Below are 56,982 nucleotides of genomic sequence, written 5' to 3' on the forward strand. Positions count from 1 at the left end.
CGCCGGCGACTACACGCTCATCGCCGCCGGTTACCCGCCGGTCGCCACCTCGCTCTCCGTGGACGGGCGGGGCACCGACGGGCACGATGTGGAACTCGGCCACCCGGACGAGTGAGACCGCAAGCGACTGGCCCGCGCACACCAGCGGAGGGGCGCGGGCCAGTTCGGGGGAAGACGGGTTCCGGCCGGCGGCCGGGCAGGGGACGGCCACGGCCGTCCGGCCGGAGCCCGCACCATACGATCAGGAGCAGCTATGACCACTCACACGGGTGAGGGCACCACCTCGGGCAACAACGGTCTTCGGGCCCGGGTACGGACCAAGGACGGCTGGGCGGTGCAGCACGCCGTGCTCACCGTCACCGACATGACGGGCCAGCAGGTACTGCGGGCCACCACGGACGACGAGGGCCAGGTGCGCACCGAGCCGCTGCCGCAGGGCGCGTACACGGTGATCGTCACGGCCGTCGGCTACCAGCCGGCCGCCTCCACCGCGATCGTCCCCGCCTCCGGCCGGGCCGACCTGGGCAACCTGGTCCTCGCCCGGCAGGGCGGCGTGGAGCTGCCGCCGCCGGGGCCGTGGACCATCGACCCGGTGCACTCCACGGTGGGCGCGGTCGCCCAGCACCTGGGCATCTCCAGCGTGCGCGGCCACTTCACCGAGTTCCGCGGGCAGATCGAGATCGCGGAGAACATCGAGGACTCCCGGGTCTCCGCCGCGATCAGCGCCGCGAGCATCGACACCGGCAACAAGATGCGCGACGACCACCTGAAGTCCCCCGACTTCCTCAACGTCGACGTGCACCCGGAGATCACCTACGTCAGCACCGGTCCGGTCACCCCGGCCGGCCCGGACCGCTGGACGGTCCCCGGTGAGCTGACCATGAACGCGCTGACCCGGCCGGTCGACCTCGACCTGACCTACCTGGGCACCGGCCCCGACCCCTGGGGCGGCACCCGGGCGGCCTTCCACGCCACCGCCGAACTGCGGCGCGAGGACTTCGCCATGAACTACAACCAGGTCCTCCAGGCCGGCATCGCCGCCATCGGCACCACCCTCCGCGTCGAACTGGACATCCAGGCCGTGCAGGGCTCGTCACTGCCGATGGGCTGAGCGGGACGGAATCCCCGTGCGTGAAGCGGCCGGGCCCCTGGGAGGGGGCCCGGCCGTTGGTGTGTGGTGGGTGCTCATCGGATGGGGACGGGAGGCGTACGGTGACGCGCGGGGCGTTCGAGCCGTGGCAGCCGCCGGGCGAGGCGTGACCACAGGGCCGCCGGGCGGAGCGGGCCGCGATCGCCGGAATGCGGGGCCGGCAGGGGAGGTCCGGCCCACCGGGCGGGGCAGACGTGACACGCGGTGGGGGCGCGTCGGAGGCGCGGGGCGTGCGCGGTCCGCCAGGGGCGCCGGGGCGCCCGGTCCGGCAGGCCGTCGAGAGGCAGGGGCCGCCGGCCGGGACGGGGCGGTGATCCGTCGGGCCACCCGCCGGGGCGGGGGCGCGAGTTGTCCGCCGGGCGCCGGGGAGCACGGCGGGGCGTACGGTGGCGGCATGGCACCTCGAATCGCGACCAACACCACCGTCGACCTCGACGCGTTGCTGGACTTCCTCCGCCCCCGGCACCGCGCCCTGCTGCTGACCACCCGTACGGACGGACGCCCCCAGGGCTCCCCCGTCTCCTGCGGGGTGGACGGGGACGGCCGGCTGGTCGTCGCCACGTACCCGGAACGCGCCAAGGTCCGCAACGTCCGGCGGGACCCCCGGGTCAGCGTGATCGTGCTCTCCGACGACTGGAACGGCCCGTGGGTGCAGGTCGACGGGGAGGCCGAGGTGGTCGACGCGCCCGAGTCGGTGGAACCGCTCGTCGAGTACTACCGGGCGATCGCCGGCGAACACCCCGACTGGGACGAGTACCGGACCGCCATGCTCCGGCAGGGCAAGTCGCTGATCCGGGTGAACCCGCGCAGTTGGGGTCCGGTGGCGACGGGCGGCTTCCCGGCCTCCGCCCAACAGGCTTGAGGCGGCGGCACGTTGACCCTTGACCTGAAGTCCGGTTGAGGTCCTAGCGTCCTGCGTACGGTCGGCGATCACGGCGGCCACGACACGGAAGGACGCCCGGCCATGGCCCGCGACGACACCGCCCCCGGCTTCACCGACGCCGAACTGGCCGCCCAGCCCGTGGGCTACTGGACCAGGGCGGCCAACGACGCCGTCATCAGCTACATCAACGCCCGGATGGGGGAGTTCGGGATCGCCCAGCGGCACTGGTGGGCGCTGTTCCAGGTGGGGCGGGCCACGGACGGGCTCACCACCGGCGAACTGGTCGAACTGATGCGGCGCATCCGCCCCTACGTGGACGCCCCCAGCGTCGAACCCGCCGTCGCCGAGCTGGTCGAACGCGCGCTCCTCGTCCGCGACACCACCGGCCGCCTCACCCTCACCGACTCCGGCGCCGCCCTGCGCGACCGCGTCCAACTCCTCGTCCAGGAGAACCGTGCCCGCATCCACGCCGGCATCCCGGACGAGGACTACGTCACCACGGTGAAGGTACTGCGCAGGATGATCGAGAACGTGGGCGGGAACGCGGAGTTCCACTGAGCGCACGGGCCCCGCGAAGGGCGACGGCGCGTTCAGTCGGCCGACGAACGGTCGCGCATCGCCTCGATGCCGGCCACCAGGCAGTCCAGGGCGAACGCGAACTCGCGGTCCCGGGCCTCGGCGACCGTCACCCGCGAGCCGACGTCGGAGACCTCGGCGAGCCGCGCGAAGTCCTCGCGGTCCCGCAACAGGGCCAGCACCTCGTTGTAGTAGTCCTCCTCGCCGACCCCGGCCGCCCGGCACCGCTCCGCCCAGCGCGCCTCGGAGGTACCGGAACCGTACGCGAACTGGAAGACGGTGGACAGCGCCCCGGCCACCTGCTCCGCCGGCAGCCCGCTGTGGCCCATGACGCGGTACGCGGCGGTGGAGAGCGCCACCGCCCGCGGCCCGATGTTGAGGTACTCCCCGAGCAGGCGCACCGCCCACGGATGGGTGCGCAGCATCGACCGGTAACCGGAGGCCAGTTCCCGTACCCCCGCCTGCCAGTCGCCCGACTCCGGATCCGGCAGCGGTATCTCCGCCTGGACCTCGTCGAGCGCGACCTCCAGCAGGTCGTCCTTGTTGTCGACATACCAGTACACCGACATCGGGGTCACCCCCAGCTCGGCGGCGAGCCGGCGCATGGAGAACTTCCCCAGCCCGTCCGCGTCCAGCAACCCGATGGCCGCCCGGACGATCCGCCCCCGGTCCAGCCCCGCCGACTCCCCCGCCCCCTGCCGCCGCCGCTCCCCCGGCCGCCGCTTCATCCACACACTGGCCTGCGGATCGATCGCGCGTGGACCAGCGGACATGCGGACTCCTGGAATGAGGCGGACGGTACCCCGACGATGCTAGGCCGTGCCCGAAGGGCACGGTGTGCGGGCCGGAGGGTGCCCCCGGGCGCCGGGGGGCGCGCGGCGCCTGGCGGGAGGGCGCTCTGGCATCGGCCCGGCGCTCCCGCGCGGGGCAGCGCGAACACCGGAACGTGGCGCGCGGGGGGGGCGCGGAGCCCGTGGCGGTGACGCCAGGGAGCGCGGACGGCGCGAGAGTGCGCCGAACGCTGTCGCGGGAGCCCGTTCCGGTGCGGGCTGGTGCTCCCGCCGGGGGCGGACGTTGGCGTCGTTGGTGGCCAGTGCGGGGAGCGCAGAGGGATGCGGACACCGGGACATGACGCGGCGGTGCCGACCCTGGGGCGGGAGAGGTCCAGGGCGACCCGGCACTGCCGCGAGGAGCGAGCGCTCGCACAGCCGGTGGCCAATGCGCGTGGGCAGCGCGGACAACCTGGACACGCTGCGCGGGACACCGACAGCGTGCCAGGGGTGCCGAAGCGCCCCGGAACTCCCGCGAGGAGCGAGCGCTCGCTTCATCCCTGGCCAACGCCCGGGCAGCCCGGACGGCGCGGGCACCGGGACAACACGCGGCGAACGCCGGGACCAGGCGGCGACACGCCCAGGGCGACCCGACGCTCCCGCGAGGGACAGGCACTCGCGTCGTCCCTGGCCAACGCACGGGGAGCGCGAACGACGCCACCGCCGACACGTTGGCACGTTGGCACGGGCGGGGCGCGCGGAGCACGACACACGAGGGAACGCGCCACGCGGGCGCCTGGCGCGTCGCGCGCGCCGGCGGCGCTAGACGGCGGACTCCGCCACAGGCGCCGTTCCGCCGTCCGGACGGTCCTCGTCGCCGGGGCCGGCCGTGGCGGAGCGGTCGTGCCGGTCGGCCCGGCGCAGGAGGGCGGCGGAGACCAGGCCACCGGCGAACACGGCCAGCGCGCCGATCAGTTGGCTGGTGCTGACGCCGGAGGCGAACGCGTGGGTCACCTGGGCGCGTTCGCCGGGGCCGTGCGCCGCGGCGAGGGCGGCGGGCAACGACGTACCGGTGACCGAACGCGGCAGCAGCGCGGCGAACCGCGCCCCCAGCACCGCCCCGAGCACCGCGATCCCCAACCCGCTGCCGAACTCCGTCAGCGTGCCGTTGACGCCGGCCGCGATCCCGGCCCGCTGCGGCGGAATCGCCCCCATCAGCGCCGCCCCCATGGCCGGCGAGGCCAACGCGATCCCGGCGCCCATGAGCACCAGCCCGGCCACCATCGGCCCGTACCCGTACCCGCCCACCACCGCGACCAGCGCCAGGCCCGCGGCCAGCAGCCCCATGCCGAGCAGCACGATCGACGGGGTGCCGATCCGCCGCAGCAACCACGCCCCGGCGCCTAGCAGGTTGAGCCCCGCGATGACGACCGCCAGCGGCGCGGTGCACAACCCGGCGCGCAACGGCCCGTACCCCAGCACGAACTGCAAGTGCTGGGTGAGCAGGAAGAACGACCCTCCCATGCCGAAGGCGACCAGCACCCCGCCGGCCACCGCGCCGACGAACCGCCGGTCGCGGAAGAACCCCATGTCGAGCATCGGGTACGCCACCGTGCGCTCCCACAGCACGAAGCCGCCCAACGCGACCACCCCGACGACCGCGGGCACCACGACGTGGCCGAAGCCCCAGCCATGACCCGGCCCGGCGATGATCGCGTAGACCACTCCGACCATGCCGATCGTGGACAGCAGCGCCCCGATCAGGTCCGGCCGCCGTCCGACCGGGTTCTTCGACTCGGGGACCAGCCGGGCCACCGCGACCAGCGCCACCGCCGCCACGGGCACGTTGACCAGGAAGATCGACCCCCACCAGAAACGGGTCAGCAACACCCCGCCGATCAGCGGACCGGCCGCGAACCCGGCGGTGGCGACCGTCGCCCACACCCCGATCGCCCGGACCCGTTCCTCCTCGTCGAAGACCTGCACGACAACCGCGAGCGTGGTGGTCATCAGCAACGCGCCGCCCACGCCCATCCCGGCCCGCGCCGCGATCAACTGCCCCGGACTCTGCGCCTGCGAGGCCAGCAACGAGCCCACACCGAAGACACCCAGCCCGGCCATGAGCGCCCGCTTGCGCCCGTAACGGTCCGCGGCGCTCCCCACGGTCAGCAGCAACCCCGACTGCACCAGCGAATACGCGTTGACCATCCACTGTATGTCTGCGGTGCTCGCCCCCATCTCCTTGTTCAGGCTCGGTATCGCCACGTTCACCACGGTGTTGTCGAGCAACACGGTGAGCTGGGCGAGACAGACCACGCCGAGGACCAGCCACCGGCGCGGATGCGGCACCACATGCGCTCCTTGGACGGCATACGGGAACGGACCCCTCCCCGGCACGGACGGGACCAGGTCCTGTACAACGTATGGTGCGTCCTCTACGGCGTACAAGCGAATTGTCGTGGACCGCCAGGGTCACCCAAAAGGATCCGGCCACCGCCGGGATGGGTGAGCGGTGGCCGGAGTTCAGGGGGCCGGCCGCCGCGAGGCGTACGTCCGTACGTACACGCGTACGGTCGCCGAGCGGGGCCGACGGGCCTCAGCCGGTCTCGGCGGCCTTGATCAGATATCCCGCACCGCGCCGCGTATGGATCATCGGCGCCCGCCCCGCGTCTATCTTGCGCCGCAGGTACGAGATGTACAGCTCCACCACGTTCGCCTGGCCGCCGAAGTCGTACGACCACACCCGGTCGAGGATCTGCGCCTTGCTGAGCACCCGACGCGGGTTGCGCATCAGATACCTCAGCAGCTCGAACTCGGTCGCGGTCAGGTGGATGGAGTCGCCGCCGCGGGTCACCTCGTGGCTGTCCTCGTCCAGCGTGAGGTCGCCGACGACCAGCAACGACTCCGCCCGGTCCGCCGCCACGCCGGAACGCCGCATCAGCCCGCGCAGCCGGGCCACCACCTCCTCCAGACTGAACGGCTTGGTGACGTAGTCGTCCCCGCCCGCCGTCAGCCCGGCCACCCTGTCCTCCACCGCGTCCTTGGCGGTCAGGAAGAGCACCGGCACGTCCGGGATGTCCCGCCGCAACCGCGACAGCATCTCCAGCCCGTCGCAGTCAGGGAGCACCATGTCGAGCACGACCGCGTCCGGCCGGAAGTCCCGCGCCGCACTCAGCGCGGCGGCCCCGGTCCCCTCGGCACGCACCTCCCACCCCTCGTATCGCAGGGTCATGGACAGCAGATCGACCAGCGCGGCCTCGTGATCGACGACGAGCACACGGACCGGAGACCCGTCCGAGCGCTTGAGCTCGGCGCGCCCCCGCGGCGAGGGAGTGGAAAGGGCAGGCATGCCCATCACCTTGCGCCGCCCCGCTGAGAGCAGTCTTTCCCGAATCTGTGAGTTTTCTGAGAAGTTGCCCATCCCTTCGCCAGAACCTGCCTCCCCGCCCCGCCGCACCATGGAATAGACGACGAGCCGGCACCGGTTGTCGCCGACAGCCGATCCAGTACACGAACGCGGACACCCGCCCCCGCCCACCGGGACACCACCCGCCCGGCGGACCGCGGCACCTCCGCCGAACAGGAGCCTCCCGATGCCTCTCGGTCAGTACGGAATCTGGAACGCCGCCCTGCGCGGCAGCGACCCCGCCCAACGCGCCGAAGTCGTCGAAGCCGCCCAGGAGTTGGAAGAACTCGGCTACTCCGCCCTGTGGATCGGCGGCAGCAGCGACGTCTCCGACGCCGTACCGATCGTCGAGGCCACCTCCTCCATCACCGTGGCCACCGGCATCCTCAACATCTGGCACCACGACGCCGCCGACGTCGCCGCCCGCCACACCTCGCTCACCGCGGCCCACCCCGGCCGCTTCCTCCTCGGCCTGGGCGCCGGCCACTCCCAGATCGACGCCGCGTACCAGCGCCCCTACTCGGCGACGGTCTCCTACCTCGACGCACTCGACACCGCCCAGCCCCCGGTGCCCGCCGCCGAACGGGTCCTCGCCGCCCTCGGCCCCAAGATGCTCAAGCTCTCCCGGGACCGCGCCGCCGGCGCCCACCCCTACCTCGTCACCCCCGAATACGTGGCCCAGGCCCGCGCCACCCTCGGTGACGGACCGCTGCTCGCCCCCGAGCTGAAGGTCGTCCTGGAATCCGATCCCGACCGCGCCCGCACCATCGCCCGCGGCTACCTCTCCCGCTACCTCGGACTCTCCAACTACACCTCCAACTTCCTGCGTCTCGGCTTCACCGAGGACGACTTCCCCGACGGCGGCAGCGACCGCCTCATCGACGCGCTCTTCGCCTGGGGCACCCCGGAAACGGTCCGCAAGCGCACCGAGGAGTTCCTCGCCGCCGGCGCCGACCACCTCGCCCTCCAGGTCGTCGACCAGCCCTCCGGCCCCGGCCTCACCCGCCCCGAATGGCGTCGCCTGGCCGAAGCGCTGGAACTCACCCGCTGAACGCCGCCGCTGACAACAAGCCCTTTCGGTGCGGGCACCCCGGCCGCGGTGCCGGCGGAAGTCGCCTGACCGTTCCGTGGTGAGCCGGAACGCCCGGAACGCGCAGGCCGCCGTGTCCAGGTGGCTGGGCTTGCAGTCAGCTGACTCCCTTGGGGACGTGTTGCCCCTCGGGCGAAGGCTGGGTGGGTCGTGGTCGTCTGGAGGCGTGCGGTGCCTGACGGAGGCCGGTCGCGGACGGTCGAGCCCGCGGGTGCCGGAGGCCTGGTGGTGTCCGGCTCGCGGGGTGGGCCGGACCCGCGTCCGCCTTGTCGGCCGCGACGCGGACGGTGATGCGAGCGGCGAACCGGTGACCACCACCGGACCGGCGCGGTGGCCGTCGAAGGCAGGCGGGAGAGCGGGCGGGGGCCGGTACGCCTGCCGTCGGCCGTTACTCCTCGTTCAGGAATTCGGCCACCAGCTCCGTGAGTTCATCGGCACGTTCCACGATCACGAGGTGACCGCTGTCCAGCTCCTCGTAGCGGCTGCCGACTATCGCCTCGTGCAGTTCGCGCGTCGCGGTGACCGGGACGATCTGGTCCCGGGTGGCGCCTATGACCAGGGTCGATGCGGTGACGCGCGGCAGGAACGGGCTTATGTCCAGGCGTACGTCCAGGTCGATCTGTCGCAACGTGCCTTCCCCGAAGCCGGCCTGGGCGACCAGCTTGGCGATCTCCTCGTCGCCGGCCGCGTCGAGCCACGCCGGGGACCACCCTTCAAGTTGCACGAAGCGGTGGAAGAGGTCGCGGTCGGTGTGCCAGAGGCGGCGCCACAGGTCGAAGGCGAGCCGCTGACGCGGACCGCTGACCGCCCAGCCGGCGACCAGGACGAGCCGGCGCACCAGTTCCGGACGGAGCGCGGCCAGCGTCGCGGCGACGGCCGCCCCCAGCGAGAAGCCCACGACGTCCACCGGCCCGTCGTCCTCGGCGTCCCGTACCGCGGCTGCCACCTGCCCGGCGAGCCGTTCCGGGGTGAGCGGCCCACCGGAGTCCTTCGTGCCGCCGGCGCCGGAGTAGTTGGGCCGGATCACCGTGTGCCGTGCGGCGAACCGGTCGACCAGATGCCCGTAGTTGGTCTCGGCGTCCCCGCCCGTGCCGTGCACCAGAACCAGGCCACGACCGCTCCCGGTCACGTCGTACTCGACCAGTTCGTCCCCGTTGACCGCAAGACGCATCACACACCCCTCCCCCGGGCGCGCGGCATCACCGGCAACCCGCTATCGATCGCTACAGAAAGACCGTAGCACAACTCCTAGCGACCGCTATAGAATGTTTTCCATGGTTGCGACGGAGCGGCAGAACCCCCAGCCGAAGGGCGGGGCCAAGGGCAGACCGAAGGGGCGCCCCCGGGGCTTCGACCGGGAGACGGCGCTGGAGCGCGCCCTGACCCTCTTCTGGGAGTACGGTTACGAGGCGACGTCCGTCTCGAACCTGACCAAGGCGATGGGCATAAACCCGCCCAGCCTGTACGCCGCGTTCGGGGACAAGCGCAGCCTGTTCGAGGAAGCCGTCGAGCGCTACCAGGAGACCCACGGTGCCTTCACACCCCGCGCCCTCCACGAGGAACCGACCGCGCGTGGCGCCATCCACCGGATGCTGCGGGAGGCCGCCGTCGAGTTCACCGACGACTCGCACCCCGGCGGCTGCCTGATCGTCTCCGCCGCGGTCAACTGCGGCCCGGAGTCGTCCGACGTCGAGGCCCATCTGCGCGACATACGCGAGGCCGGCAAACAATCCATGCGCGACCGCATCGCGTCCGGCATACACACCGGCGAGCTGCCCCCCGACACGGACGCCGACGCGCTCGGCGCCTACTTCGCCGCCGTCTTCCAGGGCATGTCCACGCAGGCCCGCGACGGCGCCTCCCGCACCGAGCTGGAGGCGATGGCGGAGCTGGCGATGCGCGCCTGGCCCGAGCCGGCGCATACAGCTTCGGCCTGACGGCGGTACGCGGGGTTCCGGCCCGGCCGGACGTTCCCGCGGCCCGCCGTCGGCGCGCGGGCACGGAGAAACGCCACAAGCCCGGTGCTGAGAGCACCGGGCCTGTGATCACGTGGTAGCGGGGACAGGATTTGAACCTGCGACCTCTGGGTTATGAGCCCAGCGAGCTACCGAGCTGCTCCACCCCGCGTCGGTTCCTCCATCCTACGCCATCCGACGCCCACCCCGCCCCCACCCACCGCCGGCCCCCACGCCGACCCGCGCCCCGCCCCTCGTCCGCCCACCGTCCACAACTCCCGCACCACGCGAAGAAGCCCCCTCCCGGTCTACCCGGAGGGGGCTTCTTCCTGCTGTGCACTCGGCAGGATTCGAACCTGCAACCTTCTGATCCGTAGCTCAAACAAGGTCGGTTGTTTGCGGTTGTTCTGGTCTCGATTCGGCCTTCGCCGGTTGGCCTCGGTCGTTGCAGACCGACACGGTTGCTGTACTTCACTGCTGTACCGCACGCTGTCAGAACCGCTTGCAGCACGGCCTCACCGCCGACGCTTCTTGCGCTTCTTGCGCTTCTTCCGCGGCTCAGGTCGGTAGTCCGGACCTGGTAATGCCATAACGTCCTCGGCCCAATTCGCCCCCATCGCTGAGGTCACACACGGTCGTCCGGTTCTAACCGTTCTACGTTTCGCCAAGGCGCCCCCTAAGGGCTGTCCCGTAACTGCTGGTCACGGGTGAGATGATCTGGCTGTGTCTGGTGTGATCACGGCGTCTGAGCCCTCCTGGATAGCCCCGTTCACTGGGCTGAGCCCGCGCCAGTTCGGCAAGCTGATCACCGCGCTCCGGCGTGAGGGTGTGGACCCGGTGCGCAAGGGTCGGCCATGGAGCCTGCCGCTGGAGGACCGCGTGCTCCTGATCGCCGCGTACTGGCGGACGAACCTGACCCTGCGCCAACTGGCCCCGCTGTTCGGGGTGTCCAAGTCGGCGGCCGACCGCATCATCGACCACCTCGGGCCCGCGCTCGCGCTCCAGCAGCGCAAGCGGTTCCGCAAGGACACCGTGCTCATCGTGGACGGCACCCTCGTTCCCACCCGTGACCACACCATCGCCGAGCAGTCCAAGAACTACCGGTACTCCACCAACCACCAGGTCGTCATCGACGCCGACACCCGGCTCGTCGTCGCGGTCGGCCGACCAGTCGCAGGCAACCGCAACGACTGCAAGGCGTGGGAGCTGTCCGGCGCGAAAGACGCCGTCGGCAAGACCACGGTCATCGCAGATGGCGGCTACCGGGGCACCGGCCTGGTCATCCCGCACCGCCGCGAGAAGGGCCAGACCGAACTCCCGGAATGGAAGGAGGAGCACAACGCCTCCCACCGCAAAGTCCGCGCCCGTGTAGAGCACGTCTTCGCCCGGATGAAGGGCTGGAAGATCCTTCGCGACTGCCGGCTGAAGGGCGACGGCGTCCAGCACGCCATGCTCGGCATCGCCCGCCTGCACAACCTCGTCCTTGCCGGGTGACGCAGAAACCAGCAGGCCACCAGACCCGTCAGAGATCATTTACGGGACAGCCCTTAGGTTGGATGAACACCTAAGCGTGGCATACCTCACATCCCGGCGTGGCCTGCTTGTCTCAGATAGTCCGGTCGAGCACGCCGCTCTGTTCCGGCAGGAACCACAGCGGTCCCCGCTGCCATCCCGTCTGCCGTCGTCCCACACGCAGTGGAGCGGGCTTGGCCCCGGGTGTCCAGGTGGAGCGCGCCACTGTACGAACGACCTGGACACCCGGGGCCAAGGCTGCTCGGCTTTGCCTGGGACGACGGCAGGCGGGATGGCAGCCCCTCCTCAGCCACAAACGACCGGCAGTTGCCCGCCAGGCCGCCATCCCGGAGCCGGAGCGCCCCCGCCGGAGGCATGTTCTGACCTCTACTGGGTCATAGCCTGCTGCCACTGTGCGGCGCCGACCGGGACGCGCGCCGGAGCGGGGCGGAGACAGGAGCGGCGGCGCGCGGCACGGGCGAGCGCCGCGCGCCGCGCTTGCGCGGCGCCTTGAACCCGTAGAGAAGGTTGTTACTCACTGCTCGGGCGGCGCACGGTGAACTGGTCGGCGCACGGCGGCAGCTTGGCCGCCTCTCGGTGGGCCAACGCCAAGAACAGCACCGGCCTGGCCGTCCACTGGATGTGCGTGTCCTCGTGGTGGACTTCGAAGGTGCACGGGTTCGTGCGGACCAGCTCCTGCAATTCGGTCAGGTAGCCACCGGCCAGCCAGTGCCAGACGCGGTCGAACTCGTCCGGGGTGAGGGCGGAGGCGATCGTGCGGACCGCGACGCGGATCCAACGGACGGCCTGAGTCGCGGTCGCGGCGTCGAAGGAGGCCAGCAGGACCGGGAGGTCTCCGGTTGAGGGGCTCTGGGTCCAGCATTCGCACCAGTAGCCCGGGGTGGCCGGGGACTTCTTCGGGGTCAGCATGACGGGTCGCCGGAGGGGATCGTCATCGTGGCGGTGACGGTGCGGCCCCGGTGGTCGCCGTGGATCTCGACCAGGGTGGCCAGGGCGGAGACCATCGTCAGGCCCCGGCCGTCCTCGGCGCCGGGCCCGGGTTGCCGGATCGTGGGGGTCTCCTTCACGCCTCCGGCGTCCAGCACCGAGATCGCGAGCACCCGCCCCGACAGGGCCAAGGCCACGTGGAAGGCTCCGTTCGCTCCCCCGCTGGCCGTGTGCCGCAACGCGTTGGCGCCCAGCTCACTCACGATGAGCGCGGCGTCGTCGACGCAGGGCGTGTCGCGCAGGATGTCGCGGGTCCAGCGGCGGGCGCGGGCCACTTCTTCCGGTGAACTTGGGCAAGTGAGTCCCCACACCTTCACCCTGCTCGTATACTCGTGCATACAAGTTTCTTTGCGCTGGTAGGCCGCCATGGGTAGGGGTTACGGGCTAGACGAGTTTGACGCCGTCGTGGGCGCGGATGGCCGGCGGGGTGGCGGCGTCGAGGGCGTCCAGGACGCGGATCGCGTACGCCTCGTCGGCGAGGTCGGTGACTTCTTCGCGGGTGGCCCAGCGCAGGGCGCGGGTCTCGGCGCCGGTGGTCGGGGTGCCGTCGATCGCCTCGCAGCGGAAGACGAGGGCGATGATCAGGCCGGTCATGTTCTTGTAGACGCCGGTCAACACCGCCGGGGTGGCGATCTTGATGCCGGTCTCCTCCAGGACTTCACGCTGGAGGGCGTCCGGGATCGTCTCGCCGGGTTCGAGGACGCCGCCGGGCGGTTCCCACCGGCCGTTGTCCCGGCGCTGGATCAGCAGGGCCCGGCCCCGGTCGTCGACGATGACCCCGGCGACGCTGACGGAGTGCGGGCGCTCAGTGCTCACGTTCGTACGTCCCCTCGGCTGGCTAGGCTCTCCCACGGTAGCAAGCCAGGCCGACCGCTCGTCTAGACACCTAAAGGAGTGCAGGAGATGGCAGCAGCGTCCGCCAGCGTTCTCGGCGCACTGGATCCGACCAGTGACCGCGCGGTGTTCCGGCAGATCGCCGACCAGTTGCGCGAGGCGATCGACAAGGGCCGCTTCAAGGAGGGCGACAAGCTGCCCTCGGAATCGGAGCTGGTCGAGCACTACGGGGTCTCCCGGATGACCGTGCGCAACTCCTTCTCCGTCCTCCAGGGTGAGGGCCTGGTGGTCTCCGAGCACGGCAAGGGCGTCTTCGTCCGGCCACGGCCCCCGGTGCGGCGCCTGGCCTCGGACCGGTTCGCCCGGCGCCACCGCGAACAGGGCAAGTCCGCGTTCACGGTCGAGGCCGAAGCCGCGGGCTCGCGTCCCGAGGTGGACGGCCTGGAGGTCAAGGAGGAACGCCCCACCCAGGACATCGCCGCACGCCTCGGCGGGCCCCGCCGCGTGCTGGCCCGGCGGCGCCGCTACCTGCTCGACGGGCGCCCCGTCGAGTACGCCGTCTCCTACCTCCCGCTCGACCTCGCCCGCGACACCCCCATCGCGCAGCCCAACCCGGGCCCCGGCGGTATCTACGCCCGCCTCGAAGAACTCGGCCACCGCCTGGACCACTTCGATGAAGAGATCCGCGCCCGCATGCCCTCCCCGCACGAGGTCCGCACGCTCCGCCTGGCCGCCGGCGTCCCTGTCATCCACCTGATCCGCACCGCGTACGACACCGAAGGACGCGCCGTCGAGGTCTGCGACACCGTCATGGCCGCCGACGCCTACGTCCTCGCCTACCAGCTCCCCGCCACCTGACCAGGCCGGATGGCATGACCATGGCCGGTTCCTCCGAACTCGTACACGCCGACACGCCAACTCGCATAGACGAGTACCTATCTCCTGCGGCATTCCGGGTTCCCATCCGGGACGCCGACTGTCACTTACATGGACGACTACTCATCGCTTGGCCGCGCCGGTGTCGCTGCCCGGTCTGGTCGCCCGCTCGTGGGAGTCCACGTGCGACGGGCAGCAGCGGCACGGCATCGCCTTCCGCGCCGCCGACGTCGCCCCGGCCGTGTACCCGGCCACCGCCGAGGCGGCTTGAGGTGTCCGAACTGGCAACGCTCCTGGAGGTGGACGAACCCCTCGCCGCGATCAGCGGCAGAGCCGGGCTGTCGCACCACACGAAGAAGCCCCCTCCCGGTCTACCCGGAGGGGGCTTCTTCCTGCTGTGCACTCGGCAGGATTCGAACCTGCAACCTTCTGATCCGTAGTCAGATGCTCTATCCGTTGAGCTACGAGTGCTTGGCTTCCCGGTTTTTTTGGCCGGTCGGCGTTGCGGGAACAACATTACATGACCTGGGCCGGGACGCGAAATCCATATCGCAAAGCATGGCGTAAGCGGGCAAAGGGGCACGCCTGTCGGACTTGGGGGAGGGGGCGCGGCGGGGGCGGCGGCTTCGGGAGGTGTTTCGCGGGAGCAAGATCGTCGGTCCCAGCCGGCCCGCAACCGACCCGCTGCCGATCCGTCCGCGGCGGGCCGCGTCCGGCGGACGCGGCCCGCCGCCCCGCCTCGCCTCGCGACGCCTCGCCGCCCCGGTCTCCCCGGCCCCCTCGGCGGTCACGCCAACGACAAAGCAGCCCCGTCCGTGAACACGGACGGGGCTGCTCGGAAGCGGAGGCTCCGGGATTTGAACCCGGGATGGGCGGTTAACCCAAACCGCATTAGCAGTGCGGCGCCATAGACCAGACTAGGCGAAGCCTCCAGCACGTCCCGCGCGGGCGGGGCGTGTGCAGATGATGGCACAACCGCGAGTGCTGTTACCAATCGCAGACTACGGTACAAGCCCGGTGGCCTGGAGAGCAAAGGCTTAGCGGGGTATCGACCGACATGCCCACGATCAGATGAATTCGGCGGGACACGGACGGTGTCGGAGATAAGGGAGGCCCCGTCCCTCTTCGTCACGCACCCAGGAGGTGCACCGTGGCCCGCATCCCGATGCCGGCGGTCAACAGCCGCCGGTCGACGTTCCGCTCCGCCGCGTCCCTGGTCATCGCCGTGCTCGGGCTCTGCCTGGGGCTCGGCGCCCCGGCCCGCGCCGCCGCCCACACCTGGCCCGACCGGCTCTTCGTCACCTACGACAACGGCCACGGCGGGATCATGCGCCGGGTGCTGCTGTGCCATCCCTCGGGTGGTTCGTACCCCGATCCCGGGGCGGCCTGCGCCCGGCTGGACGAGTTGCACGGTCCCGTCGGGCCCGTGCCGCACGGCACCGTCTGCTCGATGCTCTACGGCGGCCCGCAGCGGGCCTGGGTGGACGGGCGCTGGCGCGGCGTGGATGTCCACGAGAACTTCAGCCGCAGGAACGGCTGCGAGATCGACCGGTGGCGGCTGATGGAGCCGGTCCTGCCGCACCAGAACGCCGCCGGACGGCACGCGGCCCCCGCGCCCGACACCGCCGGCCAGGCGGAAGCCGACCCGGCGGAACCCGCCCCCGGCTCCCGTCGGGCGGTACGCCGTCCGGACCCGCTGCCCATGCCCGGCGTCATGGAGCCGTCCGGCGTCCCGGGGCAGGCCGCGGCCGTCCCGTCCGCCGTTCCGGAACACACCGCCACCGTCCACCGGCCCGACGACGACCGCGATCACGACCAGGTGCACGACTCCGACTGGCCCTTCGGCGACTGACCGGCCGACCTGCCCAGCCGTCCCCGGAAGCAGTCGTTCCGCCCGTCAACCCCGGCCGTCACCCGCGATCACGAAACCTTCCCGGCATCCCCTCGCCCTCTCCCTCATCCGCCATCGGGGCGCCCTGGGCGCCCCGTACACTCCTGTAGTGACATGCCACGGGGGGAACGGCAAGATGGGCCGCCGGCGATAGCCGGGTGGGATCGCCGGGCGAGCTGAAGCGGCGACCGGCCGCCGGAGCACGGAGCGGGATCAGCAAGTGCGGTACCAGGGAGGACGCGTCTCGTGAGCAGCAGGCCATCCCGAGGCGCTGCTCGCCTCGCGGCAATACTCGACGCCCTCCCCGACGCGCTGCTGCTGGTCAACGCCAACGGCACGGTGGTCAACGCCAACGCCATAGCGCTGGAGACGTTCGAGGCGCCCGGTACGGCGCTGGTCGGACGGGGGCTGCTCGACCTGCTCCCGTCCTTCGACTCACGCCGCATCCCCGGTTCGATGCGCCGCCCCGACACGGGTGACGACGGGCGGACGAAGCCGACCCGGATGGTGGCGCGGCGCACCGACGGCACCGAGTTCCCGGTCGAGGTGACCAGCGCCAACCTGGAGGACGGCCGTACCCCGTACGCCGATCCGTACCACCCGTACACCGGGGACGAGCTGCTGATGCTCGTGGTGCGCGACCTGACCGGCACCATGGACACCGAGGCCGAACTCGCCCGTCAGCAGCGGCAGACCGAGATGATCCTGCGGGCCGCCAGCGAGGGCGTGGTCGGCGTGGACACCGAGGGCAAGGTCGTCCTGGTCAACCCGTCGGCCGCGCAGATACTCGGGTTCCGCGCCAGCGACCTCGGCGGGCAGGAGCTCCATCCGCTGATCCACCACTCGCGCGCCGACGGCACGCCGTTGCCGTACGAGGAGACGCCGCTGGCCGACACGCTGCGTTCGGGGCGCAAGCACCGGGTGCGCGGACAGGTGCTGTGGACCAAGGACAAGCGCGCGGTGCCGGTGGATCTGACCACGGCCCCGGTGCGGGAGGCCGATCAACTGGTGGGCGCGGTGATGACGTTCACCGATCGCACGCCCTTCGACGCGCTGGTCGCGCGCCATACGCAACTACGCGCCGTGCTGGACGCCTCGTTGCGCGGTCCGCTGGAGGAACTGCGGGCCGAGCTCGGCGCGCTCGCCGACGATCCGGCCGGTCAGCTGTGGCCGGAGGCCAACCAGACGCTGCACCATCTGGCCGCCGGGTACGCCCGGATGACCACGTTGATCGACAACGTGCTGGCGTTCCAGCAGCTCGACTCGGGCAAGGAGAAGCTGGACCGGCGGCCGACCGGGCTGGACAAGGTGGTCGCGGCGGGCGTCGAGGGCGCGGTGGAGCTGATCGGGCCGGGGAGGGCGCAGTTCGCCGTGCACGCGCCCCCGGTGGAAGCCGTGGTCGACGCCGTGCGCCTCGCCCAGGCGCTCTCCCATCTGATCGCCGACGTGGCCGGGGTGGACGCCACCGGGCGCACCGCGGTCGTGGCCGGCGGCGGGGACTCCACCATCGTGGTGGCCGCGGCCCGGCGCGGCGACGTCGTACGGATCGAGGTGCGCGGACCGCACAGCGGCGGCAGCCCCGTCCATGTGCCCATCACGCGCGGGATCGTGGAGCGCCACGGCGGTGTGCTCCAGACCCACGAGGTCCCCGGTCAGGGCAGCGCCTACGTGCTCGAGGTGCCGGTCGGGGAGACCGGCGACGATGCGGGCGGCGGTCCGGGCGGCGCCACGGCGGACGGCGAGGGGGCGCGCAACCGCGAGTCGGAGACCACAGTGATGCCGATGCCCGCCGAGCCGGCGCGTGGGACGCGCGGTCCGGCAGGCGCGTCGGCCGGTGCGCCGGGCGCGGGCGCCGGAGGCGCTGCCGGTGCCGGTACGCCGACGGGGCCCGGCGGGGCGTCCGGTACGGGCGCCGACGGCGCGCGGGCCGGTGGCGTCCGGCCGTCGCGTCCGCGCCGGCGACCGGTCGGCGAGGGTTCCGAGACGGCTGACGGTGACGGTGGTGCGGCCGGTGGCGGGGCGGCGCCGGGTACGCCGGCCGGGTCCGCGATCGCGTTGCCGGCCGGGCCTTCCGGGGCGGCGGCCGCGGGCGGTCCGGGGAACGGCGGTGTCGCCGGGGCGTCCGGCGTGCCGGGGGCGGAGCAGCCGACCGGGCGCCGGCGCGCGCTACGGCGTGCGGACGAGGACGTGCCCGAGGAGGCGCCGCAGAGCGCCGTCCGGCCGCCGAGTGGCCGCCGGGCGCGCCGGGCGCTCGCCGATGGACAGCAGGGGGCGCGCGCGACGGCTCCCGCCACGCCGGGCGGCCACCCGGCGCCGGGCGACCAGCCGGAGTTGACCGCGCGTCCGTCCGCCCACGCCTTGCCGCCGGGCGGCGCGACCGCCGGTGAGCCGCCGGCCGACGCCGCCTGGCCGGGCCATGGTCCGGTGCCCGGGCCCGCCACGGGGATGGCACCGGTCCCGCCGCAGGGCCAGGGGCGGGGCGGACGAGGCGCCGGGGGCCCCGGGCCGGTGTCGGCGCAGGGCGGGCCGGGGCTTCCCGCCACGGTGCCCGCGCAGCCCACGCCGTCCGGTCGGCGTGCGAAGAAGCCCGCCGGGCAGCCGGAGGGCAACGGTCCGGTCGCGCTGCCGCCCGGCGCCGGTTACCCGGCCGGTGGCGGTGCAGCGGTGACCGGTCCCGGCCAGGCCCGCCACGGCGTACCGGGCGCGCGCCGTGCTCCGGGCGAACCGGCGGCGGGGCACGACACCCCGGGCCACGACGTACCGGCGGGCACGCCGGCGCACGGCATTCCGGCGCAGCACGGCACCCCGGCCCAGGGCACGCCCGCGCACACCACCCCGGCGCACGGCACCTCCGCGCGCCCTAACTCCGGCACGCCCGACCCCGGCGCACCCGCGACCGGCGCACCCACCACCAACGCCCCCGCGACCGGCAGCGACGGCCACGGCATCAGCGTGCGCACGCTCGGCCAGGGCGTGGCCTTCACCCATCCGCTGCCGGGGCAGAGCGAGCCGCCGAGGGCCGGCCAGGCGGTGCCGTTGCCCGCGCAGCAGCCCGCGGCCGGTTCCGGACGGCGCCGGAGGCATTCGGCGTCCACCGATCCGCAACCCGCGCCGGAGCATGCTCCCGGCGCACGCCCCCACCCGACCGAGGGCTCCGTGGACCAGGTCGGCGCCGCCGAACCCGTTCCCGGCTCCAACCCGGCGTTCCAGACGAGCGACAGCGAGGGTCAGGGGCAGGCGTTCGCCATCGGTGCCCCGGCGGACGGCGCCGAGGGGCCCGAGATGCTCGACGGCCCGGGCGGCGCGGTGGAGGTGCGGACGGCCCCGGCGGCCGACGCGGACGGGGACGACGAGGGGGCCCCGCCGACGCCGATCGCCCCGCGCCGACTGCTGGTCTGGCCCGAACCCGACGTCTCCACCCGGCAGGCGCTGACCGACCGCGGCTACCGCCCGGTGACCGTGCGGTCCCGGGAGGAGGTGGACGCGCAGGTCGCCGAGTACCCGGCGGCGCTCTTCGTCGACCCGCTGACCGGGCCGATCACCCGTACCGCGTTGCAGTCGTTGCGGGCGGCGGCGGTGGCGGCGGAGGTCCCGGTGCTGGTCACCGCGGGGCTCGGCCAGGCCACCCGGGAGGCGGCGTACGGGGCCGACCCGGCCGTCCTGCTCAAGGCGCTCGCCCCGCGCGACAGCGAGCAGCATCCGCCGCGCGTCCTGCTGGTCGAGAGCCACCAGGACATCGCCGCGGCGTTCACGGCGACGCTGGAACGGCGCGGCATGCAGGTGGCGCACGCGGCGTCGGAAGGCGACGCGGCGACCATCGCCGCCCAGATCCGACCGAACCTGGTCGTGATGGATCTGATGCTGATCAGGCGGCGTCGGGTCGGGATCGTGGACTGGCTGCGTTCCAACGGCCTGCTCACCCGTACCCCGCTGGTGGTGTACACCTCGGTCGACATCGACGCCGCCGAACTGCCCCGCCTCGGCACCGGTGAGACCGTGCTCTTCCTGGCCGAGCGCTCGACCAGCGGCGAGGTGCAGGGGCGCATCGTGGATCTGCTGAGCAAGATCGGTACGGACGGCTGAGCCGGGACGGCGCGGGCGCGGGCTTGAAGGGCCGGGGCGCGCGCTGAAGGGGCGCGGGGCGCTCACGACCACGCGGAGCGCCCCTTGTCCCCCGGGGCGCCCCCGCGATCTCCGAGGCGCCCCGGTGATCCCCTGTACGCCCCCGGCCGGCTTCCGCGCTACAGCGTCTCGACCGCCAACTCCCCGTCCGCGTACCGCTTGCGCAGCACCTTCTTGTCGAACTTGCCCACCGAGGTCTTCGGCACCGACTCCAGCAGCGACCAGCGCTCCGGGAGCTGCCAGCGGGCGACCCGCAGCGCGAGGAACTCCCGGAGTTCGGCGAAACCGGCGGTGGCTCCGGGCCTCAACACCACGGTGGCCAGCGGACGTTCACCCCACTTGTCGTCCGGCACCGCCACCACCGCGGCCTCGGCGACCTCGGGGTGGGCCATCAGATGGTTCTCCAGCTCGACACTGGAGATCCATTCGCCGCCCGACTTGATCACGTCCTTGGCCCGGTCGGTCAGGGTGAGGTAGCCGTCCGGGGTGATCGTGCCCACGTCACCGGTGCGCAGCCAGCCGTCCCGGAACTTGTCGTCCGGCCGGACCGGTTCCGCGCCCGCCCCGCCATGGTACGCGCCGGCGATCCACGGTCCGCGGACCTCCAGCTCACCGGCGCTTTCACCGTCCCACGGCAGCACGTCGCCGTCCGGGCCGATCAGCCGGGCCTCGACCGAGGCCGGGAAGCGGCCCTGGGTGATCCGGTACGGCCACGCCTCGTCCGGGTCGGTGACGGTGGCCGGCGGATGCGCGATGGAACCCAGCGGCGAGGTCTCGGTCATCCCCCACGCCTGGACGACGGTGACCCCGTGGCGTTCCTCGAAGTCCCGCATGAGCGACGGCGGACAGGCCGAGCCGCCGATCACCACCGCGCGCAGGCTGCTGATGTCCCGCTCCCGGGCCGCCAGTTCGCCGAGGAGCCCCTGCCAGATGGTGGGGACGGCGGCGGCGTGCGTGGGCCGTTCCGTCTCGATCATCTCGGCGATCGCGGCCGGCTGCAGGAAGCGGTCGGTCAGCAGCAGCCCGATGCCGGCCAGGAAGGCGGCGTGCGGCAACCCCCAGGCCAGTACGTGGAACATCGGCACGATCGGGAGCGAGGTGTCCCGGGAGGTGAGCCCGAACGACTCGGCCATGTTGACCTGCATCGAATGCAGGTAGATCGAACGGTGGCTGTAGACCACGCCCTTGGGGTCCCCGGTGGTGCCCGAGGTGTAGCACATCGCCGCCGGATGACGTTCGTCCAGCTCGGGCCAGTCGTACGTGGTCGGGCGGCCGGCCAGCAGCGTCTCGTAGTCGTGCACCGCCGGACGGCACCCGGCCAGCAGCGAGGTGTCCCCGGGGCCCACGACGACCAGGTGCTCCACCGTCTCCATGCGCGGCAGCAGGGGCGCGAGCAGCGGCAGCAGCGAACCGTTGACCAGCACCACCCGGTCGGCGGCGTGGTTGACGATCCACACCAGCTGCTCGGGGGCGAGCCGCAGGTTGAGCGTGTGGAGCACCGCGCCCATGCACGGGATGGCGAAATACGCCTCCATGTGCTCGGCGTTGTTCCACATCAAGGTGCCCGTCGGCTCCCCCGCCTCGACCCCGAGGTCACGCAGGGCGTGCGCGAGCTGCGCCGCCCGGGCGCCGATCTCGGCGAAGCTGCGGCGGTCGGGCCGGCCCTCGCCCGTCCAGGTGGTGACCTGGGCTCTGCCGTGGACGGTCGCCCCGTGCGCCAGGATCCGCGAGAGCGTGAGGGGTACGTCCTGCATCGTGCTCTGCACCGGGGGCCTCCCCAATTTCCACGCGCCGGAGGCGACGCGTTACGCGAGGGTAATGTCCCGCGATTCTGGTGGCGTACCCGGCGGTATGTCACTACCCCGGTGGCCCAGCTCACGCCGTGTCCGCCTCCCGCGGACCCCGCTCACCAGTGGAAACCGGCCCGCAGCTCCGGATCGCTGCGCAGTTTGACCAGCGCGCGGGAGACCGCGCTCTTGACGGTGCCCACCGAGACCCCCATCACCTCGGCGGTCTGCACCTCGCTGAGGTCTTCGTAGTACCGCAGCACGACCATCGCGCGCTGCCGGGCGGGAAGTCTGCCGACGGCGTGCCACAGCGCGTCCCGCTGGGCCTGCGCCTCCGCCGGGTCGGGGTCGACGGCGCGCTGCTCGGGGACCTCGTCGCAGGCGTACTCGTCCACCCGGCGCTTGCGCCACTGCGAGGTGCGCGTGTTGACCAACGTGCGCCGGACGTAACGGTCGAGCGCCCCCCGGTCGTCGATCCGGTCCCAGGCGAGATAGGTCTTGGTCAGAGCCGTCTGCAGCAGGTCCTCGGCGTCGCACTGGTTGGCGGTCAGGGAGCGCGCGGTGCGCAGCAGCACCGGCCCCCGGTCCCGTACGTAGCGCGTGAACTGCTGAGCGCTGGTGCAGACAGGCGTGGTCATGGCGTCAACGCTATGAGCGCCATCGCCCGCCGGGGATCGCCCGCAGGTGCCGAAGCGGGGTCCCCCTCAAGTCGTAGGGCACCGGCCGCCGCTACGCCCCGAGGCGGGACCCGGCTCGGGGTCGGCGTCAGGGCAGTCTCAGGGCTGCCCCGGCCCCCGGCCAGCTCCGCCACGATCCGGCGGACGGCACCCCGAGCCCGGCCGGGAACGGCGACGGAACCGACGGGTACGGGAACGGCACGCCCGGAACCGCGCCGGCCACCGGGTTCCTCACCAGGGTCGTCCCCGGCACCGCCACGGGAACGAACGGTACGCCGGCGCGTTCCGGCAGCCGTACGCGCGCTGGAGCGTACGCGCGGGCGTACGCGGACGGACGGGGGTGGGCGTGAGCGTACGGGCCGAATCGCAGGGGCGCGCGGGCGGAGCGGCGGCCGGGGTGCCCGAGGCGGTTCGGCAGCCGGGCCGCCGACCGGGCCGGGGCCTTGCCCTCCGTCCACGCCGTGCCGGGGCCGTCCTCGTCGGCGCTCTCCGGGTCGCCCGCGTTCTTCTTGGCTCCCGCCATGATGGCCACCGGGGCGTCCACCAGGTTGCGGTCGATCTTCAGGCTCTTGCCGCCGTGGCTCTCGTGGATGTCCCCGGCGAACTGGTGCACCCTGCGATGCGGGCTCCACGCCGTACGCGACAGCTTCGCCTCGCCGTACACGTCCGGCGGAACGTTCCAGCGGGCGAACCACATCAGGTCCGGCAGCGAGGGCCGCCCCAGACGCCGCGCGACCTCCAGCTGGGCGACCCCGGAATCCGCGCTGCTGTAGAAGCCGGGGACGTACCCCCTGGCACGCAGCGCGCGGTTCCACGCCTGGGTGAAGGCGATCACCGGCTCGGTACAGCGGTCGCTGCGCACGTCGTACGCCTCGATATCCAGGTAGACCGGGCTGTGCTTGGCGAGCCCCAGCGCACCGGCCGCCCGCGCCGCGTCCGCCGCCTCGGCGGCGCCGTTGGCGCTCGCGTGCGCGGTGTCGATCGGATAGTTGCGTTCCCGGCGCTCCAACGCGCACGGCGACTGCGAGCCCACGTACACCGGCAGGATGCGCCACCCCATCGCCACGACCGAACGCGCCCAGCCGGCCGAGAGGTTGGGCTGGGCACAACTGCGCGCCCGGCCGCCGATGTAGGCGCCCACCGCGCCGTACGGCGACTGCCGCCAGGCCCGCATGGTGCCCAGGTCCGGCGCGGAGCAGGAGTCGAAGGCCCAGCCCCGGAAGATCTGCGCGCCGAGCCGCCGCATGTCCCCGGTGGTGGGTGCGGACGCCGACGCCGCTCCCGGCTGGTCGCCCTCCTCCTGCTGCCGCGGCCGGCCGTGTTGGGGGCGGCCGGGCTTCATGCCCGGACCGGGCGTGCCGACCGGGTCCGGGACGCTCCCCGGATCCGGTACGGCGCCGGTCTCCGGTCCACCCGAGCCCTGGTCCGGCGCGCCGACCTCGTCCGGGGCGCCGCCGAGATCCGGGAGCGGCCCGGGGTCGCCCGGGTCGGCGGTGTCCGGGGCGTCGGGGGTGTCCGGAACGTCCGGGGCCTCCGGTGGCGGCGACGCCGGATTGCTGTGCGGACGGGGCGGCCCCGGTGGTCCGGCCCCCTCCGCCGGCGCGATCGCGGTGACCACGCAGGCCAGCGCGGCCAACACGGCCAGCGCAAATCCGATGATCCGGTTCTCGTGGCGCATGACGCCGAGTGAAGACGCCCCGGACCGCCCCACGTAGCAGGCACGCCCGGGTGGCCCCAGGGTTCAGCCGTTCGCCAGGGCGGTACGCCCGGGTCCGCCCCCGCCACGCCGCCCCCGGAGCCGACCGGACGGGGGCCCGCTGGCGGGGTCGGGGGTCCGTTGTCACGGTGGGGGGCGGTTGCGGGGCGAGCGGGGGCTGACGGCCCGGCCACCGCGCCGACGCGTTCCGGGCCCGCGTGCCCCGACGCCACAACCACCGCGCCGATGTACAGCGGCGCCCACGTCGCCCCGGCGCCCGCGTCCCCGAAACCCACACACCCCGAGCCGACGGGCGGCCGGCCGGGGTCGGCGGTCAGCCGCCGCCAGGCGGCCACGTCGGCCGGGCCGGAGCCGCACCCGGCACGGCCCGATCGCACCCGAACGGGCCGCCCCACTCCGTACGGGCTCAGACGTCCCTGCTCAGCAGGAGCGCCGAGGTGGGGACGCCGGTGCCCGCGGTGACGAGGGCGTGGTGGACGCCGGGTATCTGGTTGACGGAGGTGCCGCGGATCTGCCGGGTGGCCTCGGCTATACCGTTCATGCCGTGGAGGTAGGCCTCGCCGAGTTGTCCGCCGTGCGGGTTGAGCGGGAGGCGGCCCCCGAGTTCGAGGGCGCCGTCGGCCGCGAAGCCGGCCGCCTCTCCGCGTCCGCAGAAGCCGAATTCCTCCAGTTGCATCAGGACGAACGGGGTGAAGTGGTCGTAGAGCACGGCGACGTCGACGTCGGCCGGGCCCAGCCCCGAGGTGCGCCAGAGCTGGCGGGCGACGACGCCCATCTCGGGCAGCCGGGCCAGGTCGTCGTCGGCGCCGCCGGTCCGGTAGAAGCTGGTCATCTGCTCCTGGGCACGTCCGGCGCCCTGGGCGGCGGCGGTGACGACGGCGGGCCGGTGCGGCAGGTCCCGGGCGCGTTCCACCGAGGTGACCACGATCGCCTGGCCGCCGTCGGTCTCCTGGCAGCAGTCGAGCAGCCGCAGCGGCTCGACTATCCACCGCGAGGCGGCGTGGTCGGCGAGGGTGATGGGCTTGCCGTAGAAGTAGGCGGCCGGGTTGGTCGCGGCGTGACGGCGGTCGGCGACGGCCACCGGCGCGAAGGCGTCCGGGGTGAGGCCGTAGGTGTGCAGGTAGCGCTGGGCGGCCATCGCCACCCAGGACGCCGGCGTGAGCAGTCCGAACGGCAGCGCCCAGCCCAGCGCCACCCCCTCCGCCGACGGCTCCCGATGGCGCACCCCGCTGCCGAAACGGCGCCCGGAACGTTCGTTGAAGGCGCGGTAGCAGACCACCACCTCCGCTGTTCCCGCCGCGATGGCGAGCGCGGCCTGCTGAACGGTGGCGCACGCGGCGCCGCCTCCGTAGTGGACGCGGGAGAAGAAGGAGAGTTCGCCGATCCCGACCGCCTGGGCCACCGTGATCTCGGGGCTGGTGTCCATGGTGAACGTGACCAGACCGTCCACGTCGGCCGCGGTCAGCCCGGCGTCGTCCAGCGCGGCCCGGACCGCCTCCGCCGCGAGGGCCAGCTCGCTGCGGCCGGAGTCCTTGGAGAACTCGGTGGCCCCGATGCCCACGACGGCGGCACGACCGCCGAGCCGGTCCGGGGCGGTGAGCGTCATCGCGGCGCTCCTTCCACGGCGGCACCGGCGGCGGGTTCCACGCCCGCACCGGAGGCGGGGGCGTCCTCCGACGCGCCGGGCGTGCTCGTCGCCGGAAGCCCGGCCGTACCGTCGGCGCCGGCCGTGGAACCCACCGGCAACGCCACCGTCACCCGCCCCGTGACGTGGTTGCCGATGGCGTTCCTGCCGGTGACCTCGATCTCGGCGGTGGCACCGGTGACCTCCGTGACCTTTCCGGTCAACACCATTTCGTCGCCGGGATAGTTGGGGGCGCCGAGGCGGATCCGTACCGCGCGCAGAGTGGCCGCCGCGCCGGTGCGGCCGGTGACGTATTCGGTGACGTAGCGCCCGACCAGGCCGTTGGTGGTCAGGATATTCATGAAGATGTCGGGGGAGCCCTTGGCCCGGGCCGCCTCGGCGTCGTGGTGGACGTCCTGGTAGTCGCGGGTGGCGATGGCCCCGGCGACGATGAGGGTGCAGGTGATGGGTACCCGCAGCGGCGGCAGTTCGTCACCGGGTCGCACGGACTTCCCCTTCCGTCGCGCTTCGGGCGCCCCGGAAGACCGGCAGCGTCAACTCGTCGTCCACCGCGAGGAATTCGAGGTCAACCGGCATCCCGATGCGTACCTGGTCGTGACGGACCCCGGTGATGTCGCTGATCATCCGGACCCCTTCGGCGAGCTCCACCAGGGCGACCGCGTAGGGCGGCGAGAAGGCCGGGAACGGCGGGTGGTGCATGACGACGTACGAGTGCACCCGGCCCGCGCCGCTCGCCCGCACGGTGTCCCAGTCGGCCGAACCGCAGCCGTTGCACCCCGGCAGCCACGGGAAACGCAGCAGGCCGCACCCGGTGCAGCGCTGGATCAGCAACTCGTGCCGGGCCACGCCCTCCCAGAAGCCGGCGTTGTCCCGGTTGACGACCGGACGGGGGCGTAAGGCGCTCGCGGCGGACGGTGAACCCCCGCCGTGCGACGAGGACTTCGCGGGCACCTGGTCTCCGGTGCGCGCCGGGGAACCGGGCGGCGTGACGTGCGCGGGGGCGTACTTGAGGATGCGGAAGCGGTGGGTGCCGACCCGTTCGCCACCGGACCACACCTCCGTCCTGGTGGTGACGAAGTAGCCGGTGCCGAGCTTCGTCGTCTTGCGCGGCGAGACGGATTCGACGACGGCGTCGAAGGCGATCCGGTCTCCGGTACGCAGCGGGCGCAGGTATTCCTGCTCGCAGTCGGTCGCCACGACCGAGGTGAAGCCGGCGGCGTCGAGTTCGCGGAGGAGGGCGTCGAAGGGGCCGGCGCGGTCGGTGTGCCCGGTGAGCCCGGCCATGGTCCACACCTGGAGCATGGTGGGCGGCGCGGTGCCGTCGGGTGGTGGCGGATGGCCGATCGCCTCGCACCAATGCCTGATCATGGGAGCGTTGACGGGGTCCTTGCCCTGGCCACGGCGGGTCGCGGGCGCGCCCTCGTACGCCCTGAGCCGGTCATGGAGCCGGTCCGTGGTCCCGCTCATCGTGCGCCCTCCTGTCTCCTGGTGGGGCACTCGGAATCTGACTAGCCGTCAGTTTCAGTGGTGCCGTCGACGCCGTCAAGGCAGCCAGGATTACACGAAGGACGCCGATTTCGCCGAGCGCTGTCCACAGCATGTGGATAACTGTCGACAGGGCTGGTCCGGCCGCGGGCGCCGTGGCACCGTCCGCCGCCGAACGCGATTGCGCGGCGGGCCCGAAGGCACCGCCGCGCAATCACATCACCAGTCACCGGAATCACCGACGAGGCCCCGCCGTCGTCTCGGCAGCGTCAGCGGAAGCCCCGTCCAGCGCTCACCACCAGCCGCCGAAGTCGACGTTGACGTTGTTCTGGGCGACACGGGTGTATCCGTTTCCCAGAACCGTGGCCGTGTTGGCCTGGTTGCCGGCCCCCCGTCCGGACGCGGACTGCGCGATGCTGCTCACGCTGGCGGCGGCGCTGTGGTCCGCGAACGCCCCGTCGTCGGCGGAGGCGACCCCCGTGAAGAGGGCCGCCGCCAGCGGAAGAGCGGCGAGCGCGGCCAGGGCACGGGCGGTGCGAATGCTGCTCATCTCAATTTCCTCCAAGGACACGGAAGTTCACCAACATCGCGGAGTGTTCGACCTTCCACTCCGCCATCTGCGCGGCGTCGCGAGACCAGAGTTGCCCACCGCCCACACCACCAACCACACCCGTCGCCCCATTTACCTCTCAAGCGTGATGATCTATCGATAAACCTCTCTACGCCGACAACCTCACCAACGACCCCAGAAGCGACCATCGCCACCCAAGCGACACAACGGGGGAAACGTTCCCGCAGCACCCCCTCCCGGCCATCGACATATCGACAAACCCCCGCCCACACGCCACTCACAAGAGGACACGTGGACGAAACGTCACACCCCGCTAACGACGCCCCGCACGGGCACGTGAGCCGCCGCACCACCAAAACGTTCCGCCGCGCCGTGGAAACGTTCCGCCGCCCCCGCCGACCCCGGAACGCCCTCGCCCGCCCGTCCTGCGGGCCCCGTTCCCCTTACGCACGCGAAGCGGGCCCCGGTACGTTACCGGGGCCCGCTTCGACCTGCGTTTTTCCTGCCTACCTACGCGGAGGGTGTGGGATTTGAACCCACGGTGACGTTGCCGCCACGACAGTTTTCAAGACTGTTCCCTTAGGCCGCTCGGGCAACCCTCCCCGCGTCGCCGGTGGTGCCGGGACGCGGGGACAGCGTAACCCGTTCGGGGAGTGGCGTGCTGGAAGATCAGCTGTCGCCCGTGCGTTCGCCGAGCGTGACGGTGGTGGTGGCGGTGCGGCCGTCGCGCTGGTAGGTGATCTTGACCTGGTCACCGGGCCGGTGCTGCCAGATCGTGCCGATCAGGGTGGGGCCGCTGTCTATCACCGTGTCGTCGAGCTTGGTGATCACGTCGCCCGGCTTGAGACCCGCCTTGTCTGCCGGGCCGCCGGGGGTGATGCCGGTGCCGCCGTCGACGCTGTTGGACGAGATCTTGGCGCCCTGGCCGCTGTAGTTCATGTCGACCGACATCTTCATCACCGCGTACACCGGCCGACCGGTCTTGATCAGCGTGTCGGCGACGTACTTGGCCTCGTTGATCGGGATCGCGAAGCCCAGGCCGATGCTGCCGGCCTGGCTGGAGCCGCCGAAGGGGCTGCCGCCGCCGTTGTTGGCCGACTGGATCGCGGAGTTGATGCCGACGACCGCGCCGCCCGCGTTGAGCAGCGGACCACCGGAGTTGCCCGGGTTGATGGAGGCGTCGGTCTGGAGCGCGGACATGTACGAGGCCGAGGAGCCCTGGCCGTCGCTGGAGGCCACCGGGCGGTTCTTGGCGCTGATGATGCCGGTGGTGACCGTCCCCGACAAGCCGAAGGGGGCGCCGATGGCGATCGCCGGGTCGCCGACGGCCACGTCGTCGGAGTTGCCGATCGGCAGCGGGGTCAGCTTGGCGCCGGACGGGTCGCGGAGCTTGATCACGGCCACGTCGTAACCCTGGGCGCGGCCGACGACCTCGGCGTCGAACTTCCGGCCGTCGGAGAAGGTGGCGGTGAGCCTGCCGCCGTTGGCCGCGGGGGCGACGACGTGGTTGTTGGTGAGGATGTGGCCCTGGGTGTCGTAGACGAATCCGGTGCCGGTGCCGGACTCCTGGCTGCCGCTGGCCTGGATGGTCACCACGCTGGGCAGCGCCTTGTTGGCTATCCCGGCGACCGAGGTCGGGGCCCGGTTGAGGTCCTTGGGGCTGACCGAGGACGAGACCGTGGTGGAGCCGTTGTCCGAGCGCTGCGCCGCCCAGTAGCCCAGGCCGCCGCCGACACCGCCGGCCACCAGCGCGGCCACGATCACCGCCGCGACCAGCCCGGAGCCACGACGCCGGGGCTTGTCGCCGACGACCGGCTGCCCGGGGCTCATCGCGTACGGGGCGTACGGGGCGTACGGGTCGCCATGGGCGCCGTAGGGATCCCCGGGGCCGCCCCCGTACACGCCGGCGCCACCGGCTCCCGTGGCGGCGTAAGGCGCCCCCTGCGCTCCCTGCGCGTCGGGCACGCCCCCGTACGCGCCACCGGCGGCCGGAGCATCGTACGGCGGCATCGGCGCGGCGCCCGTGGCACCGTGCGCGCCCTGCTCCGTACCGGGCGCCCCCTGCGGCGCGTCGGCCGGCGGGGGCGGGGGACCCGCGGGGCGGGCCGCCGACGCGCCCGGGGCCGCGGTGGCCTCGGCGGGCGAGGAGAAGGCCGCCGGCCTGGCCGGGGGCGGGGTGGCCGGGGCGGGCGGCACGGCGGGCGGGCCGTCCGGGACCGCGGGCATCGCGGCGGTGGTGTCGGGCCGCTCCGAGACACCCGGCCGCTGCTCGGACCGGTCGCCGCCGTCTGGTCCGGAGACGGGCCCGGAGGCGGGGAGTCCGCCCTCGTTCTCGGTGCTCACAGCTTCATCTCCTCGAAGGGACACGGTGGATGGGGACCGCCGCCGGCCGACCGGCCGGACACGGTACGACGACCGATTACCGCAGGACAGCATTGCCCATGCCGCGTCGGACCGCTGTAAGCAGTCCCTGTGCGCTCCACGGCAATCCTTTATCCCCGGCAAATCGGACGCCGTGGGCAGGTGGTGGCACGATATCCCGATGAGCCACGCGTACGAGGTCGGGGCGGTCCCGTCGTCCCCGCGCCGGATCCAGGTGGTCGCCCACCGGGGCGCCTCGCGGGACGCCCCCGAACACACCCTCGCCGCCTACCGCAAGGCCATCGAGGACGGCGCCGACGCGCTGGAGTGCGACGTCCGGCTCACCGCGGACGGCCACCTGGTCTGCGTGCACGACCGCCGGGTCAACCGTACGTCCAACGGGCGCGGTGCCGTCTCCGCGCTCGAACTGGCCGACCTCGCCGCGCTCGACTTCGGTTCCTGGAAGGAGGATCCGTACGAGTCGCCGGACCGGGAGGCGGACCCGGCCGAGCTGAGCGCGGTCCTCACCCTGGAGCGTCTGCTGGAGCTGGTGACCGACGCCGGGCGCCGGGTCGACCTGGCCATCGAGACCAAGCACCCCACGCGCTGGGCGGGTCAGGTGGAGGAACGCCTGCTGACGTTGCTGCGCCGCTTCGGCCTCGACCGCCCGGAGCCCGCTGCGGAGGACGATGAACGGCCCCGGGTCCGGGTGATGAGCTTCTCCGGCCGCTCGCTGCGCCGCATCCAGGTGGCCGCCCCCGCGCTGCCCACGGTCTTCCTGATGAACTACCTGCTGCCCCGGTACCGCGACGGGCGGCTGCCCGCCGGTTCGCACATCGCCGGACCCGGCATCCGCATCCTGCGCTCGCACCCCGGCTACGTGGCTCGTTCCCATCGGGCCGGCCATCGCGTCCATGTGTGGACGGTCGACGAACCGGCCGATGTCGAGCTGTGCGTTCGCCTCGGTGTGGACGCGATCATCACCAATCGTCCCCGTCAGGTACTGGCGCAACTCGGGCGATAGGCGGCCTCCCGCCCCATCCGGCCCACACGGGAGCACACCGGCGCGTTCGGTATGTGTTCGAACGGTGTCAGTGCGCCAAAGGATCGCGATTGGCCTGTTTCCGGTCCAGTCCTTCGGGGCATCCTGCACGTGGCGTGGGGTGAAGGAGGTAGCGGGGGTGGCGTTGGTGGTAGCCCAAGAGGTACCGACGTCCTCGACCATGGCCCTTCCCCATGGTCCGGCGGGCGTCGGTGAGGCGCGGCGAAGGCTGCGCGAGGAGCTGTACGAACACGGGGCGCCGGACACGGTGGTGGACGACGCCGTCCTGGTGCTCTCCGAGTTGCTGAGCAACGCCTACCGGCACGCTCGTCCACTCGACGACGGCCACGAACACGAAAGCCGCGGCTACGACGGCCGCGGACACGACGGGGGCGACCACGGCGGCGTCCGGCACGACGGCCGGGACGGCGCCCACGCGGCCACCCGCGGCGCGGACCACGGCACCGGCAACGCCGGTATACGCGCCGCCTGGCGGCTGGCCGAGGACGGACTGCTGACCTTGGAGGTGACCGACGGCGGCGGCCCCACCAGGCCCCAGCCGTCCAGTCCCTCGCTGACCGCCCGCGGCGGACGCGGGCTCGGCATCGTCGGCGCCCTCTCCCTCAACTGGGGGGTACGCGACACGCCCGGCGAGGTGACCGTCTGGGCGGTGCTCGCGGTACGCGGCCGGCACGCCCGGCGGGAGGGCCTCGGCAACGGCGGGGCACGCCTCGCGGTGCCGGTCATGGGCCGGGTGCCGGAGTTGAGCGATCTGCTGGACGGCCTGGGCTGAGACGGCGGGCGCACCGCACCGACGGGCCGTCGGTCGCCGCGCGGCCGACGGACGGTGCGGTGCGCCACAGGCCGCCGACGGCAGGTCGCGCGGAGCCGGGCGCGGGGCGGCATTAGGCTCGCCGACGACGTAGCACGCCGTACGCGGGAGACGCCCAGCCATGGCCAAGAAGCGCCCACAGTCCAAGGACCGCAAGCCGGTCGCGCAGCGCACCGACGGGGAGGTGCCGGTCGTCGGGGCGCGGGAGCCCTGCCCCTGCGGATCGGGGCGCCGGTACAAGGCGTGCCACGGGCGGCAGGCCGCGCAGGCCGCGACCGAACTCGTCCAGCGGCCGTTCGAAGGGCTGCCGGGCGAGTGCGACTGGGTGGCGCTGCGCGAACTGGTGCCGGCCGCCACGGTCGAGCTGACGCTCAAGGGCGGCCTGCCGGACGGCGTTCCGGCGGTGACGCTGGCCACCGTGCTGCCGATGGCGTGGCCGGCGCTGCGCCGGGACGACGGCACCGTGCTGCTGGGGCTGCAGAACGACACCGCCTCCGGTGACATCAGCCGCGACCTGGCCGACACGCTGCGGCGGGCGCTGGAGACCGAGCCCGGGCACCCGGTCGACGCGCGGCGGGCCGACCCGTCCGGTCCGCGTCTGCAGGACCTGCTGGACACCACGGCGCCCTTCACGCCGGTGGTCCACAGCGGCTTCGAGTTCTGGCTCGGCGACCCGGAGCAGGCCGCGCAGGCCACCGGCGAGGTCGCCGCCTCGCTGGAACGGGCCAACGCCGCGGCGCTGCCGACCGCACGGCTGACCGGCGTCGAGGGTGCGTACTGGTGCGCCACCCCGGAACGGAACCACCTGCGGTGGGTCATGCCGCACCCGGAGGAGCAACTGCTCGACGCGCTGGCCCGGTTGCACACGGCGGGCACCTCCTCGTTGGGCGAGGGCACCCGGCTCGTCGGCTCGTTCCGGGCGCACGGGCTCGTGGTCCCGGTCTGGGACCTGCCGGCCTCCGTCCAGGCCGAGGACGTCGAGAAGCCGGCCGCCGCCTTCGGTGAACGGCTCGCGGAGGCGCTGGCGGTGGACACCCCGCTCGACACCCAGGAGCGCAAGGCCCGCAGCGGGCTGGCCAATCGCCAGATCACCCTGAGCTGACGGCGGGACAACGGGGGAACGGCTGCCCGGCGCCGCGCCGGACGACGCGCGGGAACACGATCGGTCGGGCAGCGTAAGGCATGCCGGAGTGGTACGCGGACCGGTGCGGAACTCGGCTGTCCGGCCGGTGCGCACCGGTTCCCGTCCGGCCGGTCGACGGATAGCGCGGTGCCGCTCATCGGTTAGCGGCTCTTCCGCATTCGGTTACCGCGGTTACGCGATCGGGATAGTCGATCCGCCGATCGCACACCGCGGGCACCCCTGATCCACCAGGGCCAACCAAGCGGAACCCCCGATTCGCCATGTACTCACCGGCCTTGTAGGAAGACCCGAAGACAGCCCCTGGAAGCGGAAGATCCGCATCCTACGGAACGTGATACGCGTCACACTCCACATAGCGGCCGGTGAATAGGGGTTCCAATCCGCCCGGCCGAATTTGCGTATGGGCAAAGTCTTGTTACCGTTAATTACAGCCCGGTCGCTGGTGCATCCCCCGTCGCCAGCGATCGGGCCTTTCCATTCCCTCCTTCTCCCCGCCGTCTCACTGCGTACCGCTGCCGGTGCGCAGCAGCAGCCGGCGATCGGTGACGCGGTCGGCCGCCGGGGCGATCTCCGCGATGGCGCTGTAGGCGTCCGGCTCCAGGTCGGTGCCGGGGACGGACCGTTCCCGTGGGGTGTCGCACGTGCCCGGGGTGTCCGAGGCGGCGAGCGGACAGTGGACGACCACGGTGGTGTGGTCGGGGCGCATCAACGTCATGGCGAGGTCGAGCCGGCGCCCCGTGCGGTTGCGGTAGTAGGTGCGGGCGTAGGCGTCCTGACCGCTCGTCAAGACACAGGTCTGGGCCTCGACTCCGGCCGGGGAGCGCAGTTGGGGTCCGCACTCCGCGATGGTGCGTACGGGGACGGGCGCCTGGACGTGGGCGGCACCCGACCCGAGGAGGCCGGACGCCACGGCGCCGGTGGCGGAGGCGGAACGGGGGTCGCCGGGGCGGCCGGGGGTGACCCGGAAGGGGTGGCGGGCGTGCTGGGCGTGGGGCGCGCCCCCGAATGCGCTTGCGGGCGTGTCCTCGTGTGCGCCTGCCGGCCGACGGTCACCGCGGACGACGTTGTGCGGCACCAGTGCCTTGCGGTGCGGCCCCGCCGGCCCCGCGGTGGCGGCGGTGAGCGGAAGCATGGCGGCGAGCGCGACCACGCTCGCCGTGGCGATCACACGCAGATTCGATCCGCACTCCACGGGCACCCACCTGGATTAGCCGGAGACTGCTTCGACGGGTCGAACATATCGGTATCAACCGCCCCCTTCCGTCTCGCGCGCCGATGTCATGGGGCCACACGGCCCCCCTCACACCTGAACGAGTGACCCGGGGGTAGGTAACGCCCGCCCCGACGGCACGCCACGAAAGGGTTTACGGCGCCGACCAGGACGGCGCGCGGCGCCGTCCTGGTCGGCGCCGCGTCATGGGCTCACCGGCGGCACGGGCAGGGCCCGGCGTCGCACGACGCCGGGCCACCCGGCACTAGTAGGCCAGCCTGCTGCCGTCCGGCGCGCGTACCCCCGCCTCGACCAGCGTGTCGACGATGACGGCGATGTCCGGCAGCCAGGGGGCGCCGCCGTCCGCCGCGGGCCGCGGCTCGCGCAGCCAGCCGGCGTGTCCGGCGCCGGTCCGGGACGGCGGCAGCACCACGTACCCCCCGCGGCCGTGGTAGCGCAGCGACGAAGGGACCCAGTCGTGCCGGTTGAGCAGCTCCCCCAACTCCTCGAAGGAGTAGGGCGCCACGAGCAGCACGCAGCGGGTCGGGGTGGCGACCACCGGGCCGAGGCGTACGCCGAGGCGGTCGAGGGCGGCGAGCGCCCGCACGCCCGCGGCGGCGGGCAGGCTGACCGCCGAGACCTGCTCACCGGTGGCCAGCAGCACCGGGGCCTCCGGCCGCCGCTCCCACCACCAGTCGACCATCCGCGCGTCGGTGGTGGCGGCCAGCAGACCGGGGTCGTACGGGTGGGCTCCGGGAACGGCGCAGTCGGGGCGCGGGCAGGCGCATCCGGACCCGGACGCGCCGGAGTCCGCCGCCGTGCGCCCGGACGCATCGGCGCTTCCGGGCGCGTGCGCCTCCTCGTACGCCCCAACACCCCGGTGCGGCGCGGCGGACGCGCGCCCCGTCCGGCCGTCCGCCCCGCGCCGGAGGGCACGCAGCGCGGGCCGCCACGCGGTCAGCGCCCGGCGGGCGAGGGCGCCGAGGCCGCCGGAGCCCGGCAGGGCGTCCTCGGAGCGCGCGGAGGGCGACGGCTCGCCGTGGTCGGCGGGGAGTATCCCGTGTGCCTCGGACCACCCGGCGAGCAGCACGTCCGCCCCCGCGACGGCCTGCGTACGGCGCCGGGACGCCGGATCCGCGGGGCCGGCGCCGGGAAGCACCGGCCAGCCCCACCGGGTCGCGTAGCCCAGGGCCGCGTCGCGCGTCGCCGACCGCCCCTTCCTGGAGCGCCTGGAGCCACCGGGCCCCGAGCGCCCGTTCCTACCCAGCAGCCCCTTGGACCGCGGACCGCCGGACCGGGAAAGTCCGTCGGACCCCATGAGCCTGCGTCGCCTTCCGAGGATCTCGCGCATCAGCGCTCGTTCCTTTCCGTTAACGCCAGAGGATCTGCCCGTTGCCAACCAGAACCGCTCTCCCCCGTGAGGGCAGGTACACCGCGTGCGAGGCAGCGCATCACGCCGCCGACCGGGCGTGGAATGTGGCGAGGGGTGGCGCTCATTGGCGTTCGCCATGGAGTTTCGTGTCCGGCGTTCGCCTGGTGGTCCCGCGTGTTGTTGCGCCCTCGCCACAGGTGGAGGTCGGCCGTCGTCGGGTAGGACGCGCGGGTCGGGGATCGGGTTCCTGCCGTACCGGGGGCACCCGTGTGCCGCCCGGCCTCTCCGGCCGCCCCGTCGCCTGTCCCACCTCGTACGTACCCGCCGACGTGGATATGACGCACTGTCGAATGTGCTCAGTCGACAGGTAATTGACCTTGGCTGCGGCTATTTCAAGTCAACTTTGCGTCAACCTCTCACCAGGAGCGGCTACGAGAGACACCCGGCAGCCACCTGCGCAATCCTGGACATGTCCTCATCCATGCGTGTACAAGGGAGGTATTGATAGCGGCGCAGCACGACATGGGGGTTTGCGATGCTATTGACGGAAAAAGCCAGGTCGCAGTCGCGCCCCTGCTCGTGGAACGAAGCCGACGAATACCACGGAAATCGGGTGAATGCGGGCACCGCCTCGCACGGACGCATTCACGCCGGAAGCCGTCGGCCATGAACGCCCCCCACCTTCCGAAAGTGGCCGGAATCGACTCACCCATTGCGGATGTCCCGCACAATGTGCCCACCTCGGCGGAGGCCGCGCAATCCGCCGCCCGCCGTGGCCGCTCCGGACCGCACCCCGTGTCCGACGACGCCCGCCCCGGCGACCGCCCCGCCGCCGCCGTGCAGGACCGGCTGGCCTGCTGGATCTCCGACCTGACCACGCTGCACGAACTCACCGAGCGCCTGGCGCACACCGCTTCACTGGGCGCCGCGCTCGAAGAGCTGCTGCGCGCCGGCGCGAGCCTGGTCGGCGCGCGCCGGGGGCTCGCGGTACTCGAACCGGCCGACGGCCGGGGGCCGGCCACCCTCGTGGGACACGGACTGCTCCGCTCCGAACTCGGCGCCATCGAGACGGTGCCGCGCGACGCCGCCCTCTACGGTCAACTGCTGGACGCCGGCGCCCCGTCCGGGACCGCGCCCGAGGGCGCACGCGCCGAGGTCATCAACTCCGACCTCGCCAACGAGCCCGGCCTCGACCCCAGACACCGCGAGGTCGCCGCCCACCTGGGCTTCCACGCAAGCTACGGGCTGCGGCTGGCCGCCGAGGGCGCCGGACACCTCGGCGCCGTCCTGTGGCTGTACGACGAGGCGGGCCAGCCCGGCGAGCGCCAGCGCCACCTGGCCGGGCTCTACGTCCGCTGCGCCGCCGCCCATCTCGCCCGCCAGATCGAACTGACCCGGGCCCGGGACACCGTCGCCGTACTGCGCGAGGAACTCCTGCCGAGCCGGCTGCCGAGGGTGCCGGGGGTACGGATGGCGGTCCGGCACCGCACCGGACCGCTGGGCGGCGGCGACTGGTACGACGCGCTGCCGCTGCCGGAGGGCGCGCTGGGGCTCACGGTCGGCGGGGTGACCGGTTCCGGGCCCAGCACGGTGGCGGCGATGGGCCGGCTTCGCGCCTCGCTGCGGGCGTACGCGGTGATGGAGGGCGAGGATCCGGTCGCCGTCCTGTCCGACCTGGAGCTGCTGCTGCGGCTGACCGAGCCGGCCCGGGCGGCGACCGCGCTCTTCGCCTACGTCGAGCCCACGGCACGGCACCTGCTGATGGCGGGCGCCGGGCACTGCCCACCGCTGATCGTCGGCGCCCACCGCACCGAGTACGTGGAGACCTCGCTGTCGGCGCCGCTGGCCATGCTGAGCTGCTGGGAGGCGCCCAGTGTGGAACTGGACGCCGCGCCGGGAGAAACCGTACTGCTGTACACCGACGGGCTGCTGCACCGTACCGGCGAACCGGTGGACCGGGCGTTCGCGCTGCTGCACGCGGCGGCGGCGGGCGCTCCCCGGACGGCCCGCGCGGACCCCGACCTCCTCGTCGACCACGTGCTGGAGGTGTGTCTGCCGGACGGACGGGACCGGATGGACAGCCCGGAGGACGTGGTGCTGCTGGCCGCGCGGTTCGACTGAACGGACGGCGGACCCGGAGCGCCTATGTCGTGGGCATGATCCGAGTTATCCACAGGCGGGACGTTGTCCACAGGGTGGCGTTCACGGATCCCCGCACATGCTTACGATGGCAATCGTCCAAGTGCGAGGAGGCATGACGTGGCCGAGGAGCGCGCCCCGGAGAACACCGAAGGCGGACCCGAGACCGATCGCCCCGCCGACCAGGCGGAGATCAAGCAGCGGAAGAACGGCCTGTACCCGGCCGTCTCCGACGAACTGGCCGAACTGATGAAGTCGGGCTGGGCCGACACCGAGCTGCGCGACCTGCGGCCGGCCGACCAGGCCGAGTACGCCGCCGAGCGCCGCGCCGCGCTCTCCGCCCGCTTCCCCGGGGAGCGCCTGGTGATCCCGGCGGGCAACCTCAAGACGCGCTCCAACGACACCGACTACCCCTTCCGGGCCTCATCGGAGTACGTCCACCTCACCGGTGACCAGACGCAGGACGCCGTGCTCGTCCTGGAGCCCGAGGGCGACGGCCACCGGGCCACCGGCTACCTGCTGCCCCGTTCCAACCGGGAGAACGGCGAGTTCTGGCTGGACGGCCAGGGCGAGCTGTGGGTCGGCCGGCGGCACAGCCTCGGCGAGGCCGCCGTGCTGCTCGGCCTGGAGTGCCACGACGTACGCGAGATCGCCGACCACCTGCCCGACGACCAGGTGCCCACCCGCGTGGTGCGCGGCTACGACGCCGGGGTCGAGCGGATCCTCGACGGCCGCACCGACGCCGGGCGCGACGAGGAGCTGAAGACGTTCCTCAGCGAGCTGCGGCTGGTCAAGGACGCCTGGGAGATCGGTGAACTCCAGCGGGCGGTCGACTCCACCGTGCGCGGCTTCGAGGACGTGGTGAAGGTCCTCGACAAGGCCGAGGCCACCTCCGAGCGCTACATCGAGGGCACCTTCTTCCTGCGCGCCCGCGTCGAGGGCAACGACGTCGGATACGGCACCATCGCCGCCGCCGGCCCGCACGCCACCACGCTGCACTGGGTGCGCAACGACGGCCCGGTCCGCTCCGGCGACCTGCTGCTGCTCGACGCCGGCGTGGAGACCACCTCGCTCTACACCGCCGACGTCACCCGTACCCTGCCGGTCTCGGGCACCTACACCGAGCTCCAGCGGAAGATCTACGACGCGGTGTACGAGGCCCAGGAGGCCGGTATCGCCGCGGTACGGCCGGGCGCGAAGTACCGCGACTTCCACGACGCGGCGCAGCGCGTGCTCGCCGTCAAGCTGGTCGAGTGGGGGATCCTCGAAGGCCCCGTCGAGCGCGTGCTGGAGCTCGGCCTCCAGCGCCGCTGGACGCTGCACGGCACCGGTCACATGCTCGGCCTCGACGTCCACGACTGCGCCCAGGCCCGCACCGAGACCTACGTGGACGGCACCCTGGAGCCCGGCATGGTGCTCACCGTCGAGCCCGGTCTCTACTTCCAGGCCGACGACCTGACGGTGCCTCAGGAATACCGTGGCATCGGCGTCCGGATCGAGGACGACATCCTGGTCACCGAGGACGGCAACCGCAATCTGTCGGCGGCGCTCCCCCGCCGTTCCGACGAGGTCGAGTCCTGGATACGGGGGCTGCGCGGCTGAGCCGTCGGCTTCCACGGCGTGTCCCCGGCCGGTCCCGCGCCGGTCCGGGGGCGGCCGGCCGGGCCGGGGCGCGCGGGGCTCGTCCTCACCCGGTCAGGACGCCTTGAGCAGGGCGTCGTCACGCCACTTGAGCACCTTGTCGAAGCTGACCACGGCTCCGCTGCCGGGCTTGTTGCGGAACTGCACGTGGTCGACGAGGGCCTCGATGAGGAAGAGTCCGCGGCCGTGCTCGGCGTGCTGATGCGGCGTCGGCTGGGCGGGCCTGGGGCGGACGGGGCGGCGCCGGGTCAACGGCAGCCCGGGGCCGGAGTCGGTGACCTCGATGTGGCACCGGTCGCCCTCGATGTGGGCGGTGACCCGGTATTCGCCGGACGCGGATTCGGTGTCCCCGGCGTGTTCCACCGCGTTGGCACACGCCTCCGACAAGGCGACGGACAGGTCGTAGGAGATGTCCGGGTCGACCCCGGCGGTCTCCATGGTGCCCAGCAGAAGCCGGCGGGCGAGCGGAACGCTCGCAGCTTCGCGCCGCAAATGGAGAGACCACCAGATGCTCATGCTCCAGCCTCCTGGCTGCGGCTCGACATACGGATACGTATTGCCGCGAAGTTCTCCTCATAAGCCTGCCGTTGATGTGAAGCCGCTCATTCGGCGGACGCGGAAGGTGGACGGCAGGGGGTATGGGCCACTGCGACGGACGGTGGCCGCGGATACGGCGCCCGGTACGGACCGGGCCTGGTGAACGTACGGCCCCGGCGCCGGACGGACGCCGGGAGAACGGCCTGGCGCGCAGGCCGGTGGCGGTATGCGGCGGCCCGGCGGCACCCGGGCGGATGCGTACCGGCACCCCGAGACGCCGGGGTACGTAGCCGCCGGCGCCCTGGAGGCGCCGGGCGGGAGTGGACCGGTCCCGGCGGACGCCGGGTGGACGAGACGTAGGTCGCCCCGGACGGGCCGGGTGCGACGCGGACGGCGCCCCGGAGGGACCGGGCGGGCCGAGCACCCTGCCACGGGTGGCGGAAGGGAGGGGTGGGATGATGACGGCCGTCATGACTGCCCCCCTGCGTGCCGACGCCGGCCTGCGACTGCTGAGGGCCGCGGTGTTCGCCGCGGCCTGCGTGACGCTGTCCGCGGCCGGGCACGCGATGGCTTCGGGCGACACGATCCCGCTGTGGGCGTTGCTGGCCGGCTGGGCCGCGGTGACGGCCGTCGTCGCGCCGTTGGCCGGACGGGAGCGTTCGCTGCCCGGCATCGCCACCGCCATGGCGGCCGGCCAGCTCGGCCTGCACGCGCTCTTCAGCACCGGCCAGTGGTGTGCCGGGGCGGCGGGCGGTCAGGGGGCGGGCCGCGGCGAGCAGCTGATGGCGTTCGCCGGACGGCTGCTGTGCAACGCGCACCTGACGCCGATGACCCCGGGCCGTGCCGAGCACGTCATACGCCAGGCCGGTATCGACCCGGCCGCCGTGATCGGTACGTCCTCCTCCGCCGGTGGCGCGATGGCCCCGGGCGGGCACGCCATGACCGGTGCGATGGGGTACACGCTGCCGATGCTCTGCGGGCACCTGGTGGCCGCGGTGATCGCCGGCTGGCTGCTGCGGCGGGGCGAAGTGGCGCTGTGGCGGCTGGTGCGGCTCTCCGCGCAGGGCGCCCGGACGCTGGCCGGGACGCCCGGGTGGCGGATGGTGCTGGCGGCCGTCAGGGTGCTGGCGCTGGTCGCCGGGGTGCTCGCCGAACGGCTCGGGGCGGTACGGGCACGGCGCGCGGCGGAGCGGCCGGTGCGTCCGCGCGCGGTGGCGCTGCGCCATTCGGTGGTCCGGCGCGGTCCGCCGCTGTCCGCCGCCGCGGTCTGACCGGCTCCCCGGGGCGACGTCCGGGAGGGGGCCGGGGCGACCGTGCGCGCACGTCACCCGAACCACCTCTCACCCAAGTGGAGTCATCGCATCATGACCACGTCACGTCGTCGTACCCTGCGCCGGGCCTCAGCGGTCGGCGCGGTTGCCGGAGCGAGTGTGCTGCTGCTCGCGGCGCCCGCGTTCGCGCACGTCACCGTCCAGCCGGGGCAGGCCGCCAAGGGCAGCTACAGCACGGTGTCGTTCAAGGTGCCCAACGAGCAGGAGAAGGCCAACACGGTCAAGGTCGAGGTGAACTTCCCGGCCGACGAGCCGCTGGCGTCGGTGTCGACGCAGCCGGTGCCGGGCTGGACGGCCACCGTCACCAAGAGCAAGCTGGCCAAGCCGATCACCACCGACGACGGCCAGGTCACCGAGGCCGTCACCAAGATCACCTGGACCGGCGGGCAGATCAAGCCGGGCGAGTTCCAGCAGTTCCCGGTCTCCCTGGGCCCGCTGCCGACCAACACCGGCAAGCTGGTCTTCAAGGCGCTCCAGACGTACGACGACAACCAGGTCGTCCGGTGGATCGACGAGCCCACATCGGGCGGCCCCGAGCCGGCCAACCCGGCGCCGACGCTGGCCCTCACCGACGCCAAGGGCGACAACGGCGCCGGCGGGCAGCAGAGCGCCGCGCCGAAGTCGTCCGACGACAGCGACACCACCGCGCGGGTGCTGGGCATCGCCGGCATCGTCGTGGGCGCCGCGGGCGTGGCGTTCGGCGTGTTCGCCGGGCGCAGGCGGTCCGGCGGCGGTTCCGCCGAGGCGTGAGCCGGCAGGCCGTGCCGGACCCGTGGTCGCGACCGCGGGCCCGGCGTGGCGTGGTGGCGGGCGTCCCGGACCACGGGGCGCCCGACCCAGGAGGCCTGAGCCCCGGGCGCCCGACCACGGGTCGCCCGGCCGCAGGACGCCTGAGCCCTGGACGCCTGAACTCCGGGCACCTGGGCCCGGGGGATCGGCCGGCCGGACACCCGGGCCCAGGTGCCCGGGACCACCACCCGCCGCCACACCGCGACCGGCATGGTCCGGCACGGCCCCTCGGCCTCTGCCCAGGCCCAAGCTCCGGCCCAGGCCCAAGCTCCGGCCCAGGCTCCGGCTCCGGCCCAGGCCCAAGCTCCGGCTCCGACTCCGGCTCCGGCTCCGGCCCAGGCCCAAGCTCCGGCCCAGGCTCCGGCTCCGGCCCAGGCCCAAGCTCCGGCTCCGACTCCGGCTCCGGCTCCGGCTCCGGCTCCGGCCCAGGCTCCGCGGCCCGGGCTCCGGTCCAGGCCACCCGACCGGCCCGGCGCCGGGCCGGAATCCACCGGTCGGCGCCACCGGTCCGCACCGGTCCCCGGCCGCCAACCGGCGGGCGGGGACCGGGCGGGCGGGCCCGGGGCGAGGGCGCCGGGCGGACCGGGCACGGGGGCCGGCGAAAGCAACTACCACTGTGGGGAACCTCTTGATGCGTACAACTACGACCGACCAGCACCCGATGGCCGTCGGCGCGCGGAAGGCGGCCGGGCGGCGGCTGGTGGGCTGCGCCGCGCTGGTCGCCGCGGCGGCGCTCACGCTGAGCGCGTGCGGCGGCTCGTCCGACGGGAACAAGCCGGTGGTGTCGGTCTCCGCCTCGGCGACCAAGGCCGCGGTCACCCTCGACCAGCCCAAGGACAAGCCGGACCTGGTGCTGACCGACACCCACGGCAAGCGGTACGACCTGGTCAAGGAGACCGCGGGGAAGCCGACGCTGCTGTACTTCGGCTACACCCACTGCCCCGACGTGTGCCCGACGACCATGGCCGACATCGCCAGCGCCAAGCACCGGCTGCCCAAGGCCGACCAGGACAAGCTCCAGGTGGTCTTCGTCACCACCGACCCCGAGCGCGACACGCCCAAGCGCCTCGGCGAGTGGCTGGCTCCGCAGGACCCCGCCTTCACGGGGCTGACCGGGGACTTCGCCACCATCCAGGCGGCGGCGCGCAGCCTAGGCGTGTTCATCGACAAGCCGGTCAAGCAGAAGGACGGCAGCTACAGCGTCCAGCACGGCGCCGAGGTCTTCGCCTTCTCCCCCAAGGACGACAAGTCCCACTTCCTCTACACCTCAGGGGTCAGCGCCGATCAGTTCGCGGCCGACCTGCCCAAGCTGATCAAGGGAGAGACGCCGTGACGCCGACCACCCGCCGCGCCATCCGCCCGACCGCCCGCTGGGCCCTGGCCACGGCCGCGCTCGCGACGGCGGCGACGGCCCTCACCGGCTGCGGCGGCAACGCCTCCGGGACCGCCGCCGCACCGCAGCTGAAGGTCAGCGGCGGTTACGTGCCGCAGCCGCCGATGGCCGACATGGCCACCGGTTACTTCACCGTCACCAACACCGGGGCGGGGGATGACCGGCTCACCTCGGTCAGCAGCGACCTGGCGCCCGAGGTGACGATGCACAGCACGCAGGGCGGGGCGATGCGCGCGGTGAGTTCGTTCCCGGTGCCGGCGAAGGGCCGGCTGGTGCTGAGCACCGGCGGCAACCACCTGATGCTGATGAAGCTGAAGCGCCGTCCGGCCGTCGGTGACAAGGTCTCCTTCCAGCTGCACTTCGCCAAGTCGGCGCCGATAACCGTGGAGGTCCCCGTCGAGCCGGCGTCGTACCACCCGAAGGGCTGATCCGCGATGAGGGCCAAGCGGCTGCTGATCGTGCTGGCGGCGGTGGTCACCGCGCTGCTGGCCGGCGCGGTCCCCGCCTCGGCGCACGCCGCCCTGCTGAAGACCGACCCGGCGCAGAACTCGGTGGTGGCCACCGCGCCGACCGCCGTGACGCTGGGCTTCTCCGAGGGCGTGCTGCTGTCGGCCGACTCGCTGCGGGTGCTCGACCCGGCGGGCCGGCCGGTGCAGCAGGGCGCCGCGCACCACGCGCCGAGCGGGTCGGACACCGCCACGGTGGCGTTGCGCGCGGGGCTCGCCAGGGGCACGTACACCGTGGTGTGGAAGGCGGTTTCGGCGGACAGCCATCCGGTGTCGGGGGCCTTCACGTTCTCGGTGGGCGCGCCGTCGAAGACCTCGGCGGTGGTGCCGCAGGAGCCGGCCGGCGGCGGGGCGGTCGGCACGCTGTACGGCATCGGGCGCTGTCTGGCGTATGCCGGTTTCGCCGTGATGGTCGGTGTGTCGGTGTTCCTGACGGTGTGCTGGCCGCGTGGGGCCGGGCTGCGGGTGATGCAGCGGCTGGCGGTGTCGGGGTGGGCCGCGATGGTGGTCTCGACGCTGGCGTTGCTGCTGCTGCGCGGGGCGTACGCGGACGGGGCCGGGCTCGGCAAGGTGGCCGACCTGGGGCTGCTGCGGTCGGCGGTGGAGACCCGGCCGGGCGGCGCGCTGGTGGCCCGGCTGCTGCTGCTCGCCGCCGCGGCGGCCTTCCTGTCGGTGCTCTTCGGGGCGTACGGACGCCGGGACGATCCGCGTGAGCGGCGGGACCTGGCGTTCGGGCTCGGGGTCGGCGGCGCGGTGATCGCCGTCGGCATCGCGGCCACCTGGGCGATGGCCGAGCACGCCTCGGTGGGCATACAGCCGGGCGTGGCCATGCCGGTGGACGTGCTCCATCTGCTCGCCGTGGCCGTGTGGCTCGGCGGTCTGGCCGCGCTGGTGACGGCGTTGTACCGGACGGCCGGGGTGGACCGGGGCGCGGTACGGCGGTTCTCCCGGACCGCGTTCGGCTGCGTGTGCGTCCTGGTGGCCACCGGGGTGTACCAGTCGTGGCGGCAGGTCGGCTCCTGGCACGCGCTGACGGCCACCGCGTACGGGCGGCTGCTGCTGGTCAAGCTCGGGCTGGTGGCGGTGATGGTGGCCGTGGCCGGGGTGTCGCGGCGGTGGACCGGCCGGCTGGCGGAGAGCGCGCGGCCGATCGCGGAGGCCGAACCGACGGCGGTCGCCGAGGCGGAGCCCGAGCCCTCCGGCGACCCCGCGCGCGCCGCTCAACTCGCCCGCCAGCGCGCCGCGATCGCCACCGCGCGGATCCGCCGGGCACGCGACGCCGACCCGGCCCGCTCCGGGCTGCGCCGCTCCGTGCTGGCCGAGGCCGCCGTCGCCGTCGCCGTGCTCGCCGTCACCACCGTGCTCAGCGGCACCGAACCGGGCCGCGCCGCCCAGGCCGCGGCCGGCGCCGGCGCCGTACCGGCTTACCAGGGGCCGGCGTTCGTCACCTTCCCGTACGACACCGGCGGGCCGCACGGCAAGGGCATCGCGGCGCTCCACCTCGACCCGGCGCGGACCGGCCACAACGAGCTGCACCTGGAGCTGGCCGACCCGGCGGGCAAGCCGGTGGACGTCCCCGAGGTGCGGGTGGCCTTCACGCTGGACGGCGGCGCCAGGAGCGGCGGCGCCGGGGCGATAGGGCCGCTCCCGGTCCCCCTGGAACACCTGGACACCGGTTCCTGGGCGTCGACGACCGTGCAGCTGCCGTTGGCGGGCCGCTGGCAGGTGTCCGTGACCGTACGCACCTCCGACATCGACGAGGTGACCGAGACGAAGGAGGTGACGGTCGGCTGATGGCCGGTCAGGAGATCACGCGCAGGCGGCTGCTGGGTACCGCGGGGGCGGCGGGGGCGGCCGGACTGGTGGCCGGCGGCGCGGGCGGCGCGCTGGGGTACGCGGCGGCCGGTACCGGCGGTCCCGCGCTGACCTCGGTGGGCACCGGCGCCGTACCGTTCCACGGCACCCACCAGGCCGGAATCACCACGCCGTTGCAGGCATGCGGTCATCTGATCGCGTTCGACCTGGCGACCGGGGCGGGCCGCAAGGAGGCCGCGGCGTTGCTGCGCCGCTGGTCGGCGGCGGCGGAGGCGATGACGCAGGGACGGCCGCCGGCGGGCGACAACCAGGTGGCGCTGGACGCGGGGCCGGCGTCGCTGACGGTGACGTTCGGTTTCGGGCGGTCGTTCTTCGCCCGGACCGGGCTCACCGACCGGATCCCGGCGGCGTTCCAGCCGCTCCCGGCGTTCTCCTCCGACGCGCTCGACCCCCGGCGCAGCGACGGCGACCTGTGGGCGCAGATCGGGGCCGACGACGCGCTGGTCGCCTTCCACGCGCTGCGGGTGCTCCAGAAGGAGGCGGCGGGCACGGCCCGGGTGCGCTGGCAGATGAACGGCTTCAACCGCACCCCGGGCGCCACCGCGCGGCCGATGACCGCCCGCAACCTGATGGGCCAGGTGGACGGCACCAACAACCCCAAGCCGGCCGACCCCGACTTCGCCGCGAAGGTCTTCGTCCCGGACCAGGGCGGCGACGAGGCGTGGCTCAACGGCGGTTCGTACGCGGTCGTGCGGCGGATCCGGATGCTGCTGGACGACTGGGAGCGGCTGCCGCTCGACCGGCAGGAGGCGGTCATAGGCCGCCGCAAGTCCGACGGCGCCCCGCTGTCCGGGGGCACCGAGACGACCCCGGTCGACCTGGGCAGGTTCAACCCGGACGGTTCGCTGGCGATCCCCGGGGACGCCCACGTCCGGGTGGCCGCCCCGGCGTCCAACGGCGGGGCCGCGATGCTGCGCCGCCCGTTCTCGTACCACGACGGCTACGACGCGGACGGCACGCCCGACGCCGGGCTGCTCTTCGTGTGCTGGCAGGCCGATCCGGGCAACGGCTTCGTCAAGGTGCAGCGCAAGCTCGACCGCGGGGACGGCCTGTCGCGCTTCATCCGCCACGAGTCGAGCGCGCTCTTCGCGGTGCCGGGCGGTTGCGGGAAGGGCGAGTACGTGGGGCAGCGGTTGCTGGAGTCGTGAGGGCGGGCGGGGTCGCCGCACGGCCCCGGCGTACCGCCCGCCCCGGGGCCGTCCGCACGGCCATTAGGCTGACGTCATGACCTCGCCCTCCGCGCGTTATACGTATCTGGGCCCCGAGGGGACGTTCACCGAGGCGGCGTTGCGGACGTTGCCCGAGGCGGCGACCCGGGAGCTGGTGCCGATGGTGTCCGTGCCGGCCGCGTTCGACGCGGTGCGCGGCGGGGAGGCGGAGGGCGCCTTCGCGGCGATCGAGAACTCGGTGGAGGGCGGGGTCAACGCGACCCTGGACGAGCTGGCCACCGGGGCGCCGCTGATGATCTACCGCGAGGTGCTGCTGCCGATCGCCTTCGCGCTGCTGGCCCGGCCCGGCACCAGGCTCTCCGACGTCAAGACGGTCACCGGCCACCCGGTGGCCCAGGCTCAGGTGCGCGGCTGGCTCGCGGCCAACCTGCCGGACGCGGTCTGGGAGTCGGCGGCCTCCAACGCCGACGGGGCCCGGCTGGTGCAGGAGGGCCGGTTCGACGCGGCGTTCGCCGGCGAGTTCGCCGCCGCGCGGTACGGGCTGGAGCCGCTCGCCACCGAGGTGCACGACAACGCGCACGCGCAGACCCGGTTCGTCCTCGTCGGGCGGCCGGGCCGGCCCGCCGCGCCGACCGGGGCGGACAAGACCTCGGCGGTGCTGTGGCTGCGCGAGGACCACCCGGGCGCCCTGCTCGAACTGCTCCAGGAGTTCGCGGTGCGCGGCGTCAACCTGCTGCGCATCGAGTCCCGCCCGACCGGGGTCGGCATGGGGCGCTACTGCTTCTCGGTGGACGCCGAGGGGCACATCACCGACCGCAGGGTGGGCGAGGCGCTGATGGGGCTGAAGCGGATCTGCCCGCAGGTGCGGTTCCTCGGCTCCTACCCGAGGGCCGACGAGACGGCGCCGCAGGTGCGCGCCGGCACGTCGGACGGGGAGTTCGCGGCGGCGGCGGACTGGCTCGCCCGGGCGATGGACGGCCGCGTCTGACCGGTCGCATCCGGCCGAACGTACACCCCCGGCCGCGTCCACAGTTTTCCACCGAGTTATCCACAGGCTCTCGTGGAGACCTGGGGACAAGTCGACAAGCCAGCCGCCCCCAGACCGTGATCTAGTCGACAAATCGGTCTGTTGCCTCCGAGCCGTCCACAGCGCCGCACTCCATCATCCGTCACCCCAATTACGTCGATCAACTCCATAGAGGGAACGAGAAGGCGCACTTCTCACCCGAATGGGACCTCTGGCAATGTTTGAAACCGGAATTACACATCACTCTCCCGGGAAAGCGGAATGATCAACTCCGTCTTCCACAGCCCACCCCCACACCCTGTGGACAACGGCCCGGGAGCCTCGGCTCCCTGTGGATAACCTGCGCCGACACCCGGCTCGACGGCCGGTTTCGCGGGCCGAAAATGCAACTCCGGAGGGCGATGCCGTTAAATTCGGTTGACGGGCAGTGGGGGTCGCCGATTATTTCTTCCGTTTCCCAGAAACGGACATTTGCCAGCAAACTCGACTTATTTTGTCGCGGCCGGAGGCGGCCTGCCGGTAGCCTGTAGCCGTGATCGACCTTCGCCTGCTTCGTGAGGACCCCGACCGAGTGCGCGCCTCCCAGCGCGCCCGTGGAGAGGACGTCGGCCTGGTCGACGCCCTGCTCTCCGCCGACGAGCGGCGCAGGTCGTCCAGTCACCGCTTCGACGAACTGCGCGCGGAGCAGAAGGCGCTGGGCAAGCTCATCCCCAAGGCCGCCGGCGAGGAGAAGGCCGGGCTGCTGAAGAAGGCCGGCGAGCTGTCCGCCGCGGTCAAGGCCGCCGACGCCGAGCAGAACCTGGCGGCCGAGGAGGCCCAGGCCCTGCTGCTGCGCATCGGCAACCTCGTCCACCCGAACGTGCCGGTCGGCGGCGAGGAGGACTTCACCGTCCTGGAGACCGTCGGCACCCCGCGCGACTTCGCCGCCGAGGGCTTCGAGCCCAAGGACCACCTGGAGCTCGGCCAGGCACTCGGCGCCATCGACGTCGAGCGCGCCGCCAAGGTCTCCGGCTCGCGCTTCTACTACCTCACCGGTGTCGGCGCCCTGCTGGAGCTGGCCCTGGTCAACGCGGCGATCGCGCAGGCCACCGAGGCCGGCTTCACCCCGATGCTCACCCCCGCGCTGGTCAAGCCGCGCGCCATGGAGGGCACCGGCTTCCTCGGCCAGGCCGCGGAGAACGTCTACCACCTGGAGAAGGACGACTACTACCTGGTCGGCACCTCCGAGGTCCCGCTGGCCGCCTACCACATGGACGAGATCGTCGAGGCGGCCAGGCTCCCGCTGCGCTACGCCGGTTTCTCGCCCTGCTTCCGCCGGGAGGCCGGCACCTACGGCAAGGACACCCGAGGCATCTTCCGCGTCCACCAGTTCGACAAGGTGGAGATGTTCTGCTTCGTCGCCCCCGAGGAGGCCGAGGCGGAGCACCAGCGGCTGCTGGCCTGGGAGAAGCAGTGGCTCGGCGCGCTGGGGCTGCCGTTCCAGGTGATCGACGTGGCCACCGGCGACCTGGGCGCCTCCGCCTCGCGCAAGTTCGACTGCGAGGCGTGGATCCCCACCCAGGGCAAGTACCGCGAGCTGACCTCGGCCTCCAACTGCGACGAGTTCCAGGCCCGGCGGCTGTCGGTGCGGATGCGGGACGAGCGGGGCACCCGTCCGCTGGCCACGCTCAACGGCACCCTGTGCGCCGTGCCGCGCACCATCGTGGCGATCCTGGAGAACCACCAGCAGGCGGACGGCTCCGTGGTCGTCCCCGAGGTGCTCCGCCCCTACCTGGGCGGGCGCGAGGTGCTGGAGCCGGTCGCCAAGTGACCTACCGGCTGATAGCCACCGACCTGGACGGCACCCTGCTCCGCGGCGACCACACGGTCTCCGCCCGTACCCGGCGGGCGCTCGCCACGGCCACCGCGGCCGGCGCCGACCACATCGTGGTCACCGGCCGCCCGGCCTCCCGCACCCTGCACATCTTCGACGCGCTGGACTACCAGGGGCTGGCGGTGTGCGGGCAGGGTGCCCAGGTCTACCACGCGGGGGAACGGCGGCTGCTGACCTCGGTGACCCTCGACCGCCAGGTGGCCGCGCTCGCCCTGGAGAAGATCGAGTCCGAGGTCGGCCGGCTCGCGGTCGCCGCCACCCGCGACGGGGTGGACGGCGCCTTCCTGGTCGAGCCCGGCTACCGGTTCGTCGCCGAACTGCCGGTCACCACGGCGCACGAGCGCGAGCGGTTGTGGGAGGAGCCGATCGGCAAGATCTTCCTCCAGCACCCCACGCTGACCGACGACGCCCTGGCCACCGCCGCCGAGGTGGCGGTCGGCGGCCTGGTGGGCGTGGTGATGGCCGGCGAGGGGCTGGTCGAGCTGCTGCCGCTCGGCCTGTCCAAGGCCACCGGCCTGTCGCTGGCCGCCCGCCGCCTCGGCCGTACCGCGGCCACCACGATCGCCTTCGGCGACATGCCCAACGACATCCCGATGTTCCGCTGGGCCGCCCACGGCGTGGCGATGGCCGGCGCCCACCCCGACCTCAAGGCGGTCGCCGACGAGGTGACGGCGGGCAACGAGGAGGACGGCGTGGCGGCCGTGCTGGAACGCCTCTACGGGTGACCGGAGCGCTTCCCGCCGCGAAGCGTCACGCCGCGCGGCGTACCTCGAAGTGGAAGCAGCCGAACTCCACCGCCCGTACGTGGACCACGGCCACCCGGGGGTCGGCGAGCGACTCGGCCAGCAGCGCCTCGCCGCCCGCCCGGCCGGGCCACTCGATCATCCGGCCGCCCAGGATGGTGCCGTTGGCGTCGTAGGCCCGCAGCACCCGTCGCGCACCGGTGCGGATCTGAGGGAACTCCAGCTGTCCGCCGCACGGCTCGGGGTGGATGAAGACCGGGCCCACCTCGTCGTACGCCGCCGGCTCGGCCCCCGTCCCGGCGGCCCAGCGGCGCAGCGGGGCGTACGAGACCAGGGCCAGCGGCTCGTGCGGGCGGGCCACGGCCAGGCAGCAGCGCAGCGGCGAGCCGCCGTCGGGGCCGGCGTCGACCAGGCGCGGGGCCCGCCCGGCGTCGTCCCGTATGCGCAGCGCGGCGACCACGTCGGGGGCGATCGCCCGGATCTCGAAGGCGGTGGCGGCCACCGCGGCGTCCATGTCGTCGATGAGGGTCATGGCACCGAGCCTGCCGCGCCGCAGCCGCGTCCACCGGCGGGAATCGGTCATGGCGTTCCCCCGCCGGGCGCCGCCCCCGCCGCGGGGAAACCGAGGCGCGAGTGATATCGGCGGGCCGATAGGATTTCGTCCATGGCGGCCACTGCACATGAGAAGCTCGACCCCGCGGAGCGGCGCGCTCCCCGCGACGGCGCGGACGACGCGACGACGTTCTACGTCACGACGCCCATCTACTACGTCAACGACGCTCCGCACCTGGGCCACGCCTACACGACCGTCGCAGGCGACGTGCTCTCCCGCTGGCACCGCCAGCGCGGCGAGAAGGTGTGGTACCTCACCGGCACCGACGAGCACGGTCAGAAGATCATGCGCACCGCCGACGCCAACGGGGTCACCCCGCAGGAGTGGTGCGACAAGCTGGTGGGCGAGGCGTGGCAGCCCCTCTGGAAGCATCTGGAGATCGCCAACGACGACTTCATCCGCACCACGCAGGAGCGCCACACCGCGCGCGTCCAGGAGTTCGTGCAGGACCTGTACGACAAGGGCGAGATCTACCGCGGCGGTTACGAGGGCCCGTACTGCGTGGGGTGCGAGGAGTACAAGTCCCCCGGTGAGCTGCTCGACGGCGAGGACGGCAGCAAGCTCTGCCCGATCCACAAGAAGCCGGTGGAGATGCTGAAGGAGGAGAACTACTTCTTCAAGCTCTCCGCCTACACCCAGCGCCTCCTCGACCACTACGAGGCCAACCCCGGCTTCATCCAGCCCGAGTCGGCCCGCAACGAGGTCGTCAGCTTCGTGCGGCAGGGGCTGGAGGACCTGTCGATCTCCCGCTCGACGTTCGACTGGGGCATCCCGGTGCCGTGGGACCCCAAGCACGTCATCTACGTGTGGGTCGACGCGCTGCTCAACTACGCCACCGCCGTCGGATACGGCTCCGACCAGGCCAAGTTCGAGCAGACCTTCCCGGCCGACGTGCACCTGGTCGGCAAGGACATCCTCCGCTTCCACGCCGTCATCTGGCCGGCCATGCTGATGGCCAACGGGCTGCCGCTGCCGGGGAAGATCGCGGCCAACGGCTGGCTGATGGTCGGCGGCGAGAAGATGAGCAAGTCCAACCTGACCGGCATCTCCCCGCACCAGCTCACCGAACACTTCGGGGTGGACGCCTACCGCTGGTACTTCCTGCGGGCGATCCACTTCGGCCAGGACGGCTCGTTCTCCTGGGAGGACTTCTCCGCCCGCTACACCAGCGAACTCGCCAACGACTACGGCAACTTGGCGTCCCGGGTGGCGGCGATGGTCGGCAAGTACTTCGGCGGCACCCTGCCCGAGGCCACCGCGCACGGTGACGCCGAGCAGGCGATCGCCGACGCGCTGGGCCGCGCGGTGGCCGAGGCCGACAGCCGGATCGGCGAGAAGCTGGACTTCGCCGGCGGCATCGAGGCCGTCTTCGACTTCGTCAAGCAGGTCAACGGCTACCTCACCGAGCAGGAGCCGTGGAAGGTCGCCAAGGACTCCTCCCCCGAGGCGCAGGCCCGGTTGGCGACCATCCTGTACACCGCCGCCGAGTCGCTGCGCGCGGTCGCGGTCCTGCTCAACCCGGTGATGCCGGCCACCTCCGAGAAGCTGTGGGCCTCCCTCGGCGCCGCCGAGCACCTCGGCGCCCTCGCCGACCAGCGCGTCCAGGACGCCGCCGCCTGGGGCCGCCTCCCGGCCGGCGCCACGGTCACCAAGGGCGAGGTCCTCTTCCCCCGCCTGGAAGACCCCAAGAAGGACGCCTGACGCCCGGGCCCGCGCCGGTACACGTAACGCGAAGAGCCCCGGCAGCCGGGGCTCTTCGCGTCTTCAGTGGTCCTCGGGGTACCGGACCGGCTCGTACCGAGCCGCGTAATCACGCAGGAAGGCGACGGCTTCTTCAGGCAGAGGGACCGTGTTCACCAGGAAATAGGCGAGGACCCGTTTCGGCGGGTAATATTCGAAGAATTCGTAGGCGAGATCCGGCTGATCGATGAGAGCCGGGTAACGGTCCAATACTCCGAGGTGGCCAAGAAGGTCGCCCAGTCCCCAGTGGTAGATGTCGTCTCCGGGGTCTTCCGGCATGACGAACACCGTCTCGCCACCCGCGGAGCGGACCGGCCGGCCGGCGGCGATCTCCTTGAGTTGAGATTGATCGAGTCCGTACCAGGGACCACTGTGCTCGACCACCAGCCAGCGGTTCATCGTGCCGTGCCGGAAGATCCGGCAGAGTTCTCCGGAGAAGATTTCCGTCCGATAGTCCAGGCCGTTCCTGGCAAGAACTTCGCGGGCGCCGCCGATCTCCACCTCGAACGGTTCATGCGAACCGGTGGCCATCGCGGTGAATTCACGGGAGAACTCACCGGGGTCCGGGAGTTCGCGAAGGCAGGAAAAATGCAGCGGCCCATCGACGAACCACCGGTCACCGGACCGCCAGGGCGCCCGCACCAACCGGTAGCCAGGGATACGAGCAGCCCAGCCGTCGACCTCGGGGGCGGGGCGCCCGCAGATCTCACAAGCATGGCCCTCGGCCGCCATACCGGCCTCCTTTCTCTGTGCCGTCAATGGTAGTGGGGTCACCGGCTGCTCGCGATCTTCGGAACGGGCACGATGTACCCGCGGTCGTTGACCGGTCCGCCGACCGGGTATTCACCAGGGGGCAGGGCGTGGATCCGCCGGTCGTCGAAGAAGCGGATTTCTCCGTTACGGCTGATCACTGCCTCCAGGTGCGGAGCACGTTTGTACGTCATATCGGTTTTCATGGATCCGTATTCATCGTCCGGAATGCCCAGCCGGTATCCCACGCCATGGTCCTTCTCCCAGTCGGAGAGAGGGCCGGGCAAACGGTCCTCCGGGTGGGTGTGCACGATGAACCGGTATCCCTGCCTGCCCAGTTCCCTGGGTATGACGGTTCTGGCCTGTTCACCCTGTATGAGGCGGAGGTCTCCGTCCGGGCCCTGGATCGCGGCGTGCTCCACCGAATTGAATTTCTGGAGTTCGGCCAGGTGCGAAGCGCTCACCTCGCCGGGCCCGATCGTCACCGGACCGTTCTCCAGGGCGCGCGCGAGTTGTTTGGCCTTCGGGGAGAGATCACCGTAGGTGATCTGGCCGCCGGGATGGCTGAAGTTGCCTTTCATCGGGGGGTTGATGTTGCGGGTGTCCCCCTCGTGGTGGCCGGTGCCCACTCCGTCCGTGTGCGGCGCCTCCTCCGCGAGCTGCCGGTCCCTGGCCTCGATGGTCCGGGCGGCCTTGGCGAGGCTCTTGTCGGTGTCGGTCAGAACGGTGTGGAGCGCGCCGGGCAGCTTGGGTCCGCACCGTGGCTGCGGTTCTGCGAAGGCCCTGGGTATCGACCTTGAGGGCATAGCCCTCCATGGCCACGCCCACCCCGCCGGTCAGTAATTTCGCGACCGACCGGCCCACGTGATCGCTGACCTCCTCGGCCGACTTGTCGACCAGCATGCCGAGGAGTTTGGCCTCCAGTTCCTGGAGCGCGAACTTGATCGCGGTCTTGGCGACCGCCACTTCGAGCGGGACTTCCCCCTCAGCCAACCCAAAGGTCACCAGCGCCTCGCCCTGGGTCGCGATCACCGCGGTGGCGAGGGTGACGGCAGCGCCGATCACCACCCCCTTCTGCACCTCCACGGCCACCGCGGCGTCCTCCAGCGCGGCGGCGAAGACGTGCATCGGCTCCCGCATCGCCGTGATCTGCGCGTGGTGGCCGTCCCATCGCCGCGCCATCGTTCTGACGAACGCCGACTCACTGGAGCCCGACAGCTCCTGCACCGCGTCATGGGACAGCCTGGAGATCTGCGTGATCTCGTCGGCGAAGGCGCGCAGATCCTTCGCCCAGCCCCGTAACTCGTCCTCGTCCACCCCGGGCCACGGCAGGCCCACGAAGTAGAAGGCGTCAACCACCCAGCCGGGTAACTCGATCGACAACGGTCCCCCCACGCTTCGGCTGCGTCCACCGGCGGGGCAGCCGCCCGGGGTGCTTCGGCGGGCGGACCCGCCGGGGACGGAGCCTACGCCGACAGCAGGCCTCGGCCCAGCCAGTCCCCGGGGTCCTTGGCGCCGGGGAGGCAGAAGAAGTAGCCGCCGCCGGTGGGGGAGATGTAGTCGACGAGGGGTTCGTCGATGAGTCGGGTCTGGGTGGCCTCGAACTGGCGGATGGGGTCCTGCTGGTAGCAGCAGAAGACCAGGCCCATGTCGAGGTTGCCGACGTTGTCGACGCCGCGGTCGTAGTTGTAGCCGCGGCGCAGGATGCGGGAGTCGTCGGTCCTGGGGGTGCGGGGGTTGGCCAGGCGGATGTGGGCGTCCAGGGGGATGGCGTTGCCCTTGGGGTCCTTGGCGTAGTCGGGGGCGTCGGTCTCGTTGGCGCCGTCGAGGGGGGCGCCGGTGTCCTTGCGGCGGCCGAACATCTTCTCCTGCTCGGTGAGGGAGACCCGGTCCCAGAACTCGACGAGCATGCGGATGATGCGGATCACCTGGTAGCTGCCGCCCACCGCCCAGGAGGGCTCGCCGGCCGCGTCGGTGACCCAGACCAGGCGGTCCATCTCGCGGCCGGACTTCACGTCCGGGTTGGCGATGCCGTCCTTGAAGCCGAGCAGGTTGCGCTGGGCGCCGCTGGGCCGGGGGGCGTTCTGGAAGCCGTCGACGCGCCACTTGATCTGCATGGCGCCGCGGGTGTGGCGGGCTATGTCGCGCAGCGCGTGGAGCACGGTGTCCTGGCTGGCGGCGCAGATCTGCAACGACAGGTCGCCGTGGCACTCGGCCTGGTTCAGGTTGTCGTTGGGGAAGGTGCGCATCGGGACGAGCTTGCGCGGCTTGGCCTTGGCCAGGCCGAAGCGGTCGTCGAAGAGCGAGGCGCCGACGCCGACGGTGACGGTGAGCGCGTCGGCCGGGACGACCGGGCCGAGGATGCCGTTGTCGGACGGGGGCGCGCCGACGCCGAGGTCGACGGGGGTGCCGCCGACGGTCAGGAAGCGCGCCCGTTCGGTGATCGTCCGGAACAGGTCGGTCAGTTCCTTGCGGTTCTCGGCGATCACGTTGAACGAGACGAAGGCGGCGGCGGTGGGCTGCGGGGTGAGGATGCCGGCCTGGTGGACGCCGTGGAAGTCGACGGCGGTGGTCCGGCCCGCCGAGGAGTCGTCGGCGGCCTGGGCGCGTCCCGGGGTGAGGGCGAAGCCGCCGCCGGCCAGCGCGGCGCCGGCGGCACCGGCGCCCAGCGCCGTCTTCATGAAGGCCCGGCGGGCCGGACCGGCCGGGCAGCCGCCCTCGGCGGCCGACGCGAGCTGTTCGTGGTTGACAGGGCAGGACATCAGGCGGACTTCCGGATCTCAAGGAGGTCGGGGATGGGCGCGAGGTCTTCCAGGAGCTGACCGGTGGCGCCGTTGAGCGTCTGGCGGCTGGTCTGGTCGAGCTGATCGACCGGGGTCCACGCGTCGCCGTGGTGGGCGGCGTCCAGCAGCTTCTGGACCCGGGTGATGTCGCCGTCCA

At 72.7% G+C, this 56,982-nt stretch carries 49 protein-coding genes, 4 tRNA genes and 1 pseudogene (2 of these 54 running past the window's edge); 26 read left to right on the forward strand and 28 right to left on the reverse strand.

Going from position 1 to position 56,982, the window contains the following annotated elements; all coding sequences use genetic code 11:
- The 4 genes from SCATT_RS13945 to SCATT_RS13960 all read left to right on the forward strand — a co-directional run.
- Nucleotides 1–115, forward strand: the 3' end of a protein-coding gene (locus SCATT_RS13945; protein ID WP_014143713.1) for an MFS transporter. It extends 2,432 nt beyond the left edge of the window; only the last 115 of its 2,547 coding nucleotides appear in the window; its start codon lies off the left edge, out of view; it ends in the stop codon at nucleotides 113–115.
- Nucleotides 116–253: 138 nt separating this feature from the next.
- Entirely contained in the window at nucleotides 254–1,111 is an 858-nt protein-coding gene (locus SCATT_RS13950) for a YceI family protein (protein WP_014143714.1), read from the forward strand.
- Between the two features lie 433 nt (nucleotides 1,112–1,544).
- Complete coding sequence (locus SCATT_RS13955) at nucleotides 1,545–2,012, forward strand: PPOX class F420-dependent oxidoreductase (protein ID WP_014143715.1); 468 nt, start codon at nucleotides 1,545–1,547, stop codon at nucleotides 2,010–2,012.
- Nucleotides 2,013–2,114: 102 nt separating this feature from the next.
- Entirely contained in the window at nucleotides 2,115–2,591 is a 477-nt protein-coding gene (locus SCATT_RS13960; RefSeq protein ID WP_014143716.1) for a MarR family winged helix-turn-helix transcriptional regulator, read from the forward strand.
- A 32-nt stretch (nucleotides 2,592–2,623) separates the two neighbouring features.
- On the opposite strand, the gene SCATT_RS13965 is transcribed toward SCATT_RS13960, so the two are convergent.
- From SCATT_RS13965 to SCATT_RS13975, 3 genes are all read right to left on the reverse strand, one after another.
- Nucleotides 2,624–3,382, reverse strand: a complete 759-nt coding sequence (locus SCATT_RS13965) for a TetR/AcrR family transcriptional regulator (protein ID WP_014143717.1) — start codon at nucleotides 3,380–3,382, stop codon at nucleotides 2,624–2,626.
- A gap of 819 nt (nucleotides 3,383–4,201) precedes the next feature.
- Nucleotides 4,202–5,731 (reverse strand): MFS transporter, encoded by a 1,530-nt coding sequence (locus SCATT_RS13970; protein WP_014143718.1) that lies wholly within the window; start codon nucleotides 5,729–5,731, stop codon nucleotides 4,202–4,204.
- Nucleotides 5,732–5,975: 244 nt separating this feature from the next.
- On the reverse strand, nucleotides 5,976–6,728 hold the full coding sequence (locus SCATT_RS13975; protein ID WP_014143719.1) for a response regulator transcription factor: 753 nt from the start codon (nucleotides 6,726–6,728) through the stop codon (nucleotides 5,976–5,978).
- 244 nt (nucleotides 6,729–6,972) lie between these two features.
- Between SCATT_RS13975 and SCATT_RS13980 the strand changes: the two genes are divergently transcribed.
- Complete coding sequence (locus tag SCATT_RS13980) at nucleotides 6,973–7,836, forward strand: LLM class F420-dependent oxidoreductase (RefSeq protein ID WP_014143720.1); 864 nt, start codon at nucleotides 6,973–6,975, stop codon at nucleotides 7,834–7,836.
- Nucleotides 7,837–8,263: 427 nt separating this feature from the next.
- Here the strand turns inward: SCATT_RS13980 and SCATT_RS13985 are convergent, their stop codons facing one another.
- Nucleotides 8,264–9,046 carry an alpha/beta fold hydrolase gene (locus tag SCATT_RS13985; protein WP_014143721.1) on the reverse strand — a complete coding sequence of 261 codons (783 nt, stop codon included), beginning with the start codon at nucleotides 9,044–9,046 and terminating at the stop codon, nucleotides 8,264–8,266.
- Between the two features lie 103 nt (nucleotides 9,047–9,149).
- Here SCATT_RS13985 and SCATT_RS13990 point away from each other — a divergent pair, with 103 nt between their 5' ends.
- Nucleotides 9,150–9,812 carry a TetR/AcrR family transcriptional regulator gene (locus tag SCATT_RS13990; RefSeq protein ID WP_014143722.1) on the forward strand — a complete coding sequence of 221 codons (663 nt, stop codon included), beginning with the start codon at nucleotides 9,150–9,152 and terminating at the stop codon, nucleotides 9,810–9,812.
- A 113-nt stretch (nucleotides 9,813–9,925) separates the two neighbouring features.
- Here the strand turns inward: SCATT_RS13990 and SCATT_RS13995 are convergent.
- Nucleotides 9,926–10,002, reverse strand: a tRNA-Met gene (locus tag SCATT_RS13995).
- Between the two features lie 551 nt (nucleotides 10,003–10,553).
- On the opposite strand from SCATT_RS13995, the gene SCATT_RS14000 reads away from it, so the two are divergent.
- Nucleotides 10,554–11,324 (forward strand): IS5/IS1182 family transposase, encoded by a 771-nt coding sequence (locus SCATT_RS14000; protein ID WP_014626964.1) that lies wholly within the window; start codon nucleotides 10,554–10,556, stop codon nucleotides 11,322–11,324.
- 549 nt (nucleotides 11,325–11,873) lie between these two features.
- Here SCATT_RS14000 and SCATT_RS14005 read toward each other — a convergent pair.
- From SCATT_RS14005 to SCATT_RS14015, 3 genes are read right to left on the reverse strand one after another with little or no spacing between them, the layout of a single operon-like run.
- Nucleotides 11,874–12,272: a hypothetical protein gene (locus SCATT_RS14005; protein WP_014143723.1), complete on the reverse strand. Its 399-nt coding sequence runs from the start codon at nucleotides 12,270–12,272 to the stop codon at nucleotides 11,874–11,876.
- Nucleotides 12,266–12,688, reverse strand: a complete 423-nt coding sequence (locus SCATT_RS14010) for an ATP-binding protein (RefSeq protein ID WP_041824725.1) — start codon at nucleotides 12,686–12,688, stop codon at nucleotides 12,266–12,268. The genes SCATT_RS14005 and SCATT_RS14010 overlap by 7 nt, the downstream gene beginning before the upstream one ends.
- 46 nt (nucleotides 12,689–12,734) lie before the next feature.
- On the reverse strand, nucleotides 12,735–13,166 hold the full coding sequence (locus SCATT_RS14015) for an NUDIX hydrolase (protein ID WP_014143725.1): 432 nt from the start codon (nucleotides 13,164–13,166) through the stop codon (nucleotides 12,735–12,737).
- A gap of 87 nt (nucleotides 13,167–13,253) precedes the next feature.
- Here SCATT_RS14015 and SCATT_RS14020 point away from each other — a divergent pair, with 87 nt between their 5' ends.
- Nucleotides 13,254–14,042 (forward strand): GntR family transcriptional regulator, encoded by a 789-nt coding sequence (locus tag SCATT_RS14020; protein WP_014143726.1) that lies wholly within the window; start codon nucleotides 13,254–13,256, stop codon nucleotides 14,040–14,042.
- A 148-nt stretch (nucleotides 14,043–14,190) separates the two neighbouring features.
- A pseudogene (locus tag SCATT_RS38995) lies at nucleotides 14,191–14,331 on the forward strand (hypothetical protein); the annotation flags it as partial.
- Nucleotides 14,332–14,458: 127 nt separating this feature from the next.
- Here SCATT_RS38995 and SCATT_RS14030 read toward each other — a convergent pair.
- Nucleotides 14,459–14,531: transfer RNA gene (locus tag SCATT_RS14030), tRNA-Arg, on the reverse strand.
- A gap of 371 nt (nucleotides 14,532–14,902) precedes the next feature.
- Nucleotides 14,903–14,992, reverse strand: a tRNA-Ser gene (locus SCATT_RS14035).
- A gap of 218 nt (nucleotides 14,993–15,210) precedes the next feature.
- Between SCATT_RS14035 and SCATT_RS14040 the strand changes: the two genes are divergently transcribed.
- Together SCATT_RS14040 and SCATT_RS14045 are read left to right on the forward strand one after the other, a co-directional pair.
- Complete coding sequence (locus tag SCATT_RS14040) at nucleotides 15,211–15,912, forward strand: SSI family serine proteinase inhibitor (protein ID WP_014143728.1); 702 nt, start codon at nucleotides 15,211–15,213, stop codon at nucleotides 15,910–15,912.
- A gap of 285 nt (nucleotides 15,913–16,197) precedes the next feature.
- Nucleotides 16,198–20,034, forward strand: a complete 3,837-nt coding sequence (locus SCATT_RS14045; RefSeq protein WP_014143729.1) for a response regulator — start codon at nucleotides 16,198–16,200, stop codon at nucleotides 20,032–20,034.
- 158 nt (nucleotides 20,035–20,192) lie between these two features.
- On the opposite strand, the gene SCATT_RS14050 is transcribed toward SCATT_RS14045, so the two are convergent.
- From SCATT_RS14050 to SCATT_RS14095, 9 genes are all read right to left on the reverse strand, one after another.
- A complete protein-coding gene (locus SCATT_RS14050; protein WP_014143730.1) occupies nucleotides 20,193–21,839 on the reverse strand; it encodes a long-chain fatty acid--CoA ligase in 1,647 nt (548 codons plus the stop codon).
- Between the two features lie 140 nt (nucleotides 21,840–21,979).
- Nucleotides 21,980–22,498 (reverse strand): SigE family RNA polymerase sigma factor, encoded by a 519-nt coding sequence (locus SCATT_RS14055; protein WP_014143731.1) that lies wholly within the window; start codon nucleotides 22,496–22,498, stop codon nucleotides 21,980–21,982.
- 127 nt (nucleotides 22,499–22,625) lie between these two features.
- Nucleotides 22,626–24,215 carry a DUF1906 domain-containing protein gene (locus SCATT_RS14060; RefSeq protein WP_014143732.1) on the reverse strand — a complete coding sequence of 530 codons (1,590 nt, stop codon included), beginning with the start codon at nucleotides 24,213–24,215 and terminating at the stop codon, nucleotides 22,626–22,628.
- A gap of 445 nt (nucleotides 24,216–24,660) precedes the next feature.
- Nucleotides 24,661–25,860 (reverse strand): lipid-transfer protein, encoded by a 1,200-nt coding sequence (locus tag SCATT_RS14065; protein WP_014143733.1) that lies wholly within the window; start codon nucleotides 25,858–25,860, stop codon nucleotides 24,661–24,663.
- On the reverse strand, nucleotides 25,857–26,384 hold the full coding sequence (locus tag SCATT_RS14070; protein WP_014143734.1) for a MaoC/PaaZ C-terminal domain-containing protein: 528 nt from the start codon (nucleotides 26,382–26,384) through the stop codon (nucleotides 25,857–25,859). Before SCATT_RS14070 ends, SCATT_RS14065 begins: the two co-directional genes overlap by 4 nt.
- Complete coding sequence (locus tag SCATT_RS14075) at nucleotides 26,371–27,366, reverse strand: Zn-ribbon domain-containing OB-fold protein (protein WP_014143735.1); 996 nt, start codon at nucleotides 27,364–27,366, stop codon at nucleotides 26,371–26,373. Before SCATT_RS14075 ends, SCATT_RS14070 begins: the two co-directional genes overlap by 14 nt.
- A 310-nt stretch (nucleotides 27,367–27,676) precedes the next feature.
- Nucleotides 27,677–27,934, reverse strand: a complete 258-nt coding sequence (locus SCATT_RS14080) for a hypothetical protein (RefSeq protein ID WP_014143737.1) — start codon at nucleotides 27,932–27,934, stop codon at nucleotides 27,677–27,679.
- Between the two features lie 536 nt (nucleotides 27,935–28,470).
- A tRNA-Ser gene (locus SCATT_RS14090) sits at nucleotides 28,471–28,557 on the reverse strand.
- A gap of 67 nt (nucleotides 28,558–28,624) precedes the next feature.
- Nucleotides 28,625–30,298, reverse strand: a complete 1,674-nt coding sequence (locus SCATT_RS14095; protein ID WP_014143738.1) for a S1C family serine protease — start codon at nucleotides 30,296–30,298, stop codon at nucleotides 28,625–28,627.
- Between the two features lie 199 nt (nucleotides 30,299–30,497).
- Between SCATT_RS14095 and SCATT_RS14100 the strand changes: the two genes are divergently transcribed.
- The 3 genes from SCATT_RS14100 (at nucleotide 30,498) to SCATT_RS14110 (ending at nucleotide 33,292) form a co-directional block, all read left to right on the forward strand.
- Nucleotides 30,498–31,340, forward strand: a complete 843-nt coding sequence (locus SCATT_RS14100) for a glycerophosphodiester phosphodiesterase (RefSeq protein WP_014143739.1) — start codon at nucleotides 30,498–30,500, stop codon at nucleotides 31,338–31,340.
- Nucleotides 31,341–31,410: 70 nt separating this feature from the next.
- Complete coding sequence (locus tag SCATT_RS14105) at nucleotides 31,411–32,151, forward strand: ATP-binding protein (RefSeq protein ID WP_078590737.1); 741 nt, start codon at nucleotides 31,411–31,413, stop codon at nucleotides 32,149–32,151.
- Between the two features lie 160 nt (nucleotides 32,152–32,311).
- Nucleotides 32,312–33,292, forward strand: a complete 981-nt coding sequence (locus SCATT_RS14110) for a DUF5926 family protein (protein ID WP_014143741.1) — start codon at nucleotides 32,312–32,314, stop codon at nucleotides 33,290–33,292.
- Nucleotides 33,293–33,833: 541 nt separating this feature from the next.
- Here the strand turns inward: SCATT_RS14110 and SCATT_RS14115 are convergent.
- Nucleotides 33,834–34,502: a hypothetical protein gene (locus SCATT_RS14115; RefSeq protein ID WP_014628070.1), complete on the reverse strand. Its 669-nt coding sequence runs from the start codon at nucleotides 34,500–34,502 to the stop codon at nucleotides 33,834–33,836.
- A gap of 307 nt (nucleotides 34,503–34,809) precedes the next feature.
- Nucleotides 34,810–35,505, reverse strand: coding sequence for a bifunctional DNA primase/polymerase (locus tag SCATT_RS37980; RefSeq protein WP_407696649.1), 696 nt, complete (start codon nucleotides 35,503–35,505; stop codon nucleotides 34,810–34,812).
- Between the two features lie 1,206 nt (nucleotides 35,506–36,711).
- Here SCATT_RS37980 and SCATT_RS14125 point away from each other — a divergent pair.
- Nucleotides 36,712–38,037, forward strand: coding sequence for a PP2C family protein-serine/threonine phosphatase (locus SCATT_RS14125; protein WP_014143746.1), 1,326 nt, complete (start codon nucleotides 36,712–36,714; stop codon nucleotides 38,035–38,037).
- Between the two features lie 138 nt (nucleotides 38,038–38,175).
- Entirely contained in the window at nucleotides 38,176–39,657 is a 1,482-nt protein-coding gene (locus SCATT_RS14130; RefSeq protein ID WP_014143747.1) for an aminopeptidase P family protein, read from the forward strand.
- Nucleotides 39,658–39,750: 93 nt separating this feature from the next.
- Here SCATT_RS14130 and SCATT_RS14135 read toward each other — a convergent pair whose 3' ends face one another.
- The gene (locus SCATT_RS14135) at nucleotides 39,751–40,212 is read right to left on the reverse strand and encodes an ATP-binding protein (protein ID WP_014143748.1); all 462 of its coding nucleotides are present in this window, start codon (nucleotides 40,210–40,212) and stop codon (nucleotides 39,751–39,753) included.
- 491 nt (nucleotides 40,213–40,703) lie between these two features.
- Here SCATT_RS14135 and SCATT_RS14140 point away from each other — a divergent pair, with 491 nt between their 5' ends.
- The 9 genes from SCATT_RS14140 (at nucleotide 40,704) to SCATT_RS14180 (ending at nucleotide 50,921) form a co-directional block, all read left to right on the forward strand.
- Entirely contained in the window at nucleotides 40,704–41,504 is an 801-nt protein-coding gene (locus SCATT_RS14140) for a hypothetical protein (RefSeq protein WP_202446670.1), read from the forward strand.
- Nucleotides 41,505–41,597: 93 nt separating this feature from the next.
- Complete coding sequence (locus SCATT_RS14145) at nucleotides 41,598–42,314, forward strand: YcnI family copper-binding membrane protein (protein ID WP_202446671.1); 717 nt, start codon at nucleotides 41,598–41,600, stop codon at nucleotides 42,312–42,314.
- Between the two features lie 700 nt (nucleotides 42,315–43,014).
- Nucleotides 43,015–43,686 carry an SCO family protein gene (locus SCATT_RS14150; RefSeq protein ID WP_014143751.1) on the forward strand — a complete coding sequence of 224 codons (672 nt, stop codon included), beginning with the start codon at nucleotides 43,015–43,017 and terminating at the stop codon, nucleotides 43,684–43,686.
- Entirely contained in the window at nucleotides 43,683–44,174 is a 492-nt protein-coding gene (locus SCATT_RS14155) for a copper chaperone PCu(A)C (RefSeq protein ID WP_014143752.1), read from the forward strand. Before SCATT_RS14150 ends, SCATT_RS14155 begins: the two co-directional genes overlap by 4 nt.
- Nucleotides 44,175–44,180: 6 nt before the next feature.
- Nucleotides 44,181–46,046, forward strand: coding sequence for a copper resistance CopC/CopD family protein (locus SCATT_RS14160; protein WP_014143753.1), 1,866 nt, complete (start codon nucleotides 44,181–44,183; stop codon nucleotides 46,044–46,046).
- Nucleotides 46,046–47,275 (forward strand): iron uptake transporter deferrochelatase/peroxidase subunit, encoded by a 1,230-nt coding sequence (gene efeB, locus SCATT_RS14165; protein WP_014143754.1) that lies wholly within the window; start codon nucleotides 46,046–46,048, stop codon nucleotides 47,273–47,275. Before SCATT_RS14160 ends, efeB (SCATT_RS14165) begins: the two co-directional genes overlap by 1 nt.
- Nucleotides 47,276–47,351: 76 nt before the next feature.
- Nucleotides 47,352–48,284 carry a prephenate dehydratase gene (pheA, locus tag SCATT_RS14170; RefSeq protein ID WP_014143755.1) on the forward strand — a complete coding sequence of 311 codons (933 nt, stop codon included), beginning with the start codon at nucleotides 47,352–47,354 and terminating at the stop codon, nucleotides 48,282–48,284.
- A gap of 571 nt (nucleotides 48,285–48,855) precedes the next feature.
- Nucleotides 48,856–50,133 carry a serine--tRNA ligase gene (serS, locus tag SCATT_RS14175; protein WP_078590739.1) on the forward strand — a complete coding sequence of 426 codons (1,278 nt, stop codon included), beginning with the start codon at nucleotides 48,856–48,858 and terminating at the stop codon, nucleotides 50,131–50,133.
- Entirely contained in the window at nucleotides 50,130–50,921 is a 792-nt protein-coding gene (locus SCATT_RS14180; RefSeq protein WP_014143758.1) for an HAD family hydrolase, read from the forward strand. Before serS ends, SCATT_RS14180 begins: the two co-directional genes overlap by 4 nt.
- A 25-nt stretch (nucleotides 50,922–50,946) precedes the next feature.
- Here the strand turns inward: SCATT_RS14180 and SCATT_RS14185 are convergent, their stop codons facing one another.
- Entirely contained in the window at nucleotides 50,947–51,471 is a 525-nt protein-coding gene (locus tag SCATT_RS14185; protein WP_014143759.1) for a DUF1203 domain-containing protein, read from the reverse strand.
- Between the two features lie 132 nt (nucleotides 51,472–51,603).
- Here SCATT_RS14185 and metG point away from each other — a divergent pair, with 132 nt between their 5' ends.
- On the forward strand, nucleotides 51,604–53,253 hold the full coding sequence (gene metG / locus SCATT_RS14190; RefSeq protein ID WP_014143760.1) for a methionine--tRNA ligase: 1,650 nt from the start codon (nucleotides 51,604–51,606) through the stop codon (nucleotides 53,251–53,253).
- A gap of 63 nt (nucleotides 53,254–53,316) precedes the next feature.
- On the opposite strand, the gene SCATT_RS14195 is transcribed toward metG, so the two are convergent.
- The 5 genes from SCATT_RS14195 to efeU form a co-directional block, all read right to left on the reverse strand.
- On the reverse strand, nucleotides 53,317–54,024 hold the full coding sequence (locus SCATT_RS14195; RefSeq protein WP_014143761.1) for a hypothetical protein: 708 nt from the start codon (nucleotides 54,022–54,024) through the stop codon (nucleotides 53,317–53,319).
- 38 nt (nucleotides 54,025–54,062) lie between these two features.
- Nucleotides 54,063–54,623, reverse strand: a complete 561-nt coding sequence (locus tag SCATT_RS14200; RefSeq protein WP_014628076.1) for a hypothetical protein — start codon at nucleotides 54,621–54,623, stop codon at nucleotides 54,063–54,065.
- A complete protein-coding gene (locus SCATT_RS14205) occupies nucleotides 54,577–55,425 on the reverse strand; it encodes a WXG100-like domain-containing protein (protein WP_014143763.1) in 849 nt (282 codons plus the stop codon). Before SCATT_RS14205 ends, SCATT_RS14200 begins: the two co-directional genes overlap by 47 nt.
- Nucleotides 55,426–55,508: 83 nt before the next feature.
- A complete protein-coding gene (gene efeB / locus SCATT_RS14210; RefSeq protein WP_014143764.1) occupies nucleotides 55,509–56,804 on the reverse strand; it encodes an iron uptake transporter deferrochelatase/peroxidase subunit in 1,296 nt (431 codons plus the stop codon).
- A protein-coding gene (gene efeU, locus SCATT_RS14215) for an iron uptake transporter permease EfeU (protein WP_014143765.1) crosses the window boundary here: on the reverse strand, nucleotides 56,804–56,982 show its 3' portion. Its footprint extends 1,879 nt past the window's final position; the window shows 179 of its 2,058 coding nt (coding positions 1,880–2,058); its start codon lies beyond the right edge, outside the window — the gene reads right to left on this strand; it ends in the stop codon at nucleotides 56,804–56,806. Before efeU ends, efeB (SCATT_RS14210) begins: the two co-directional genes overlap by 1 nt.

Origin of the sequence: Streptantibioticus cattleyicolor NRRL 8057 = DSM 46488, from assembly GCF_000240165.1 — a bacterium.
GTDB lineage: Bacteria > Actinomycetota > Actinomycetes > Streptomycetales > Streptomycetaceae > Streptantibioticus > Streptantibioticus cattleyicolor.

Excerpts from the sequence above, each read along its gene's own strand:
- SCATT_RS13955 (WP_014143715.1), top strand. The coding sequence starts at position 1,545 with ATGGCACCTCGAATCGCGACCAACACCACCGTCGACCTCGACGCGTTG.
- efeB (WP_014143764.1), bottom strand. The coding sequence starts at position 56,804 with ATGTCCTGCCCTGTCAACCACGAACAGCTCGCGTCGGCCGCCGAGGGC.
- SCATT_RS13950 (WP_014143714.1), top strand. The coding sequence starts at position 254 with ATGACCACTCACACGGGTGAGGGCACCACCTCGGGCAACAACGGTCTT.
- SCATT_RS14065 (WP_014143733.1), bottom strand. The coding sequence starts at position 25,860 with ATGACGCTCACCGCCCCGGACCGGCTCGGCGGTCGTGCCGCCGTCGTG.
- SCATT_RS14135 (WP_014143748.1), bottom strand. The coding sequence starts at position 40,212 with ATGAGCATCTGGTGGTCTCTCCATTTGCGGCGCGAAGCTGCGAGCGTT.
- efeB (WP_014143754.1), top strand. The coding sequence starts at position 46,046 with ATGGCCGGTCAGGAGATCACGCGCAGGCGGCTGCTGGGTACCGCGGGG.
- SCATT_RS14100 (WP_014143739.1), top strand. The coding sequence starts at position 30,498 with ATGAGCCACGCGTACGAGGTCGGGGCGGTCCCGTCGTCCCCGCGCCGG.
- SCATT_RS14200 (WP_014628076.1), bottom strand. The coding sequence starts at position 54,623 with ATGAAAGGCAACTTCAGCCATCCCGGCGGCCAGATCACCTACGGTGAT.
- SCATT_RS14195 (WP_014143761.1), bottom strand. The coding sequence starts at position 54,024 with ATGGCGGCCGAGGGCCATGCTTGTGAGATCTGCGGGCGCCCCGCCCCC.
- SCATT_RS13965 (WP_014143717.1), bottom strand. The coding sequence starts at position 3,382 with ATGTCCGCTGGTCCACGCGCGATCGATCCGCAGGCCAGTGTGTGGATG.
- SCATT_RS14005 (WP_014143723.1), bottom strand. The coding sequence starts at position 12,272 with ATGCTGACCCCGAAGAAGTCCCCGGCCACCCCGGGCTACTGGTGCGAA.
- SCATT_RS14140 (WP_202446670.1), top strand. The coding sequence starts at position 40,704 with ATGACTGCCCCCCTGCGTGCCGACGCCGGCCTGCGACTGCTGAGGGCC.
- SCATT_RS14110 (WP_014143741.1), top strand. The coding sequence starts at position 32,312 with ATGGCCAAGAAGCGCCCACAGTCCAAGGACCGCAAGCCGGTCGCGCAG.
- SCATT_RS13980 (WP_014143720.1), top strand. The coding sequence starts at position 6,973 with ATGCCTCTCGGTCAGTACGGAATCTGGAACGCCGCCCTGCGCGGCAGC.
- SCATT_RS13975 (WP_014143719.1), bottom strand. The coding sequence starts at position 6,728 with ATGCCTGCCCTTTCCACTCCCTCGCCGCGGGGGCGCGCCGAGCTCAAG.
- SCATT_RS13960 (WP_014143716.1), top strand. The coding sequence starts at position 2,115 with ATGGCCCGCGACGACACCGCCCCCGGCTTCACCGACGCCGAACTGGCC.
- pheA (WP_014143755.1), top strand. The coding sequence starts at position 47,352 with ATGACCTCGCCCTCCGCGCGTTATACGTATCTGGGCCCCGAGGGGACG.
- SCATT_RS14160 (WP_014143753.1), top strand. The coding sequence starts at position 44,181 with ATGAGGGCCAAGCGGCTGCTGATCGTGCTGGCGGCGGTGGTCACCGCG.
- SCATT_RS14075 (WP_014143735.1), bottom strand. The coding sequence starts at position 27,366 with ATGAGCGGGACCACGGACCGGCTCCATGACCGGCTCAGGGCGTACGAG.
- SCATT_RS14080 (WP_014143737.1), bottom strand. The coding sequence starts at position 27,934 with ATGAGCAGCATTCGCACCGCCCGTGCCCTGGCCGCGCTCGCCGCTCTT.
- SCATT_RS13985 (WP_014143721.1), bottom strand. The coding sequence starts at position 9,046 with ATGCGTCTTGCGGTCAACGGGGACGAACTGGTCGAGTACGACGTGACC.
- SCATT_RS14010 (WP_041824725.1), bottom strand. The coding sequence starts at position 12,688 with ATGCACGAGTATACGAGCAGGGTGAAGGTGTGGGGACTCACTTGCCCA.
- metG (WP_014143760.1), top strand. The coding sequence starts at position 51,604 with ATGGCGGCCACTGCACATGAGAAGCTCGACCCCGCGGAGCGGCGCGCT.
- SCATT_RS14060 (WP_014143732.1), bottom strand. The coding sequence starts at position 24,215 with ATGCGCCACGAGAACCGGATCATCGGATTTGCGCTGGCCGTGTTGGCC.
- SCATT_RS14150 (WP_014143751.1), top strand. The coding sequence starts at position 43,015 with ATGGCCGTCGGCGCGCGGAAGGCGGCCGGGCGGCGGCTGGTGGGCTGC.
- SCATT_RS14185 (WP_014143759.1), bottom strand. The coding sequence starts at position 51,471 with ATGACCCTCATCGACGACATGGACGCCGCGGTGGCCGCCACCGCCTTC.
- SCATT_RS14145 (WP_202446671.1), top strand. The coding sequence starts at position 41,598 with ATGACCACGTCACGTCGTCGTACCCTGCGCCGGGCCTCAGCGGTCGGC.
- SCATT_RS13990 (WP_014143722.1), top strand. The coding sequence starts at position 9,150 with ATGGTTGCGACGGAGCGGCAGAACCCCCAGCCGAAGGGCGGGGCCAAG.
- SCATT_RS14055 (WP_014143731.1), bottom strand. The coding sequence starts at position 22,498 with ATGACCACGCCTGTCTGCACCAGCGCTCAGCAGTTCACGCGCTACGTA.
- SCATT_RS14020 (WP_014143726.1), top strand. The coding sequence starts at position 13,254 with ATGGCAGCAGCGTCCGCCAGCGTTCTCGGCGCACTGGATCCGACCAGT.